Consider the following 40822-nt stretch of genomic DNA (forward strand, 5'->3'; position numbering starts at 1 on the left):
CGGCGAAGAAGACGTTCTTCGCGGGCGGCGACCTCAACGACCTCAAGAAGGTCACGCCGGAGAACGCCGCGGAGTTCAGCGCGGGCGTCGAGTCGATCAAGAGCGACCTCCGTCGCCTCGAGACGCTCGGCATCCCGGTCGTCAGCGCGGTCAACGGGGCGGCCCTCGGCGGCGGCCTCGAGATCTGCCTCGCGACGCACCACCGCGTCGTCGTGAACGACCCGAAGATCCAGCTCGGCTTCCCCGAGGTCCAGCTCGGCCTCCTGCCGGGCGCCGGCGGCGTCGTCCGCACGGTGCGGATGCTCGGCATCGTCGACGCGCTCATGCAGCTCCTCCTCCAGGGCCAGCGGGTCCGTCCGGAGAAGGCGCTCGAGCTCGGCCTCATCAGCGAGCTCGTCGACTCGCCCGATGGCCTCCTCCCGGCGGCGAAGAAGTTCATCGCCGATCGGGCGGGCGGGGATCCCGTCCAGCAGCCCTGGGACGTCAAGGGCTACAAGATCCCCGGCGGCACGCCGTCGGTCCCGAAGTTCGCCCAGAACCTCCCCGCCTTCCCGGCGAACCTGCGCAAGCAGCTGAAGGGCGCGAACTACCCGGCGCCGAAGGCGATCATGGCCGTCGCCGTCGAGGGCGCCCAGGTCGACGTCGACAACGCGATGGCGATCGAGGGCCGGTACTTCACGCACCTCGCCACGGGCCAGGTCGCGAAGAACATGATCCAGGCGTTCTTCTTCGACCTCCAGCGCGTCAACGGCGACCGCGGCCGCCCCGAGGACATCCCGCCGTTCCAGGCGAAGAAGGTCGTCGTCCTCGGCGCCGGCATGATGGGCGCCGCGATCGCCTACGTGTGCGCGAAGAGCGGCATCGAGGTCGTCCTCAAGGACGTCGACCAGGCCGCCGCCGACCGCGGCAAGGGCTACTCGGAGAAGCTCGTCGCCAAGGGCGTCGAGAAGGGCAAGACGACGCAGGAGAAGGGCGACGCCCTCCTCGCGCGGATCACCGCCACCGACGATCCCAGCAAGGCCGCGGGCGCCGACCTCGTCATCGAGGCCGTCTTCGAGGATCCGTCCGTGAAGGAGCAGGTCTTCAAGGAGATCGAGCCGCACCTCGCGCCCGACGCGCTGCTGGGCTCGAACACCTCGACGCTGCCGATCACGAGCCTCGCCGAGTTCGTCTCGCGTCCCGAGGACTTCATCGGGCTGCACTTCTTCAGCCCGGTGGACAAGATGCCGCTCCTCGAGATCATCAAGGGCGAGAAGACGTCGCAAGAGACGCTCTACCGCGCGCTCGACGTCTCGAAGCAGATCAAGAAGACGCCGATCGTCGTCAACGACTCGCGCGGCTTCTTCACGAGCCGCGTCATCGGGACGTTCATCAACGAGGGCATCGCGATGGTCGCCGAGGGCATCCCCGCCCCGACGATCGAGCAGGCCTCCTCGCAGGCCGGCTACCCGGCGCCGGTGCTCCAGCTCACCGACGAGCTCAACATGGAGCTCATGGTGCGCATCCGCAAGGCCGGCCAGGAGGCCGCCAAGGCAGAGGGCACCCCGTTCCCCGACCACCCGGCGTTCGCGGTCATCGACAAGATGATCGAGCTCGGCCGCCCGGCCCGCGTGCGCGGCGCCGGCTTCTACGAGTACGAGGAGGGGAAGCGCCAGGGCCTGTGGTCCGGGCTCAAGGACAGCTTCCCGACGGTCGACGATCCGTCGAAGATCGAGCTCAAGGACCTCGAGGAGCGCATGCTCTTCATCGAGTCCATCGAGACGATCAAGTGCCTCGACGAGGGCGTCATCGAGTCGGTCGCCGACGCGAACATCGGGTCCATCATGGGCATCGGGTTCCCGGGCTGGACCGGCGGCGTCCTGCAGTACATCAACGGCTACGAGGGCGGCGTGAGCGGCTTCGTCGCCCGCTGCCGTGAGCTCGCCGCCAAGTACGGCGAGCGCTTCGAGCCGCCCGCCTCGCTCGTCGCGAAGGCCGAGGCCGGCGAGGAGTACGCCGACGGGAAGGTCGCCGCGGCCGTCTAGTCGCGCGCAGCGCTCCAGTCGCACCGAGGGCCCCGGGAGACCGGGGCCCTCGTCGTCCCGGCCCCGCGGGCGTGAGTGTGGATCCACCCGGCGGAGAGCCAGGTGGATCCACACTCACCCCTCGGGAGGAGCGGGGACGGCGACCAGGGTCGGCTTCGACCGGCCGCGGAGCGTCACCTCGTCCGCCCGCGTCCACCGGGCGCCCTCCGCCTCGCTCGCCCGCTCGAGCGCGGCGTCGCTCGCGCAGAGCGCGCCGGCGTGGTCCTTCGCGAGCTCGCTGAGACGCGCCGCCTCGTTCACCGGATCGCCGATGACCGTGTACTCGAAGCGGTCCTGGGCGCCGACGTTGCCGGCGACGACCGTGCCCGCCGAGACGCCGATCGCCGCGCGGACCTCGGGCACCGCCTCGCGCAGCCGCGCCTGCATCTCCCGGGCGGTGGCGAGCGCCGCGCCGGCCGCGTCGTCGTCGGCGATCGGCGCGCCGAAGACGCAGAGCGCGCCGTCGCCCTCGAACTTGTTGACGAGTCCTCCGTGCGCGCGTGTCACGTCGACGACGACCTCGAAGAACGCGTTGAGGAGTCCGACGACCTCTGTCGGCGACCGCTCGCTCGCGAGCGTCGTCGATCCGATGACGTCGACGAAGAGCGCCGCCGCCTCGCGCTCCTCGCCGCCGAGTCCCGCGCCCTCGTCGAGCGCCCGTCGCGCGACGTCCTCGCCGACGTGCCGACCGAAGATGTCCCGCACCCGCTCCCGCTCGCGCAGGCCCTCGACCATCTCGTTGAAGCCCGCCTGGAGATAGCCGACCTCCGTCGCGTCGTTCACGGTGACGCGGACGTCGAGGTCGCCGTCCTGCACCCGTCGCAGCGCGGCGCGCAGCGCGGTGAGGGGGTCGGAGAGCGAGCGCGAGGAGATCGACGTCGCGAGCAGCCCGACGGCGAGCGCGACCCCGGAGAGGACGACGACCGCGCGGGCGAGCTCGGTCTTGTCGATGTCGTCGAGGCCGAGCGCGAAGCTCGAGAGCAGGAGCATCCCGGCGATCGGCATGCCCGTCCCCACCGCCCACACGAGCACGAGGCGGACGCGGACGCCGAGGACGCGCTCGCGGCGCGGCGGCTCGTCGGCCAGCGCCCGAGCGGTGAGGGCCCGCCCGTACCGCACGGCCAGGAGGAACGCGATCGTCGCGGTCGCGACCCCGCACATCGCGACGGTGAGGCCGATCTCCAGCGCGAACAGCGCCGAGCTCGAGCCCATCGTGGCTGCGAAGAGGACGGCCGCCGCGAGCCACAGCGCGAGCTGGAGCCGGAAGACGCGGGCGGGGATCGCGAGCGACGCGCGCCGCTCGCGCTCGGTCGGCTCGCGCTCCTCGAGGAGCCAGCCCGCCGCGCGCGTTCCCGTCCGCAGTCCGCGCCAGATGCCGAAGGCGAGCGCGAACCCGACGTAGGCGGCGACCGCCACGATCGCGAGCGCGTCGGTCGAGGCCCGGGCCGCGTCGGGCACCGGCAGGACGAGGAAGAGGAGGAGGACCGCGAGCGCAGCCCCGACGAGGTTCGCGAACGCGGTCGAGGCGACGATCGTCGCCTGGGTGATCCGCGCGAGGGCGCGATCGGGCACGTCCTGCGGGGTGCCGCGCAGGACGGCGAGGAGCGCGGAGAGCCCGCGGCGCACGCGGCCCAGCCCTCCTAGGCCCGTCGGCGCGCGGTGAAGTACGTGAGCGGGCCGGAGACCCGCAGCTCGGGAGGCTCGAACCCCGCGGCGGCGAGCCATTCGCGCAGCTCCGCCGTCGTGGCCCCGGGACCCATGAGGCCCGCCGCGCGGCCGGCGACGTGCATCGGCACGTGCCGCAGGCCCGCGTCGCGCAGCACCGCGCTGCCGCTGAGGAGCGCGCTGGGCCGGGTCACCCGGCCCAGCTCGACGACGGCCGCGCGCGGCTCGGGGAAGCAGTGCAGCCCCGTGAGCGAGAGGACGAGGTCGAACGTCGCGTCCGCGAACGGGAGGCGCGCGACGTCGGCCTCGAGGAGCTCGACCTGGTCGGCGACGCCCCGCTCCTCCGCCGCCTCGCGCGTGCGCGCGAGCATCGACGGCGCGATGTCCGCCGCGACGTACCGCAGCCCCTGCCCGGGGCGCAGCCCGCGCAGCGCGACCCCGCCCCCGCACGGCACGTCGAGGACGGCGCTCCCCTCGGGGAGGCCGCCCACGACGTCCGCGGCGTGATGCAGCAGGCGGAGGTCCGTCCCCGACGCGAGGCGGGCGAGCCGGTGGCCGACCGCCTCGCTCTCGACCATCCAGTCGTAGAACGCCGCCCACGGGTGACCGAGGGTCCAGGCGTTCTCGCCCGAGAAGGGGACGGTGAGGCGCATGCTGCGAACCTACTTGAGCTCCGCGCTCGTGAGCTGGAGGAGCTGGCGGGCGATGATGAGCAGCTGGATCTGCTGGGTGCCCTCGAAGATGTCGAGGATCTTCGCGTCGCGCGCCCACTTCTCGAGCAGCTCGCCCTCGCCGTAGCCGACCGAGCCGAGCAGCTCGATGCACGCGAGCGCGATCGTCGTCCCCGACCGCCCGGCCTTCGCCTTCGCCTTCGAGGCCTCGACCGAGTTCGGCTTGCGGTTGTCGGCCATCCAGGCCGCCTGCATCGCGAGGAGCAGGCTCGCCTCGTAGTCGGCCTCGAGCTCGATCCAGCGCGCCGCCGCCGCCGGCTGCGTCGTCGCGGGGCGGTCGTAGTCGATCTCGACGCCGGCCTCGAGGAGCTTGTCGCGCGTGAGCTCGAGCGCCGCGCGGGCGACGCCGATCGCCATCCCCGCGACGAGCGGCCGCGTGTTGTCGAAGGTCTTCATGACGCCGCCGAAGCCGCTCTTCGTGTCGATCTCGGGCGAGCCGAGGAGCGCGTCCTTCGGCACGCGGCAGTTCTCGAGCCGGAACGCCGCCGTGTCGCTCGCGCGGATGCCGAGCTTGTGCTCGACGCGCTCGAGGATGAGCCCGGGGTTCGAGCGCTCGACGACGAACGACTTGATCGCCGCCCGCCCGACCGACTTGTCGAGGGTCGCCCACACGACGACGAGCTCGCAGCGCTCGCCGGCGGTGACGTAGATCTTCTCGCCGTTGAGGACGTACTCGTCGCCGTCGAGCTCGGCGGTGGTGCGGATCGCCGCCGAGTCCGAGCCCGCCTCGGGCTCGGTGATCGCCATCGACGCCCAGCGCCCGCCGTACTTCTCGAGCTGCTCGCCCTCGGCGACCGACGCGATCGCCGAGTTGCCGAGCCCCTGGCCGGGGATCGCGAGCGTGAGCCCGACGTCGCCCCAGCACGTCTCGAGGACGCTCAGCATCGTCGACAGGTTCGAGCCGTTGCGGTTGCGCACCGCCTCCGTGCCGTTCACGGCCGGCTCGTCGGCGCCGCCGCCGACGCCGGCCGCGCCCGCGCCGCCGCTGCCGCCGCTGTCGTTGAGCCCGTCGATGAGCGCCGCGAGCATGTCGAGCTCCTTGGGGCGCTCGTGCTCGGCGGTGTCGTACTTGCGGGCGATCGGGCGCAGCATCTCCTGGCCGACCTGATGGGCCTGGCCGATGATGGCCCTGGCCTTCTTCGGTGTCTCGAGGTTGATCATCGTCTCGTTCCTCTCGTCTCGCGGTGCGCGATCAGACGAGCAGGGCGCCCTCCATGACGCCCGCCGCCCGCAGGTCCCGGAACCAGCGCTCGACCGGGTGCTCCTTCACGTAGCCGTGACCACCGAGGAGCTGGACCCCGGCCGACCCGATCCACTGCCCCTTCTCGGCGCAGAGGCGCCGCGCGAGCGCCGTCTCGCGATGGAAGTCGAGGCCCTGGTCGGCGCGCGACGCCGCGCGGTAGGTGACGAGCCGCATCGCGTCCGACTCGATCGCGATGTCGCTCACCATGAACGCGACCGCCTGGCGGTACGCGATCGGCTCGCCGAACGCGGTGCGCTCCTTGACGTACGGGATGACGTAGTCGAGGACGGCCTGCGCGCAGCCGACGCTCACCGCGCACCATCCGAGTCGCGCGCGGCGCACGACGTCGCGGAACGCCTGCGGGTCGCCGTCGGCGAGGAGCGCCGACGCCGGGACGGTGACCCCGTCGAGGCGCAGCCGCCCGGTCGCGGCGGCGCGCACGCCCATCGCGGGCTCCGGCTCGACGCCCAGCGTGCCGGCGGCCTGCGCCGGCTCGACGAGGAAGAGGCCGGGGCCGTGGCCCTCGATCTCCGCGCTCACGAGGAGCAGCTCCGCGTCGGCGGCCCGCGGCACGAGCGACTTCTCGCCCGTGAGGACGTACCCGCCGTCCGGCGTCTTCCTCGCACGGGTCGCCGGGGCGAGCGGGTCGTAGAGCGGCGTCGGCTCGAGGATCGCGAGGGCGGCGGCCGGCGGCTCCTCGCCCGTGAAGGCGGGGAGGTAGGTCGACTGCTGGTCGGCGTCGCCGTGGAGGGCGAGCGCCGTGCTCACGGCCGACGGCGCGAGCATCGCGACCGCGAGGCCGAGGTCCCCCCGCGCGAGCTCCTCGGCGACGAGGACGCCCGTGACCGCCGACGCCTCGCTCGCGGCGCCGTCGAGCGCCTCGGGGACGCCGAGCGTCGCGAGGCCGAGCTCCGTGCCCTGCTCGAGGATCTCCTGCGGCGCGGCGCAGGCCGCGTCGGCGTCGAGCGCGGCGGGGCGCAGCTTCTTCGCCGCGACGTCGCGCATCGCCTCGACGAACATCTGCTGCTCGTCGGTCGGCGTGAGGTCGAAGAGGCCGCTCTCGTCGCGGACCCGCGGGGTCCGCTCCGGCCGGCCGAGCTTCGTGGCGGCCGCGAACGTCCGCCCGGCGGCGTTCGCCCCGCGGAAGCCGTTCTTCGTGGCCCGGTAGACGGCCTGCTCGGCCGGCCCCCGCAGGCCGACGCGGTCGATGATCTCGAGCCCGGCGAGTCCCCTGAGGGCTCGGATCCCGAGCCCCATGCCCTTGTCGGCGACGCTCACTTCGTCCCTCCGGTCTTCGTGGTGGTCGGCTTCGCCGTGCTCCGCCGCCGCTTCGGAAGCGGGGTCACGGTCCCGTCGAGATGGATGTGGCCCTTCTTCGCGTCCCGCACCTGGAAGCGCGTCCCGCGGCCCTTCGGCGCGCTGCCGAAGACGACGGTCGTCGGCAGGAGGACCGGCTTGCGGAAGCTCACCTCGACGGTGAACCCGTCGGGCAGGCGGCCGTCGAGCGCGGCGAGGCAGCGGGCCTTCGTCCACAGGCCGTGCGCGATCGCGCGCGGGAAGCCGAACGGCTTCGCGGTGAGCCCGTAGAGGTGGATCGGGTTGCGATCGCCGGACACGGCGGCGTACCGGCGGCCGAGGTCCCCGGGCAGACGCCAGGTCGCGCTCTCGGGGAGCGGCTCGTCGGCCTGCTTGCGCGCCGCCTTCTTCTCGTCGCCCTCCGGCGATGCGCCGCCGCGGCGCAGCATCGTGGATCGCGCCTCCCACACGACCTCGCCCTCGGCCGTCACCTCCGTGTGGAGGGTGAGCGTCCGCCCCTTCGGGTGCGGGTCGAGGCCCGTCGTCCACACGCGGAGGTCGAGGGTCTCGGCGATCCCGACGGGTCGGTGGTGGACGATCTCGTTCGTGAGATGGACGAGGCCGACCGGTCCGAACGGGAACGCGGGGTCGGTCATGAGCGCGATGTGGACGGGGAACGCCCGCACGCCCAAGTATGTCGCGGGCAGCGCGTCACGCAGGGTGAAGCCGCAGACCTTCGCGTAGGCGGCGAGGTGCGCGGGGTCGGTGGAGAGACCGGGGACGCGCAGCTCGAGGTCGGGGAGGTCGCCGCCTCCGCCGGGGAGCACCGGCAGCCGCCCGGCGAGCGGGACGGCGCTGCCGAACGCCTTCGCGTACCCGCCGAGGACGCCCGGGGTCGAGTCGAGGGTCTTCGTCGTCGTCATGGTCACGCTCCCAGGAGGCTCTGGCCGCAGACGCGCACGACGTTCCCGGTGACGCCCGCGCTCGCCGGGCTCGCGTACCACGCGATCGCCTCGGCGACGTCGACGGGCAGCCCGCCCTGGCTCATCGAGTTCATCCGCCGCCCGGCCTCGCGGATCGGCAGCGGCACGGCGGCGGTCATCTTCGTCTCGATGAAGCCCGGGGCGACCGCGTTGATCGTGATGCCCTTCTCGGCGACGACGGGCGCGAGCGCCTGCACCATCCCGATGACGCCCGCCTTCGACGTCGCGTAGTTCGTCTGCCCGTTGTTCCCCGCGATGCCGCTGATCGAGCTGACGCACACGATGCGACCGCCGTCGCGCAGGGCGCCCGATCCGAGGAGCACGTCGTTGATGCGCTCCTCGCTGGAGAGGTTGACGTCGATGACGCTCTGCCAGCGCTGGGCGTCCATGCGACCGAGCGTGCGATCGCGGGTGATGCCCGCGTTGTGGACGACGACGTCGACGCCCCCGTGGGCGGCCGTGAGCGCCTCGGCGATCTGCTCGGGCGCCTCGGGCGCGGTGATGTCGATCTCGATCGGCGTGCCTGCGAGCTTCTCCATGCCCTCGCGCAGCTCGTCGCCGAGCGCGGGGACGTCGAGGCCGACGACCGTGGCGCCGTCGCGATGGAGGACCTCGGCGATCGCGGCGCCGATGCCGCGCGCCGCGCCGGTGACGAGCGCGACCTGCCCGTCGAGCGGGCGCAGCTCGCTCACCTCGGCGTGGCGCTCCGACGGCGTGATCCGCACGACCTGGCCGCTCACGTAGGCGCTGCGCGGCGAGAGGAGGAAGCGCAGCGTCGACTCGAGCTGGTCCTCGGCGCCGGGCGCGACGTGGACGAGCTGGACGGTCGTGCCCTTCCCGATCTCCTTGCCCAGTGCGCGGGTGAAGCCCTCGAGCGCCCGCTGCGCGGTCGCCGCGCGGACCGACCCCGCCTCGGCGGGCGGCGTGCCGAGCACGACGACCCGGCCGCTCGCCTGCACCTTGCGGACGACGGGGTGGAAGAAGGCGTGGAGCTCGCTCAGCTGCGCGGAGTCCTCGATGCCCGTGGCGTCGAAGACGAGCGCCTTGAAGCGCTGGTCGCCGGGTGCCTCGGGGTTGAACACCGACGCGTCGAGCCCGGCCTCGGCGGCAGCGCTGCGCAGGTCGTCGCGCAGGGCGGTCGCCGTCTCGGCGCGGGCGCCCGCGAGGATCTTCGCGATCGGGCGGGCGAGCCGGCCGCCGGGAGCGGCGCCGAGGAGGACGCGGCCGTCGACGACGGGGTCCCCCGGCGTGTGCCTATCGAGCTCGACCGGCGTCGGGAGCCCGATCCGCCCGACGACGGCGCGCCCGAGCGGATGGGTGGCGATCTGGGTGTAGGTGTCCATCTTCTTCTCCCTGTCTATGCCTTCTCGAGGATCGCGACGACGCCTTGGCCACCGGCCGCGCAGACGCTGATGACGCCGCGGCCGCCGCCGCGGGCGTCGAGCTCCTTCGCGAGGCCGGCGAGGATGCGCCCGCCGGTCGCGGCGAACGGGTGGCCGGCGGCGAGGGAGCTGCCGTTGACGTTGAGCTTCGACCGGTCGATCGCGCCGAGCGGGGCGTCGCGGCCGAGCCGCTCCTTGCAGAACACCGGGTCCTCCCAGGCCTTCAGGGTCGAGAGGACCTGCGCGGCGAAGGCCTCGTGGATCTCGTAGAGGTCGAAGTCCTGGAGGGCGAGGCCGTGGCGGTCGAGCATCCGCGGCATCGCGTACGCGGGCGCCATGAGGAGCCCCTCGCCGCCGTGGACGTAGTCGACGGCGGCCGTCTCCGCGCCGGCGAACGTGGCGAGGATCGGGAGCCCGCGCTCCTTCGCCCACTCCTCGCTCGCGAGGAGGACGACCGACGCGCCGTCGGTGAGAGGCGTCGAGTTGCCGGCCGTCATCGTCCCCTCGGGCCCGCCGAAGGCGGGCTTCAGCTTCGCGAGCTTCTCGGCGCTCGAGTCGGGGCGGAGGTTCTCGTCGCGCTCGAGGCCGAGGTACGGCGTCATGAGGTCGTCGAGGAAGCCGCGGTCGTAGGCGGCGGCGAGGTTCTGGTGGCTCGCCGCGGCGAGCTCGTCCTGCTCGGCGCGCGTGAGGCCCCACTCGGCCGCCGTGCGCGCCTGGTGCTCGCCCATCGAGAGGCCGGTCCGCGGCTCCTCGTTGCGCGGGATCGCCGGGATGAGGTGCTGCGGGCGGATCTTCGCGATCGCCTTCAGGCGGTCGGTGTTCGACCGGGCGCGGTTGGCCTCGAGGAGGATCTCGCGGAGGTCCTCGCCGATCGCGATGGGGGCGTCGGAGGTCGTGTCCACGCCGCCGGCGATCGCGCAGTCGATCTGACCGAGCGCGATCTTGTTCGCGACGAGGATCGCCGCCTCGAGACCCGTGCCGCACGCCTGCTGCACGTCGTAGGCCGGGGTGTGCGGATCGAGGCGGCTGCCGAGGACGCACTCGCGCGTGAGGTTGAAGTCGCGGCTGTGCTTGAGGACGGCGCCGGCGGCGACCTCGCCGAGGCGGACGCCCTCGAGCCCGTAGCGCGTGACGAGGCCGTCGAGCGCCGCGGTGAGCATGTCCTGGTTCGACGCCTGCGCGTAGGTGCCGTTCGAGCGGGCGAACGGGATGCGGTTGCCGCCGACGACGGCGACCTTGCGAGGTGCGGTGGGGGAGGTCATCGGGTCCTTGGGGGGTCCGTGGTTCTAGGTGCGGGCGCGCCGGGCGAGGCCGGGCGCGACGGTCGAGATGAGGACGTCGGCGGCGTCGGACGGCGAGAGCGACTGCGTGCGCAGCCACCACCGCCCGAGCGCCTCCGCGGCGCCGAGGAGGAGGTGGGCCATCGCGTCGACCTCCTCCGCGGTGATGTCCGGGAGGAGGTCGGCGACGCCGGTCCCGACGATCTCGGTCAGCCGGGCGCGGTACGCCGCGACGGTCTCGGCGACGAGGCCCCCCGCGGGGAGCGTCTCGTCGTAGAGGACCTGCCAGGCGGCCCGGTCGCTCTCGAGGAACGTGAGGTAGGCGCGCAGGCAGTCCTGGAGGGCGAGACCCGGATCGTCCGCGTCGGCGATCGCCGAGGCGACCGCCGACTCGAGCGTCGCGGCGTCCCGCTCGATGCACGCGAGGTAGAGCTGCTCCTTGTTGCCGACGTAGGCGTAGAGGAGCGGCTTCGTCACGCCGACCTCGGCGGCGATCGCGTCCATCGTCACGGCGCCGTAGCCGTGCGCCGCGAAGGCGGCGTGCGCCACGTCGACGATCTGGGCCGCCCGCTCCTCCCGGGGGAGGCGCCTGCGGCCTGCGCGGCGAGCCTCTGACGGGCGTCGGCGTGCCATCGCCAGCGAGGTTACCGCGGTTCAAGTTTCTATGTCGGTAACTTCGTGTGCAGCTGCGCACACGACGCGGCGGGTCGCTCGCGACGAGACGCGCGCGGTCGGCGGCATCCCGACTTCTCGGGCGGAGTCTCGACGAATGTCGCATTCCCCTCGCGGTGGACGGGGGTACATTTCTCGCGCGGCTGGGAGGCAGGCGCATCGACCCCGACAAGGGTCGATCGGGTCACCTACTTGGCGCACACCCCCACACCTCCCACCGCGGCGGCCTCCGGCCCGGGCCTCGACGCGGACCACGAGCAGCGCCGCCTCCGGATCGCGGTCGCCCTCGTGCTCGCGGTGATCCTCGCTGCCGTGGCGGTCATCCTCCTCCGCGGCGGCGGCGACTACGAGGTGACCGCGCGCTTCACCGACGCGGGGCAGCTCATCGTCGGCAACGAGGTGCGTGTCGGCGCCGCGGCCGTCGGCTCGGTGGAGGACGTCGCGCTCGCCGACGACGGCACCGCCGCGATCCGGCTCTCGATCGACGACGACCTCGCGCCGCTCGCCCGCGGGACGCTCGCCCGCATCCGCGTCGACTCCCTCTCGGGCGTCGCGAACCGGTTCGTCTCGCTCGACGTCCCGCTCGACGAGGACGCGGAGGAGATCCCCGACGGCGGCGTCATCGGCGCGGACGAGACGCAGTCGCCGGTGGACATCGACGCCGCGCTCTCCGCCCTCGACGCCGACACCCGCCGCGGTCTGCGGTCCTTCATCTCCGGCAGCGCCGCCCAGCTCGACGGCCGCTCGGCCGAGGCGGCGCTCACGATCGAGCGTCTCCCGCCGGCGCTCGGCGGTCTCTCCGACGTCGCGCGCGCGGTCGCGGCGGACGAGGAGCAGCTCACGAGCCTCCTCCGCGACGGCGCCCGGGCGGCTCGCGCGCTCGCCGCCCGGGAGGCCGACCTCACCTCTCTCGTCGGCGATGCGCGGACCGCGACCGCCGCGCTCGCCGACGAGGAGCTCGCGCTCGGCCGCGCCGTCGCGCGGCTCCCCGGCGTCCTCGCCGACGGCCGGCGCACCCTCGCCGCGACGCGCGTCGCGCTCGACGACCTCGACGGGCTCGTCGCCGCGACCCGGCCCTCGACGGGTGAGCTGCCGGCGTTCCTCGGTCGACTGCGCCGGCTCGCGCGCGACGGCGCCGCCCCCGTCGGCGACCTGGCCGCTGCCGTCTCGCGCCCCGGTGAGGACGACGACGCGACGGACCTGCTGCGCGAGGCCCCGGCGCTCGCGCGCCGCGCCCGGACGGCGTTCCCCCGCGCGATCCGCACCATGGACGCCTCGGAGACCCAGCTCGCCTCGCTGCGGGCGTACACGCCCGAGGTCGTCGGAGCCCTCGCCCGCATCGGCCAGGTGACGGCGAACTACGACGCCAACGGCCACTACGCGCGGCTCCAGCCGAGCCTGCTCGCCTTCGACCTCGACACGGCGACGAACACGCTCCGGGGCCGGACGAGCGGCGACGCCTACTCCCGCCTGCCCTCGAAGAGCGGCACCCGCTGCCCGGGCGCCTCGATCTTCCCGCCCGCCGACGGCTCCGCGCCCCTGCGCCTGCCGACCTGCCTCCTCACCGAGCGCCCGGGGGCCGGATGACGCGCGTCGCTGCGATCGCGCTCCTCGTCGCTGTCGTCGTCGCGGTCGGGGCGTCGCTCGGCGCCGGCGGCACCGGCCCCGAGGGCTACCGCGTCCACGCGGTCTTCGACGAGGCCGCTCTCAACCAGGGCGCCGACGTCCTCGTCGCGGGCGTGCGCGTCGGCCGCGTCGTCGACCTCGACCTCACGCCCGAGAACAAGGCGGCGCTCACCCTGGAGATCGACGACGAGCGCTTCGCGCCCTTCCGCGCGGACGCCCGCTGCGGCACGCGGCTGCAGTCCCTCATCGGCGAGCGCGTCGTCGTCTGCGAGCCCGGAACGGACCGCGCCGGGCGCCTGCCCGTCGTCCCGGACGGCCGCCCGGGCGCCGGTGCGGACCTCCTCGCGGTCGACAGGACCTACGGATCCGTCGACTTCGACCTCGTCACCGCGATCTCGCGCCGCCCGACGAACGAGCAGCTCGCGATCCTCCTCGCCGAGCTCGGCGCGGCGACCGCCGCGCGCGGCCCCGAGCTCGCCGCGATCATCCGGCGAGCGAACCCGGCGCTGCTCGAGACCTCGCGGGTCCTCGAGATCCTCGAGCGCCAGACGGACGACCTCGAGGGGCTCGCGGTCGACGGCGAGCGCGCCCTCGACGAGCTGCGGTCCGAGCGTCGCGCGCTCGTCGAGCTCGTGCGCTCCTCGACGCGCACCGCGTCGGCGACGGTCGACCGCCGGGCCGAGCTCGCGGCGACCCTCGACGAGCTGCCCGCCGCGCTCGACCGCCTCGAGCCGCTCATGGCGCGCGCCTCCCGGTTCGCGCGCCGCACGACGCCCGTGCTGCGCGAGCTGTCGACCGCCGCCCCCGACCTCACGGAGGCGATGGACGCCCTCGCGCCGTTCGCCGATCGCGCGACGCCGGCGCTGACGCGCCTGGCCCGGACCGCCGACCAGCTCCGCGACGACCTGCCCCGCCTCGTCCCGCTCGCCGGCCGGCTCGACGAGGCCGGGGGCGAGCTCCGCGACCCGGCCGCCGAGCTCGCCGCGATCACCGAGAGCCTCGCCGAGGAAGGCGGCATCGAGAACCTCCTGCGGACGATCCACGGGGCCGCCGGGTCCGGAAACGGCTTCGACGCGAGCGGGCACTACCTGCGCAACGAGATCCTCTCGGGCGCCTGCGGGCAGTACACGACGACGCAGTTCTTCGGCTGCGACGCCCAGTTCGGGGAGGCGCAGCTCGACGACGGCGCGACCTCGGCGTCGGTCGCGCGCTCCGTCTCCGGGCCGCTGCTCGACTACCTCCTCGGAGGCGAGCGATGAGCGAGCGCCTCAACCGCCGCCCCGCGAGGCGCCGGAGCCTCGCCGGCGAGCCGGTCCTCGTCGGCGCCGTCACGCTCCTCATCGCCGTCGTCGCGGTCTTCCTCTCGTACTCGGCGAACGACGGGCTCCCGTTCGTCCCCACCTACGAGCTCACCGTCGAGGCGCCGTCCGCCGGCCACCTCGTCCGCAAGAACGCCGAGATCCGCATGGCCGGCACCCGGATCGGCCAGGTGTCCCGCCTCGAGGCGGTCCCGAACCCCGACGGCCCGGCGACCGCGCGCCTGCACCTCTCGCTCGACCGGTCCGTCGAGCCTCTGCCCGTCGACACGCGCTTCCGCATCCGCCCCGCGGGCTCCCTCGGCGTCGACCTCGTCGAGGTCATCCGCGGCCGGTCGGGCCGCGGCTACCCCGAGGACGCGGTCGTCCCGTCGTCGGCGGTCCTCGACGACGCGGTGGCGCTCGGCGACCTCCTCGACACCTTCACGGCCCCGACGCGGGCGGGGATCCGCGAGAGCATCGCCGGGGGCGGCTACGGGTTCGCCGGTCGGGGAGAGGGCCTCAACCGGGCGATCACGACCCTCGATCCGCTCCTCGAGGACCTCGAGCCGGTGATGGCGACGCTGCGAGAGCCCGCGACCCGCCTCGGGCCGTTCGTCGCGTCCCTGCGTCGCCTCGCCGGCGAGGCCGCCCCCGCCGCGGTCGAGCAGGCGGACCTCGTCGTCGCGCTCGCCAGGACGTTCGGCGCGCTCTCCCGCGACGAGGACGCGCTGCGGGACGCGATCGGAGCCTCACCGCCGGCTCTGAGGGCCGTCCGGCGCGACGCGGACGCCGTCGACTCGCTGCTGCGGGCCACCACCGGGCTCGCCGACGACCTGCGGCCGGGAGCCCGCCGCCTGCCCGTCGCCGCCCGCACCCTCTCCGCGAGCCTCCGAGCCGGCGTGCGCGGCCTCCCGGCGACCGAGCGCGCGCTCCCGCGCGTCGAGGATCTCTCCGACCGCCTCGTCGCCTTCGGAGAGCAGCAGCCGGTCCTGCGGTCGCTCGACCGGCTCGGCGAGACCGGTCGCGAGCTCGCCCCGCTGACGAGCTTCCTCGGCCCGGCGCAGACGACGTGCTCGTACGTCTCCCTGCTGCTGCGCAACGCCGCGAGCATGCTCTCGGAGGGGCCGGTGACCGGCACCGCCGCGCGCGTCGTCCTCGTCGCGGTCGACGCCGCGCCCAACAGCGAGGCGATCCTCGCCCGCGCCCCGTCCACGGGGGAGAACCCGGAGAACCGCACGGCGGTCGGGCCGCTCCACGCGAACCCGTACCCGAACACCGCGGCCTCCGGCCAGGTCCGCGAGTGCGAGGCGGGCCAGGAGCCCTACCTCACCGGCCGTCAGGTCGTCGGCAACGTCCCGGGCAACCAGGACGCCGTCACCGAGGAGGTCGGCGGATGAGGCGGCGAGGCGACACCGCGCCGCGCGTGCGCCGTCGCGAGGACCCGCGCTCGCCCCTGCGCTGGGGCCTCGCGACGCTCGCGGTCATCGCGCTCGCCCTCGCGGCGATCTTCAACGCCGTCCCGCGGGTCGGCCCCGCCCCGTACGAGCTGCGGATGCTCGTGCGCAGCGACGCGCACCTCACGGCCGCCTCGCCGGTGCGGATCGCCGGCGTCGAGGTCGGTCGCGTGACCGCGCTGGAGCCCGGGCCCCGCGGGAGCGGGTTCGCGGTCGCGACGATGGAGATCGACGAGGCCGGGCTCCCGATCCACGCCGACGCGACGGCGAAGATCCGGCCGCGCCTCCTCCTCGAGGGCAACTTCTTCGTCGACCTGAGCCCCGGCAGCCCGTCCGCGGCGACGCTCACGAGCGGGAACACGCTCCCGGCGAATGCGGCCGCAGGGCCGGTCCAGACCGACCGGATCCTCTCCGACCTCCCTGCGCCGATCCGCACGTCGCTGCGCGGAGCCGTCCGCGGTCTCGGCGGCGCCCTCGGCGAGGCCGGCCCCGACGGCGGCGCCCCCGCGGGCGAGGCGCTCGGGGAGGCGCTCGACGACGCTCCGGGAGCGCTCCTGGGCACGGCCGTCGTCACCCGCGCGATGCTCGGCGAGCAGCCGCGCGACCTCGCGCGCGGGATCGACGGCACGGCCCGCACGTTCGCCGGCCTCGCCCGTGACGACCGCCAGCTCGGCGAGCTCGTCACGAACCTCGCGCGGACCGCGGGCGCGTTCGCCGACCGGTCGACCGACCTGCGCCGCACGGTCGCCGGCCTCGACGAGGTGCTCGCGGTCGCACGCCCCTCCCTCGACGCTCTCGACGCCGCGCTCCCGCCGACGCGGGCTCTCGCCCGCGAGCTGCGCCCCGGCCTGCGGGTCCTCCCGGGGACGATGGAGGAGGCGCGGCCGTGGCTCACGCAGCTCACGCGCCTTGTCGCCGACGACGAGCTCGGAGGGCTCGCGCCGGACCTGCGCGGCGCGATCGCCGCAGCGGCGACCGGCGCCGGCGCGCTGCGCACGCTCACGGCGCGCCTCGACGCCGCGAACGTCTGCCTCCTCGACAAGATGCTGCCGGTGAGCAGGTCGGCGGTCGTCGACCCGCCGCTCACCACCGGCGTGCCCGTGTGGGACGAGACGCTGCAGGGTCTGGCGGGCCTCGCCGGCGCCGCCCAGGGCTTCGACGGCAACGGGGCGTTCCTGCGCGGCCAGACCGGCGGCGGCACCGTGCCCGTCGAGACGAGCCCGCTCCCGAGCCAGGGCGAGCTCTTCGGGAACGCCGTCGCCGCGCCGCTCGGCACCCGGCCCGCGTGGACCGGCTCGACCCCGCCCATCCGCGTCGACGCCTCGTGCGGGTCGACGCCCGCGATCGACCTCGCCGCGGCGACGGGGGTGGGACCGTGAAGCGCCGCGTCCGGGAGCTGTTCACGCTCATCGGCCTCGCGGCCGTGGGCATCGTCGTCGGGGGGTACATCCTCTCCCAGCAGACCTCGTTCCGCGCGCCGGCGTGGCTGCCGTTCGTCGGCGAGGACGTCTACACCGTCGAGGCGGAGTTCGCCTCCGCGCAGGCCGTCGTGCCCGGTCAGGGCCAGCCCGTCACCGTCGCCGGCATCCGCATCGGTCTCGTCGGCGAGGTGACGCTGCGCGACGGGCGCGCCGTCGTCCGCATGGACATCGACGAGGAGCACGCGCCGATCCACCGCGACGCGCGGATCGTCCTGCGGCCGCGCACGCCGCTCAAGGACATGACGCTCGCGCTCGATCCGGGGATGCCGGCCGCGGGCGACATCCCGGAGGGCGGAGTCCTGCCGGTCGCGCGCACGACGCCCGACGTCAACGTCGACGAGGTCCTCGCGACGCTCGACGGCGACACCCGCGCCTTCCTCCAGCTGCTCCTCGAGGCGGCGGCGACCGGCCTCGGCACGGATGCCGAGGGCGATCCCGACCCCGAGCAGGTCGACGGGCTCAGGGCCGGGCTGCGCCGCTTCGAGCCCCTCGCCCGCGACACGCGCCGCATCACCGAGCAGCTCGCGCGCCGCCGCGACGCCGTCCGCGGGCTCGTGAGCGGCTGGGCGGACGTCGCCGGCGAGCTGGGCCGCATCGATCGCGAGCTCACGACCTGGGTGACCGCCTCGAACCAGGCGCTCACCGTCCTCGCCGAGAACGACGACGACGTCCGGGCGGCGCTCGAGCGGTTCCCGGGTGCGCTCGCGCAGACGCGGGCGGCGCTCGACGCCGCCGAGCCGCTCGGCGACGCGCTCGCGACGACGTCCCGCCGGCTGCGGCCGTTCGCCCGCGAGCTGCCGGCGGGACTCGCCGCGACGAGGACCCTCAGCCGCGAGACGACGCCGATCGTCCGGGACGACCTCCGTCCGTTCGTCCGCGACGTCCGCGCGCCCGTCGCCGAGCTGCGCGGCGGAGCCGAGGCGGTCGCCGACGTCGCCCCGGACGCGTCGCGGTCGTTCCGGGTCGTCCGGGACCTCTTCCAGGCGCTCTCGTTCAACCCGCCGGGCGACGAGGAGGGGTACCTGTTCTGGGCTGCGTGGCTCGGGCACATCGGCGCGAGCGTCGTCGGGGGCGAGGACGCGCACGGCCCGATCCTCCGCGGGCTGCCGCTCCTCACCTGCGCGCAGCTCGAGGCCGTCGCCCAGATCGAGGCCGGGAACGAGACGCTCGAGGCGCTCATCAAGCTGAGCAACCTCCCCGACCGCTTCGCGCTCTGTCCCAACCAGATCGACTTCGGCGCGCTCGCCGGGGGAGGGGCGACGCGATGAAGCGCCACATCTCCGCCGCGGGCGTCCTCACGATCGCCGCCTTCGCGCTCTCGTGCTTCGGGCTCCTGCTGTACCTGTGGATGGCGTTCGGCGGGCCGGCGCCCCTGTCGCCGAAGGGCTACCGGATGGACGTCGTGGTCCCGGACGCGCTGCGGCTGAGCGAGAACGCCGACGTCCGCATCGCGGGGGTGTCCGTCGGCAAGGTCGTCGTCGTCGACCTCCCGGAGGGCGCGGGCCGCACGCGCGCGACGCTGGAGATCGACTCGGAGTTCGCGCCGCGGCCGGCCGACACCCGGGCGACGCTGCGGCAGAAGTCGCTCCTCGGCGAGACGTTCATCGAGCTCACGCCCGGCTCGCCGGGCGCGCCCGCGCTGCGCGAGGGCGGCACGCTGGCGACGGCGCAGGTCGCGCCGTCGGTCCGGATCGACGACGTGTGGCGGACCTTCGACGCGCCGACGCGGCGCGCGTTCCAGACCTGGATGATCGAGCAGGGCGCGGCGCTCTCGACGACCGCGCGATCCCTCAACGAGGCGCTCGGCACGTTCGAGCCGTTCACCGAGGACGCCGGTGACGTCGTCGCGACGCTCGACGCGCAGGACGACGCGCTGCGCACGGTCGTGCGTGAGGGGAGCACGGCGCTCGGCGCGCTGACGGCGCGCCCGGGGGAGCTCACTGCGCTCATCCGCGAGGCGGAGACCGCGTTCTCGGCGATCGCGGCCCGCGACGACGACCTCGCGGCGACGATGCAGGAGCTGCCCGGGTTCCTCGGGGAGACGCGCGGGGCCCTCGACAGGCTCGCGTCCTTCTCGCGCACGGCGGTGCCGGTCGTCGAGGACCTGCGGCCGGCGGCGCGCGAGCTCGCGGGACTCGCTCGCGAGGCGCCTCGCGTCGCCCGCCCGCTCGAGCGGCTCCTCGGCGCGGCCCCGGCGCTCGAGCGGGCGTCCCGGGACGGCGTGCCGGCCGTGCAGCGCACGCTCGACGACGCCGAGCCGCTGCTCGAGCGCCTGCGCCCCTTCCTCGGCGGCGTGCTCCCGATCGTCGACTACGCCGCCGACTACCGCCGCGAGATCGCCGCCTCCGTCGCGAACGCCGCCGCCGCGACGCAGTCGACCCTCCCCGGCGCCGCGACGGGCGAGCCGCTCCATCTCCTGCGCGCGGTCGCGACGCTCTCCCCGGAGTCGCTCGCCGCCTACCCGTCGCGCCTGCGGACGAGCCGCGGCAACCCGCTGCCGGCCCCCGGCTCCTACGCGCGGCTGCGGTCGGGCCTGCAGAGCTTCGCGGGCGCCTGCGGCGGCGCGGCCGTCCCCGCGATCGGCGACGACGTCCCGGCGACGCTGCGCGAGATCGTCGAGCGGTTCTACGCGCCGGCCGGCGCCGACAACGTCCCCTGCACGACGCAGGGCCCGCTCGGCGCGTCGGTGAGCGGCGTCTCGACGGTCTTCCCCGTTCTCACCCCCCGGCCATGACCTCCCCTCTCTCGACCCCATACCCCATGTCCCATTCAAGGAGGAGCAGCATGTTGTTCAAGGTCGCATTCACCGGCGCGGCGGCCGTCGCGCTGGTGACCGCGTCGATCGCCTCGGCGCAGCAGACGACGCCGACCGAGATGGATCTCAAGGTCTCGGCGACGTCGACGACCGGCAAGGGCTCGACGAAGAAGCCCCTTCCCGTGAGCGCAGGCTTCAAGCTCACGACCTCGACGCCCGACGGCACCCGCCAGGAGTCGTGGAAGCGGATCGACAACGCGTGGTACGGCGTGCGCTCGAACGGGCGCTACTTCCCGAAGTGCACGGTGACGCAGATCTCCTCGAAGCAGTCCGACGCGGACTGCCCGAGCAGGTCGCGCGTCGCGAGCGGCAAGCTCGTCGCGCTCAACGGCCCGGAGTCGATCTTCAACTTCCCAGGTGCGAGGTGCGAGAAGGACGTGACGATCTACAACGCCGGCCAGGGCAAGGTCACGGCGCTGCTCGAGGGTCCGGGCTCGGCCTGCGCGGGCGTCGGCTACCTGCCGCCGTTCCCGGGCACGTGGTCGAGGACCGGCGGCATCGGCGGCGGTGAGCGCCTGCGGATCCCGATCCCGCAGAACATCAGCCACCCGCTGCCCGGCATCCTCGGATCGCCGGTCACGCTCAACATCACGATGCGGAAGATGACGCGGACGGTGAAGGGCGTGAAGCGCGGCTACATCGAGTCGATCCGCTGCAAGGGCTCGCGCCGCGAGTGGCGGCAGACGGTCGTCGGCGACCCGAGCGGCCGCAGCTACACGACGAAGTCCCGCGCCGGCAAGTGCAGGCGGTGACGTGACCCGCGCTCGTCGCGTCGCCTGAGGGTCAGGCGGCGCGACGCAGCACCGGCTCGCGCTCGGCCCGCTCGGGGTCGAGCGCGGTCGCCGGGGCCCTGGTCGCCGACAGGAGCCGGTGCACGAGGGCGATCTCGAGGGCGGTGAGCCGCTCGTCGGAGCCGAGGAGCCCGGTGCCGCGGACCGCGCTGCGCACCCGCGTGAGCGGGCGCACGAGCGGCACGAGCGGCGCGACGAGGCGCCCGCCGACGCCGAGGCGGTCGGCCATCTCGGGCTCCATCCACCGGCGCGTGAAGCCGCCGAGCACCTCTGCGGTCAGCGCGCGGATCGGCGCGCCGGGGGGGCCCGGGACGAGGCGGGCGGTCGCGACGCCGTGGTGCAGGAGCGCCCGCATGAGGCGCGGGGAGTCCTCGCTCGGGCCGACGTCCATCGCGAGCGCGGCATCGATCATCGCCTCGGCCTCCGCGAAGGCGTCCGGGAGGAGATCGGCGGGGACGCCCATGACGGCGCCGACCCAGCTCCACAGATGGGTCATGTCCTCGAGATCCGCGGCCGTGTGGCGGACGCCGAGGTCCTCGCGGGCGCGGAGCGGGACGACGTGGAACCCGCCGATCGCGGTGGCGAGGCCGTCGGTCGCGCTGATCGGGACGCCCCACTCGGCCTCGTCCCACTCCGCGCTGCGCCGGAGGTGGCGGCGGACGAGCGCGTGGACGAGACGCACGCGAACCGTCTGCCGCCAGCCCTCGCCGCCGGGGAGCATGGCGCCGGGCGCGGTCGCGGCGGCGACCCACCGCGCGGTCTCGCCGAGCCGGCGGGGAGCCATCCGCTCGAGGCGGCCCGTCATCGCGAGCGGACGCACGAGGTTCGCGCTCTGGTAACCGAAGGCGAGCGAGCCGCACGTGAGGGTGAGCGCGAGGACCTGCGACCCGGGACGCCAGTAGGCGAGCGCGCCGGCCCTGAGGCGGTCCGGGTCGACGCGGTCCGGGAGGGCGGCGACCGGCTCGAGCAGCGCCGCCAGCTCCGGCAGGGCGCCGTCGCGGTCGGGGGCCTCGCCCGCGGCGACGCGGTCCATCGCCGCGTCGAGGCGCCGCCAGCCCTCGCCGCCGGGGAGCCGGGCGAAGGCCTCGACGAGCGCGTCGGCGGCGTCGTCGCCCCGCAGCTTGCCGGCGACGAGCCGGTCGACGAGCGCGGGGTCGTGGGCGCGTCTCGCCTCGACGGCCATTCTGGTCACGTCCATGACCAGAAAACTACCCGGGCGCGCGGCCGCTCGCAACGTCCTCTGGACGGACGGGGACCTGACGGCGGGACCCGTAGCATCGCCGGGACATGAGCACGCCGACCTCCACCACGACGGAACGCCGCCGCGACCCCCGCATCGAGGGCGTCCGACTGATCGTGATCCTGCTCGCGATCATGTGGGTCTCCGAGATCGTGGACCAGGCGTTCGGCGGCGCCCAGCTCGATCAGTACGGCATCGAGCCCCGCGAGCCCGACGGCCTCGTCGGCGTCGTCGCCTCGCCGTTCCTCCACGCCGACTTCGCCCACCTGCTCGCGAACACCGTCCCGTTCGCGGCGATGGGGGTCCTCATCGCCTTCAGCGGGGTCGTCCGCGTGGCGGCCGTCACGCTGATCGTCGCTGTCGTCGGCGGTCTCGGGACGTGGCTCGTCGCGCCGGAGAACACCCTCCACATCGGCGCGAGCGGTCTCGTCTTCGGGTTCGGCGGCTATCTCGTCGCCCGCGCGTTCTTCGAGCGCAAGGCGGTGCACATCCTCACCGCGGCCCTCATCGCGGTCGTCTACGGCGGTGCGCTCGTCGGCGGCCTCGTCCCAGAGGAGGGCGTCTCGTGGCAGGGCCATCTCTTCGGGCTGCTCGGCGGCATCCTCGCGGCGCGCGTCCTCGCCCCGGACGCCCCGGAGCCGCGCCCCGCCCCGGCCTGACGCGCCCCTCCCGAGAGCGTGAGTGTGGATCGACCTGGCTGTGAGCCAGGTCGATCCACACTCACTGCTCGGTGGTCGCGCGGGCGGCGGCGATCCGCATCGCGGACTGGCCCGTCGCGACCCACAGGGCCGCGACGTCGCGGACGAGGTCGTCGCGCGTGATGTCGCCGAGACGGCCGTCGAGCCAGGCGATGAGCAGCTCCGCGATGCCGCCGACGAGCATCGACGCGGTGATCTCGGCGATCGGATCGCGGTCGTCGGGGACGCCGGCGAACGCGCGCGCCGTCGCCGTGACGAGCGCGGCGACCTCGTGCATGCGGTCGAGCCGCCGGCGGGCGAGCGCCTCGCTGCCGAGCGCCTCGACGAACGCGACGCGGGCGCGCCGCGGATCGTCCGTGAAGTGGCCGACGAGCGCCTCGACGGTCGCGTGCGACTTCGCCTCGATCCCCTCCGGCGCCTCCGCGTAGGCGGCGAGGACGCGCTCGGTGAGCTCGTCGGCGACCCGGTCGAAGACCGCGACGAGCAGCGCGTCGAGGTCGTCGAAGCTCTCGTAGAAGTAGCGCGAGTTGAGCCCCGCGCGATCGCAGACCGCTCGCACCGTCGTCGCCCGGCCGCCGTCCTCGCCGAGCAGCGCGAAGCCCGCGTCGAGGAGCCGCACGCGCCGCGCCGCGCGCCGCTCTTCGGCGGACGCGCCCGCGTAGCGTCCGGTCGGGGGCGTCGACATGCCCCCATCATGCCGTCTCGAGCCGCGCCCGGCCCGCCTCTCACGCGACGACGGGCTGCGGCACCTCGGCGGCGTGGTGGAGCGCGTAGTCCGCGGCGTCGAACTCGCGCAGCTCACGGCGGAAGGTCGATGCGAGGCCCGGCCACAGCGTCGAGTTGCGCCCGGTGCGGTCGAGGTACCAGGACGCGCAGCCGCCGGCCGTCCACACCGAGCCCTCCATCGCGCGGTCGACGCGCCGGTTCCACTCGGCCTGCGCGTCGTCGCGCACCTCGATCGCCACCGCCCCGGTCCCCTGGAGCTGGCGCAGGCAGTCGACGACGTGGTCGAGCTGCGCCTCGATCATGTACACGAGCGAGGTGTGGCCGATCCCGGTGTTCGGGCCGGCGAGGAGGAAGTGGTTCGGGAAGCCGGCGATCGTCGTCCCGCGGTACGCCCGCGGCGATCCGTCCCACAGCTCGCTCGCACGCACGCCCCCGCGACCGGCGATGCGCTCGGCCGAGGGGTTGTCGGTGACCTGGAAGCCCGTCCCGAGGACGAGCACGTCGACCTCGCGCTCGGCGCCGTCGCGCGTGACGACCCGCCGGCCGCGGATCTCGGCGATGCGGTCGGTGACGACGTCGACGTTCGGCCGGTCGAGTGCCGGGAGGTAGTCGTTGGAGATGAGGATCCGCTTGCAGCCGATCCTGTAGTCCGGGGTCACCTTGCGCCGCAGCTCGGGGTCGCGCACCTGCGCGCGCAGCTGCGCATTCGCGACGATCTCGAGCCCGCGCAGCGCCCACGGCGCCTGCACCATCGCGGCGGCGACGAGCTCGCGCGACCAGAAGATCCCCTCGCGGGCGAGCCGCCCGAGCGCGGGGACCGCGCGGAAGAGCGCGCGCTCGACGCCGGGCCGGGGCCGGTCGAGTCGCGGCGCGATCCACGGCGGCGTCCGCTGGAAGACCGTCAGCTCCGCGACCCGCGGCTGGATCTGGGGGACGAACTGGATCGCCGAGGCGCCGGTGCCGACGACGGCGACGCGCGCGCCGTCGAGCGCCGAGTCGTCGGCGGGCCAGTCGGCCGAGTGGATGATCGGGCCGTCGAACTCCTCGACGCCGGGGATGTCGGGGAGCGCCGGCTCGCTGAGCGCTCCCGTCGCGTTGATGAGGACATCGGCGGTGAGGGCCTCGCCGTCGGGCAGCGCGAGGCGCCAGACGAGGGCCTCCTCGTCCCAGCGCGCCTCCTCGACCGGGGTCCCGAACCGGACGTCCGCGGTGACGCCGTGCTCGTCGGCGACCCGGCGCAGGTAGCGCTGGATCTCCGGCTGCGGCGAGAACGACCGCGACCACGTCGGGTTCGGCGCGAACGAGAACGAGTAGAGGTGCGACGGCACGTCGCAGGCGCAGCCGGGGTACCGGTTGGCGTCCCACGTCCCGCCGACGTCGTCGCGGCGCTCGAGGACGACGAGGTCCTCGACGCCCTCCCGGCGCAGCCGGATCGCCGCGCCGAGGCCCCCGAAGCCCGCGCCGACGATCGCCACGCGGCGGTGGGGGACGGCCCGCGCGCTCATCGCAGCGCACCGGTCGTCGCGAGCCGGCGGGCGATCGGCCGGGGGAGGAGCCGGCGGCCGGGCCCGTTGCTGCGCTCGCCGTCCGGCGGGTCCTCGGTCGCCGTGACCCGCGCGATGCCCATCGCGATGCCCGCGATGAACAGCGCGCAGAAGAGGAGCATGATCATCGCCGACGGGGCCCAGAGCCAGCCGGGGACGTAGTCCTTGCGCTCGGACTGGATGACGCTCGTGTCGGCGAGGAACGCCGCCGAGAACGCGGCGGGGCGCACGATCGCCGGCGCGGGGACCTCCGGGTCCGCGGGCCGGTGCAGCGGGACCGCGACCATCGCGTACCCGTTCGAGACGCGGAGCATGGTCTTCCACTCGCCGTGGAGCGGGATCGGCTGCGCGGAGCGCCAGACGCCCGGCGCGACCTCCTCGAGGTCGATCGTCCTCAGGCCCTCCTGCCAGGCGAGGACGTACCGCATCGACGCGTCGCGGACGAACTCGGGGTCGGAGACCCGCGCGGTGAGGATCGCCGAGCGGCCCTCCTCGCTCGCGACCGGCGTGAGCGTGATGTCCGCGCGCAGGTCCGACGGGTTCTTCACCACGAGCGCGTTGGCGCCGAGAGCGACGAGGACGGCGGTCGCGCCGAGCGCGACGGGCCGGCGGACCGCGCGCAGCGGCAGCTCGCCGCGCAGGCCCGCGCCCATGAGGCCCCCGAGCAGACCGCCGGCGATGCCGGCGAGGATCGCGGTCGGGATCGCCTCCGGCAGCATCGAGACCGTCCAGGGCGCGGGTGAGGCGACCTGCGTCCAGGCGTAGTGACCGGCGAACCCGGCCGTGCCGCACACGAGGCCGGCGAGGGCGCCGAACCGCAGCGGGCGCTCCTCGGGGCGGCCGCGGAGCCAGAGCAGCTCGATGAGGAGCGCCTCGACGAGGAAGAGCGGCAGGACGGGCGCCGTCTGGCCCATGCCGTCGACGAAGAGGTTCATGAGCACGCGCAGGACGACGTAGGTCGCGGCGACCTGCAGCGCGCCGCCGCGGCCGAGCCAGAGGCGGCCGACGACGAGGGCGAGGCCGCCGCCGAGCGCGAGCAGCAGCGGATGCCAGACCATGCGGTACTGCTGCACGCCCCAGTCGAACTCCGTCGCCCAGAAGGCGATGGCGAAGAGGAAGGCCCCGGGGAGGAAGAGGCGCGCGATCCTCTCGGCGAGCGACGTCGGCGGCGCCGCCATGTCGTGCCCGGCCGCGCGCTTGGCCTCGAGCGTGAGGACGATGAGGATCGGGACGGTGAGGATCGCCCCGTTGATCATGATGAGGTGCGTCGGGCCCCAGAGCGTGACGTCCTGCCCGTACATGCGGTGCCAGAGGTCGTCGAGGGGGAACCCGGAGAGCGCGAAGACCCCGGCGCCGAGGAGGAGCGCACCGCCGACGGGCGCGGTCATCGGGACGAACGGCAGCCTCAGCGCGCGCTGCGAGGGCGTGGCGGACCGCTCGTGGAGAGCGATCGAGAGGAGCCCCGCCGCGAAGATCGAGTAGAGCGCGAAGAGGATCGGATAGTGCGAGGGGTTCGCGAGCGGACCGACGTCGCGGCCCTCCTCGATGTGGAGCGAGATGTCCCAGAAGACGCCGAGGGCGCCCGCGGTGAGGCCGACCGAGGCAACGAGGGTCGGCAGGGCCGCCCAGGGCGGCATGCCGAGCAGCCGCGCCGAAGCCTTCCCGGCGCGGGCGAGGAGCTGGGAGCGCCCCGCGCGGTGGGCCTGGACGAGCCAGAGCAGCGCGAGCGTCGAGCCGACCGCGAAGATCGTCGCGATCGCGATCTGGGCGAGCGGCGCACCCGCGGCGGGCGCCTCGACCGAGGCGAGGGATGAGGTGATCAACGTGCTCTCCTGAAGCGTCGTCGTGTCAGGCGCAGAACTGTACCTACAGCTCTGTACCTTCGTGTCCGTAGGTACACGACTGCACATCACAGGTCACACGGGTGTGCGAAAGTCGCCTCCGTGGCCAGCACGACCCGCCGCATGTCCGCGGAGGAGCGCCGCGCGCAGCTCCTCGACGTCCTCGCCGACATCATCATCACCGAGGGCTACGCCGCGATCTCGATCGACCGCGTCGCGCGGGACGCCGGCATCGCGCGGACCGTCGTCTACTCGCACTTCGGCAACCTCGACGGCTTCGTCTCCGCCCTCGTCGAGCGCACCGAGCACGACGCGCTCGTGCAGATCCGCGGCGTCCTCCCCGACATCGCGATCGACGAGGACCCGGACGTCATCCTCACAGAGGCCATCCGCGCCTTCCTCACGGTCGTCCGCGACGATCCGCGCACCTGGAGGCTCGCCATCCTCCCCGTGGAGGGCGCGCCGGTCGAGCTGCGTGAGCGCATCCGCCGCGCGAAGCAGTCGGTCCTGGCGCTCCTGCAGCCCCTCATCTCGTGGGGCATCGAGCGCCGCGGCGGCCCGGACATCGATCCCGAGCTCTTCGCCCGCCTCATCGTCACCGCCGCGGAGGACGCGGCGCGCCTCCTCCTCGCCGAGCCGGAGGCCTACACGCCGGATCGCTTCGCGGACTTCGTGGCCACCCTCATGGCCGCGATGCGCCCCACCTGACCCACCCCACCCGACGAAGCTCACGCTCAGCGTGACCAACGTCAGGGGGGATGGCGCTACCGTCCCGGCATGAGCTCACTCGCCGGGAAGGTCGTCCTCATCACGGGTGCCGCGCGCGGCATCGGCGCCGGCACCGCGCGCGCGGTCGCCGCGAAGGGGGCGCGGGTCGTCCTCACCGATCTCGACGTCGCGCCGCTCGAGGCGCTCGCCGCGGAGATCGGCGAGGACAAGGCGGTCCACGTCGTCGCCGACGTCTGCGACCTCGCCTCGATGGAGAGCGCCGTCGCCCTGGGCGTCGAGCGCTTCGGCGGCATCGACGTCGTCATGGCGAACGCGGGGATCGCGAGCTACGGGTCCGTCATGGCCGTCGATCCCGAGGCCTTCAAGCGCGTCGTCGACGTCAACGTCCTCGGCGTCTTCCACACGATCCGCGCGGCGCTGCCGAGCGTCATCGAGCGCCGCGGCTACGTCCTCGTCGTCTCCTCGCTCGCCGCCTACGTCGCCGCGCCCGGCATGGTCGCCTACCACGCGAGCAAGGCCGGCGCCGAGCATCTCGCCAACTCGCTGCGGCCGGAGATCGCCCACCTCGGCGTCGACGTCGGCTCGGCGCACATGTCGTGGATCGACACGCCGCTCGTCCAGGACGCGAAGAAGGATCTCGGCGCCTTCGGCGAGATGATCTCGAAGCTGCCCTGGCCGCTCTCGAAGACGACCTCCGAGGAGGCGTGCGTCAACGCGTTCGTGAAGGGCATCGAGAAGCGCTCGACGCGCATCAACGTGCCCGGATGGGTCGGGCTCGTGCGCTGGCTCAAGCCGCTCCTCACGACGCCGCTCGGCGAGCGCGAGGTCCGCCGCCACGCCCCGACGCTCGTCCCGAAGATGGACGCGGAGGTCCAGGCCCTCGGTCGGTCCATGAGCGCCCGCACGAAGGCGCTCGAGGAGCGCGAGGAGGCCGTCAAGCCGTAGGCGGACGCGCGATGAGGCGCGACGGGCCCGCCTCGCGCGGGTGCGTCGTGCCGTCGAGCGAGGTCGCGACGTAGCCCTCGGCGTCGAGGAGGTCGCATACCTCGGCGTTCGTCTCGTGCAGCTCGCAGAGGACGAGCGGCCGGTGGGCGCACAGCGTCTCGCGCGCGCCCTCGAGCACCGCGACCTCTGAGCCCTCGACGTCGATCTTGAGGACGTCGGGCGGGGGAGAGCCGGCGGCGACGAGCGCGTCGACCGTCGTGACCTCGACCTCGATGGTCTCCGCCGTGCGCTCGTGCGCGCCGCGGTCGGCGAGGTGCGACCAGCTGCCGTCGGCGACGACGTGGAACGCCGCCCGGCCCGGCTCCGCCGCGAGCGCGGCGGCGCGCACCTCGACCGCGTCGGCGCACCCGTTGCGCGTCGCCGCGGCGGCGACGTGCCGCGCGACCGCGGGAACCGGCTCGAAGGCGAGGACGCGCCCGGGGGCCCCGCCGGCGGTCGCGAGCCGTGCGGCGAGCAGCGTGAAGAAGCCGACGTTCGCGCCGACGTCCCACACGACCGCGCCCGGGGCGACGTGGCGGCGCAGCGCCTCCTGCAGGGGCACCTCGAGGTCGCCGAGGAGGACGAGGCGCGTGTGCGCGTGCACGGGCGGGAGCGCGGCGGCGGGGAAGCGCAGGCCGGCCGCGAGGCCGTGGACGACCGCGACCTCGCCGCGCCGCAGGAGCGGCGCGAGCCGGTGCCCGAGCGACGGTCGCAGCCGCGTCGCCAGGAGCGCGAGCTGCGTGCGGTCGCTGCGGCCGAAGTCGTCGGGCGCCGTGATCGGATCCACCACGGCGGCCACCCTACGCCGTCCGTCACCATGGGGGCATGCGCGGACACCGCAGGCTCCTGTCCCTCGCCGCCGTCGCGTTCGCGGCCCTCGCGCTCGCCGCCTGCGGGGACGACGAGGACGACGCCGGCGGCGCCCCCGCCGCGGGCGGGGCCGCGATCGACCTCCGGCTCACCTTCACAGGCGGGGCGGGGGAGGTCACGCGCACCCTGGAGTGCGACCCCGTCGGCGGGACCTGGCCGGCGGCGGAAGAGGCGTGCGAGGCCCTCCGCGACCGGCCGGAGCTCCTCGAGCCGTTCGAGATCGAGACCCGCGACTACGTCCTCATCACGCAGGTGCCGCTCACGATCACCGGCACCGCCGACGGTGCGACCGTCGACCTCACGTTCCCCGAGCGGGGCTCCGGCACGAGGCGGGCGCGGCTGCAGGCGCTCCGCGAGGCGCTGGTCCCGTCGGCCTACGACGCCGTCGCTGCGGAGGCGGCGGGCGACGAGCCCTGAGCGGGCACACCGCCCGGAGCAGGTAGTTGCGTGTGCAATCATATGCGCATGCACCTCGAGGGGATCCACCACATCAGCGCGATCACCGGCGACGCGGCCGCGAACGTCGACTTCTACGCGCGCGTCCTCGGGCTCCGGCTCGTCGCCAAGACGGTCAACCAGGACGATCCGTCCGTCTACCACCTCTTCTACGGCTCCGAGCACGGCCGGCCCGGCAGCGAGATCACCTTCTTCGAGTATCCGGGCGCGGTCCCCGGCCGAGCAGGCGACGGCATGGTCCACACGATCGTGTGGCGCGTCGCCTCGCGGGAGTCGATCGACTTCTGGGCCGGCCGGCTCGCCGCCGAGGGCGTGACGACCGAGCGCCTCGCCGACGACCGGCTGCGCTTCGCCGATCCCGAGGGCCTCGCCCACGAGCTCGCCGTCGCGCCCGCGGACCTCCCCGACGAGCCGCTGCGCGCGATCCATCCGGACGTCCCCGCCGAGCACGCGCTCCAGGGCTTCGCCGGCGTGCGCGCGTACACGACGGACGTCGAGCGCACCCGGCCGCTCCTCGAGCGGCTGCTCGGCGCAACCGAGGTCCCCGACGACGCCGGCCGGGGGGCGACGGCGTTCGCGCTGCGCGGCGACCGCCGCGGAGGCACGATCGCCTACGAGCCGCCCGCCGCCACCGCGCCTCGCGGACGGCCGGGCGCCGGGACGGTCCACCACGTCGCGTGGGGGACGACCGTCGACGAGCACCCGGTGTGGTTCTCGCGCCTGCGCGACGCCGGCGTGCGCCCCAGCCCGGTCATCGACCGCCACTACTTCAAGGCGATCTACTTCCGGGAGCCGAGCGGGGTGCTCTTCGAGATCTCCGACGACGCCCCCGGGTTCACCGTCGACGTCCCGCTCGAGGATCTCGGCTCGGTGATCATCCTCCCGCCCCACCTCGAGCCGCAGCGCGCCGAGATCGAGGCGAAGCTCACGCCGCTCCCCGATCCGCGGGCGGCCTGGGCGTCGACGTGATGGGATACGCCGCATGCCGGACGACGATCCGCATGCGGCGCTCCGCGACGCCCTCGGCGGCGCGACGCCTCCCGAGGGCATCAGCGCCCTCCCCGACGACGTCGTCGCCGACCTCGCGGCCGCCGTCGTTGACGCGCGGGCCCAGCAGCGCGCCGAGCTGCGTGAGGCCTCCGAGCAGAGCCTGCGCCACGTCCCGCGCCTCCTGCGCGGCCCGGTGAAGAAGGTGCTCGGGTTGTGAGCGACGCGCTCGAGACCCGGGCCGAGATCGCGAAGCTCGCCCACGTCCTCGGCGTCGAGCCCGAGAGGCTCCGCGGCCTCGCGCCCGCGGGCGCCGACGACGTCCGCGCGCTGCGCGAGCAGGTCGTCGACGTCCTCCACGAGGGTGACGCCGACTCGCTCCACGCGATCGCCGCGGGGGCGAAGGTCGTCCCGCCGCAGGTGAGCGCGACGGTCGCCCAGCGCGCGATGGGACCGACGCTCATCGCCCGGCTCACCGCCGTCATCGAGACCGGGCGCGCCGTCGCCGTCGCCGAGCGCCTGCCGCCGGAGTTCCTCGCGGAGATCGCCGTCGCGATGGATCCCCGGCGCGCGAGCGACATCATCGTCCGCATCCCCGAGGAGAAGGTCGTCGCCGTCGCCGAGATCCTCACCGGCCGCGGAGAGCACGTCGCGATGGGGCGCTTCGTCGGCCATCTCGCGGACGGGACGATCGAGCGCTGCCTCGAGGTGATGGACGACGCGTCGCTCCTGCGCTGCGGCTTCGTCCTCGAGGAGAAGCAGCGGCTCGACGCGGTCCTCGGCCTGCTGCCGGAGGAGCGACTCCACGGGATCGTCGGCGTCGCCGACGCCGAGGGGCTCTGGCCGGAGGCGCTCCACGTCTTCGGCCACCTCGGCGAGTCGCGACGCGCTCTCCTCGCCGATGCCGCCGCGGCGCAGGACCTCGCGCGGATCGACGGGCTCGTCCGCGCCGCGACGAGCGAGGGCCTGTGGCCGGACCTCCTCCCCCTCGGTCCCGTCATGTCCGAGGACCGCCGGGCGCGCTTCGCGTCGGCGCCCGCGCTGGGGGAGGAGCCGACGATCGTCGCCGTCGTCGAGGCCGCGCACGCCGGCGGGCTCTGGGCCGACCTCGTGGCGATCGCGGCGCATCTTCCCGAGGCCGTGCGCGCCGACCTCGTGCGCCGCGCTGCCGCGGTCGCCGGCGATCGCCTGCCGGCCGAGCTCCGCGACGTCGGCTGAGCGTCCGGCATCCTGGCGACGCTCCGCGTCGCCGGCTCTCCACATGTCGCCGGGCGGCGCGACGTGTGGAGAACGAGCGACGCTCGGCGTCGTCGGAACGCCGGACGGCGGCGGCGGTGACGGCCGCCCTACGTCTCGACGAGCCGCTTGCGCGCCGCCTGCGTGAGCGCGCGGTAGCGGCCGTCCTTGCGCGGGTCCGGCGTGAAGGCGCGCTTCGGCTCGCCCTGACGCGCCGGCTGCGGGATCCCCTGCTCGCGCAGCGGCGCCGCCGTCGGCCGGTACCAGGTCGTCAGCGGCATCTCGTCGATGACGTGGACGAGCGACGGCCGCTGGTGCGGCTCGAGCACCGAGAGCGCGGCGTCGAGGTCGGCCGGGTCGAGGTCGTGCCCCGGGCGGAGCGTGAGGGCGGCGATGGCGATCTCGTCGTCGCCGGGCTCCGGGCACCAGCCGTAGCTCACGACGAGGTCGACGCTCGGGAGGTCTCCGAGGGCGTCCTCGATCGGCCGGTTGGACACGGGCCCGTTCGCCGTCCGCACGAGGGCGGGGACGTGGTCCACGAGCCAGTGGTCGCCGTCCTCGTCGACGCGGAAGAGGTCCCCGGTCTTGAGCCAGGCGTCGTCGCGCCGGAAGACGCCGCGCATCGGCGGGTCGCTCACGCGGATGCCCGGCGCCAGGCGGGTGAGGAGCATGCCGGTCTCCCCGGGCTCGCACGGGATCGCGAACCCGTCCTCGCCGGTGACGAGCCGGTCGGTCTCGACGTCGTAGGCGGCGACCCGCACCTGCGCGCCGCCGGGGAGGCGCCGGCCCATCGACCCGGGCTTCTTGCCGCCGAGGTTGACGAGGATCGCGTCGCCCTCCGTGGGCGCGTAGTACTCGATCACCCGCGCGGGCTCGAAGCGGTCGAGGACCCGGCGCCACAGGCCGCGGGGCATGCCGGAGCCGATGAACAGGCGGACGCCGTGATGGCGCTCCGCGGGGTGCGCCGGAGCCTCGACGAGGTCGTGGAGCAGCGTCCAGGTGTAGCCGGAGACCGTGACCCCGTAGCGGCGCGCCTCCTCCCAGAACGTCGAGGCGTCGAACCGCTGCGACATCGCGAGCCGCGCGCCCCCTGCGATCGCGCCGCCGATCGACATGAGGAGCCCGCTCGGGTGGTGGATCGGCGTGACGCTGTAGACGGTGTCCGCGGCCCCGAGCGCCGCCGAGGAGGCGGTGCCGAACGCGGAGATCGCCCAGCGGCGGTTCGTGATGCGGATCGCCCGCGTGCGGCGGCCCTCGCCGGTGAAGAGCACGAACGCGAGATCCGTCGCCTTCCCGGGGTTCGGCGAGTACCACGCGGGCAGCTCGACCGCCTCCGGGTCGATCTGCTCCATGTCCACGACCCCGGGGAGCCCGAGGTCGCGCTCGCCGCCGCCGCCGCCGAGCACGAACACGTCGGCGCCCGTCCCCCGCGCGAGCTCGGCGTGCTCCGGGTCGGCGACGACCTTCGTCGCGCCGCCGAGCTCGAGCTCGCGACCGAGGTCGCCGTCGGGCCGAAGGAGGACGGCGACCGCGCCGAGCCGGCTGAGCGCCGCGACGGCGACGAGCGCCGACGGCCGCGTCGACATGAGGACGGCGACGTGCTCGCCCTGGCGCACGCCGATCTCGACGAGACCGCGGACGACGTAGTCGATCCGCCGCTTGGCGTCCGCCTGCGAGTGCGCGCGGTCCTCGAAGAGGAAGCACACGCGCTCGCTGCTGCGCCGCGCCTGCTCGTCGAGGAGGAGGCCGAGCGAGATCCGGGTGTTCGGCTGGATCTGCTCGAGCCGCGCGAGACGCGGGAGCTGGGAGGCGGCCTCGCGGGTGAGCTCGCGGACGCTGCGGACCGTGCGGGAGGCTCCGCCGAGCACCGACTTCGTCAGGGTCACGCCGACGTCCGCGGCGAGCTCGAGCTGGTACCCGAGCCCGGCGGCGGCGCGGCCGTTCTCGCCCTTCGCGATCTCGGTCGTCGCCATCGGCGCGACCTCGTCGGGCGGATCGCCCTCCGCGCCCGCGTCGCGCCAGTGGAGCCACTCGGCGACGGCCGGCCAGGACGACTTCGTCGCGGTGCTGCCGACCACGAGCCCGAAGTGACCCGCGCGCAGCGTGCGCTCGAAGATCTCCGCGCGTGGCGCGGCGCGCGTGATCGCGCGCACGGCCGGCGGCGGAGCGATGTCGTCGACCTCCCCGACGAAGCAGAGCACCGGGCAGTCGATGTCGGCGAGCGTGACGAGGTTCCCGTCGATGATGAAGCCGCCCTGCAGCATGCGGTTGTGCGCGACGAACTGGCGCATGAGCTCCGCGATCGCCGGCCCCGACCACGCGACGAAGCCCTCCCCGGCGAGGAACCTCCGCTGGCTCTCGCGGGGGAGGAGCGCCTCGCGGTCGTGGAGCGCCATGACGAACTCGACGCGCTGACGGAGCGCCTTCGCCGGGTCGAGGAGGCGGAAGCCGGTGCGGCTCGCCCACGCGGGGAGGTTCGCGCGGCCGAGGGTCTCGGCGGCGACGGTCGCGACCCCTCCGATGATCTCCTCGGGGAGGCCGAACGGGAGGACCCCGCGCGTGTCGACCGGGCTGCCGAAGGTGATGAGGCTCGCGATGCCCTCGCAGCGCCGGTACGCGGCGGACTGGTAGCAGAACATCCCGCCCTGGCTGTAGCCCGAGAGGTGGACGTCCCGCCCCGTCTCGGCGTGGACCCGCTCGATCGCGTCGCTCACCGCGAGGACGTGGTCGGTGAGCGTGCGCTGCAGGCCCCCTTCCTCGCGGTCGGGCGCGCCGAAGTCGACGACCCACGGATCGATGCCGGCGGCGTGGAGGTCGCGGACCGCCGAGGAGTGGGGGGAGACGTCCCACACCTCGGCCGAGAGCATCATGGGCGGGACGAGGACGATGGCCGGCCGGTCGCTGCCCGCGGCGCCGAGGCGCCGGGCCGGGGAGTCGTCGGGGAAGTAGCGTCGCAGCCGGTAGACGCGCTGCTCGGCGACGACCTCGAACGGGGCGTGCTCGTCGCCCGTCTCGAGGCCGCCGAAACGCGCCACCTCGAGGGCGTTCTGAGCTGCAGCGCCGAGCCGCGACACCGGTCGCGTGATCGCCTTGGGTACGAGTTCCACTCCGTGCTCCTCCGATGTCCGGAGCGGCATCCTCGCACGGATCGCGATGGCTGGGGAACAGACGCGGCGCCGTTCGCGGATCAGCGCGAGAGGAGCGCACCCGCCGCGGTCCCCGCGAAGCGCGCGAGCGGGGCGGCGGAGACGACGCGCGCCTCGTCGGCGAGCGTCGAGGCGTCCGACATGAACCGGGCGAACGTCTCCGGGGAGGTCCGCTCGACGAGGTCGCGGAAGAAGGCCGGCGCCGCGGCGGGGTCCTCGGCGAGGGCGCGGAGCAGGACGCCGTCGAGCGTGTCGACGCGCCGTCGTCCGACCCCGGGGGGCCGTCGATGGCCCCGCACGATGGCGTCGGCCATCGCCGCGGCGTGGCGCTGGATGCGGGCGAGCGCGTAGCCGCTCGACGGCCGCAGGGCACCCGCGGCCCAGCCCGCCGTCCAGCAGCGGGCGCCGCGGCGATCCGGCCAGGGCGCGCCGTCTCGGCCGTGCAGCGACATCGGCAGCGTCCCGCGCTCCTCGTGGATCGTCGTCCACGCCCCGGCGCCGAGGCGGGCGAGGTGGTCGGCGAGCGCCGCGCGGCGGCGCGCCGGCGCGAGCGCCCCGGCGCCGAAGGTCGTGTCCTCGACGAGCGCGCGGCTCTCCGTGAAGGGGAGGACGTAGAGGAAGCGCACGAGCCCGGCGGCGCCCGGGAGCGCGTCGAAGTCCATGAGGTCGACGACGCCCGGGCTGAAGACCGGTCGCTCGGTGACGATCTCCACCCCGAGGAACGACTGCACGAGCGCGGGCGTCGACGTCGGCGTCGACCGGCGCCCGCGCGCGGCGAGCGGGGAGCTCGCCGCGAGGGCGTCGATGACGAGGTCCGCCTCGACCCCGCCGCGGTCGGTCGTCGCCGTCCCCGCGTGCGGGTCGATCGAGCGCACCCGCTCGCCGAGCCGCAGCTGCACGCCGCCCGCCCGCTCGAGCCGGTGGAAGGCCGCGTCGTGCACCGCGTCCGACGACCAGCACGTGTACGGGATCGCCGACCCCCGGTGGACGGCCTCGCGGCCCTCCGCGCGCACGCGCCACGTCGCCCAGCGCCGGCGGGCCGCGCCGGAGATCGGCCACGCCGCGGTCTCCCACGCGCACCACGTGCGGTCGCGGCGGAAGTCGTCGCGCCGATCGACGAGCACGATCTCCGGGCGGCCCTCGTGGGGGAGCAGCCGGAGGGCGAGGCTGAGTCCGGAGAGCCCGGCGCCGAGGATCGCGACGCGGCGGACGGGGCGGCGGAGGGGCACCCGGACATCCTTGCGCGTCACGGCCCCGTAGAGTTCCGAGACATGGAGTTCATGGCCATCGCCGTCCTCGGTCCCTGCCTCTTCTTCATCGGCGCCGCGATCTTCTCTGCGCTGAACGAGAAGAAGGACCACTGACCCCCGCACCGCCCTGCCGCCGCTGATCCCCCGTCCCCCGGTCGGGCCCGATCCGCTGCGGCGGATCCGGGTGCCGGCGGACCTCGACGCGATCACCGCGGTCGGGGAGGAGGTCGATCCCGCCGAGGTGGGGATGACGCGCGACCAGATCGAGCGGATCTGGGGGTCCGTCCGCCGTCTGTACCGCAGCGGCGTCCATCCCGCGATCCAGCTCTGCGTCCGCGGCGAGGGCCACGTCGTCCTCGACCGCGCGATCGGGCACGCCCGCGGCAACGGGCCGCGCGACGATCGGGACGCCGAGCGCGTGCCGGTGACGACGCGGACGCCGTTCGTCATCTTCTCGGCGTCGAAGGCGATCACCGCGATGGCCGCCCACCTCCTCGACGAGCGCGGGGAGATCCATCTCGGGGACCGCGTCTGCGAGTACATCCCCGAGTTCGCACGCCACGGCAAGCACCGCATCACGGTCGCCCACGTCCTCTCCCACCGCGCGGGCGTTCCCAGCCTCCCGTCGACGGTCCTCGATCTCGAGAACGCCGCGGACCACGACCTCGTGGTGCAGACGATGTGCGACGCGAAGCCGCTCTCGCGCCCGGGCAAGGCGCTCGCCTACCACGCGATCTCCGGCGGCTTCATCATCGACGAGATCGTCCGCCGCGTCCGCGGCAGGGACATCCGGCACGTGCTCGCCGAGGAGATCCTCGACCCCCTCGGCTTCCGCTGGTGCAACATCGGGGTCGCCCCCGAGGACGTGCCCGAGGTCGGTCTCAGCTACGCGACCGGGGCTCCGACGCTGCCTCCGGTCTCGACGATCCTCAAGCGCGCGCTCGGCAAGAGCCCCGACGAGATCCCCGCGCTCTCCAACGACCCGCGGTTCCTCGAGGCCATCGTCCCCGCCGGCAACGGCGTCGCGAGCGCGTTCGAGCTCTCGCGCTTCTTCGAGCTCCTGCGGCGGGGCGGCGAGCTCGACGGCCTGCGGATCTTCGAGCCCCGGACGATCCGCCGCGCGATCACCGAGCAGTCCTACCGCGAGATCGACCTGACGCTCGGCTTCCCGACGCGGTACAGCCTCGGGTTCATGCTCGGCGCGCAGGTCCTCTCCCTCTTCGGGCCTGACACCGAGCGGACCTTCGGCCATCTCGGCTACACGAACACGATCGGCTGGGCCGATCCCGCCCGCGCGACCTCGTGCGCGATCGTCACGAGCGGCAAGCCGATCGTCTACCCGGAGCTGCCGGACCTCTGGATGGTCATGCGGCGCATCGGCGCCGAGTGCCCTCGCGCCGAGCTCGCGGCCGACCCGCTCGCGTTCCCGGTCGCCTGACGCGCGCGTCCCCTCGATCCGCGCCGCCCGCGCCGCGGATCCTTCCCGCCACGCGGGAAGGATGCGCGGCGGCACGCGGCGCAGCGGCCCCTCACTCGCGCGGGCCGTGCGTCCGCAGCAGCACGACGGGCCCGCTGCCGAGCGCGCCCTGTCCCGCCGCCGCACGGAGCCCCGCGAGGGCCTTCGCCGTGTAGACCGGGTCGAGGGCGACGCCGTGCTCGGCGGCGTCGAGGAGCGCCGCCCCGGCCGCCGGCGTCGCCTGCCCGTAGCCCGCGCCGAGCGCGCTGCGGTCGACGACGAGGTCGCCGCTGCGGGCGGATGGCGCGGGAACGTCGGCGCCGCGCCGTCGCAGCAGGCGCGCCGCGCGGCCGGCGAGCCGGCGCACGACGCGCTCGTCGAGCCGCATGAGGTCGTTGACGATGACCGCGTGCACGGTCGTGGAGAGACCGGCGATCCGCAGCCCGAGGAGGAGGCCTGCGGCCGTCCCGCCCGTCCCGACGGCGCAGACCACCGACCGCGGCTCGGGCAGCTCACCCGCCCGGACCTGCCCGGCGAGCTCGAGCGCGCACTCGACGGCGCCGAGGACGCCGAGCGGCGACGATCCGCCCGTGGGGAGGACGTAGGGCGGCCGCCGGCCCTCGGCGTGCCGGAGGAGGAGCGTCGGCAGGAGGAGCATCGTCCGCCGCGGCGTGCGTGTCCGGTGGACGGTCGCCCCCGAGGCGAGCAGGCGCTCGAACTGCGCCCGCACGTGGTCGTCGAGCGGCTGGTCCACGACGGCGACGACGGCGCGCAGCCCGCACCGGGGCGCGTAGAGGGCGGTCGCGAGGCCGTGGTTGGTGCCGAGGGCGCCGAAGGTGAGCACGACGCGGTGGCCGCGCCGCCGCGCGTCGGGGAGGATCCACTCGAGCTTGCGGACCTTGTTGCCGCCCCAGCCGCCGTCGCCGTAGGCGCCCTCGTCCTTCACCCACACCTCGCTCTCGCTGGCGTCGAGCCCGGGGATGCGCGTCACCGGGGTCGGCGGCGTCCCGAGCCGGACATGCGGCAGCGACCCCCGGAGGACGGGGAAGCGCGCGTGGAGCGCGGGCGGGGGGCCGCTCATGCGTCCTCCGCGAGCACGCCCCGCTCGATGCCGCGCAGCGCCCCGGTGAGCAGGATCTCGGCGGCGCGACGCAGCTCGTCGCGTCCCACGGGGCGCTCGGCGACCGCGACGCCGTCGGCGCGCCGCTGGGCGAGGAGGCGGGCGCGGGTGGTCCCCGGGAGGATGCGCCCGTCGGTCGGCGGCGTGGCCATCGACCCGTCGGCGAGGACGAGGACGACGTTCGCGCGCGAGGTCTCGAGCACGGACCCGTCGAGGTCGACGAGGAGAGGAAGGGTCCCGGGCGCCTGCGCCTCGAGCGCCTCCCAGAGGCGGCGGTCGGCCCACTTGTGGGTGCCCAGCCCTCCGGGGACCACGACCGGTCGCAGGCGCACGACCTCCCCCGAGCCCGTGCCGGCCGGGAGGGCGCCGTGCAGCGCCTCGACGTCGAGCCCGCCGCCGGGTCGCGGGCGGACGTCGACCCGGACCCGGTGGCGACCGGGGCCGGCGGCGCGCGCCTCCTCCTCGGCGCGCAATGCCACCTCGCCGGGCAGCTCCGCGTCCCAGAGCGCCCGGGCGCTCGCCGCCATCCGCGCGAGGTGCGCCTCGAGCTCGGGAAGCGTGCCGTCGACAGCGAGGAGCGTCTCGAAGACGCCGCGCTCCGGCTCCGGGCGCGGGAGGGGGACCGGCCGGTGGCGGGCCGGGCCCTCGGCAGCGGGGCTCGACGCCCGGACGGGCCGCGGGGGCGGCGAGCCCATGACGGCGAGGAGCGGAGCCGCCTTGTCGGAGGCCTCGCGTGCCTCCTCGACGCCGGTGGAGTCCGCCACGACCCCTCCGCCCGCGCCGAGCCACAGGGCCCCGTCGCGCTCCTCGAAGGTGCGGATCGCGACGTTGAGGTCGAGGCCCGCGAGGGGCGAGGCGATGCCGACCGCTCCCGTGTAGGCCTCGCGTCCCGTGCTCTCGAGCTCGTGGATCGTGCGCATCGCCGCGACCTTGGGGGCGCCGGTCACCGAGCCCGGCGGGAACGTCGCGCGCAGGAGGTCCGCGTCGCCGAGCCCCGCCTCGAGCTCGCCGTCGACGTCGGAGACGAGGTGCCACACGCCCGGCGCCTCGCGCGCCTCCGCGAGCGACGTCACCCGGACGCTACCCGGGCGGCACACGCGCCCGAGGTCGTTGCGCACGAGGTCGACGATCATCACGTGCTCGGCCCGGTCCTTCTCGGCGCACAGGAGCTCGGCCTCGGCCTCGGCGTCGGCGTGGGCGTCGGCGCCGCGCGGCCGCGTCCCCTTGATCGGGCTGCTGCGGACGGCGCGCCCCGCTCTGCGCAGGTAGAGCTCGGGGGAGAGCGAGGCGACGCCGCCCCGGCCGTCGGGGTCCGCGAGGAACGCGGCCTTCGCCGGTCGCAGCCGCCGCCAGGCGCCGGCGAAGACGTCGAGGAGCGTGCCGCGCTCGAGCCGGCTCTCGAGCCGCATGCAGATGTTCGCCTGGAAGAGGTCGCCGGCGTGGATGCGGGCGACGGCCGCGTCGACCGCGAGGGCGTGCCCGGCCGCCTCTGGCACAGAGCGCCACTCGGCGCAGGCGACCTCGGCCGGCTCCGTCGTCGCGGCCGCCCGGAGCGCGGCGGCGAGCGCGTCGAGGCGGGGCCGCGGGTCGTCCCCCGGGGCGACGAGCGCCTCGAGCCACCAGCGTCCCTCGGCGTCGCAGCGGGCGACGTGGTCGTGGTAGACGAGCGTCGCGGCAGGTCGCGGCACCGGACGCGGCGGCGGGCCGCCGACGGGCTCCAGCGCCCGCCCGAGCGGGTAGCCGAGCACGCCGGCCCAGC

At 74.8% G+C, this 40822-nt stretch carries 33 protein-coding genes (1 of these 33 cut by a window edge); 16 read left to right on the forward strand and 17 right to left on the reverse strand.

The window, feature by feature from the left end:
- On the forward strand, positions 1 to 2024 hold the 3' portion of the coding sequence (locus ACME2J_RS05205; RefSeq protein WP_495543816.1) for a 3-hydroxyacyl-CoA dehydrogenase NAD-binding domain-containing protein. Its footprint begins 184 nt before the window's first position; the window shows 2024 of its 2208 coding nt (coding positions 185-2208); the start codon falls outside the window, past its left edge; its stop codon occupies positions 2022 to 2024.
- Positions 2025 to 2138: 114 nt separating this feature from the next.
- On the opposite strand, the gene ACME2J_RS05210 is transcribed toward ACME2J_RS05205, so the two are convergent.
- The 8 genes from ACME2J_RS05210 to ACME2J_RS05245 are packed head-to-tail and all read right to left on the reverse strand — an operon-like array spanning position 2139 to position 11276.
- Positions 2139 to 3689, reverse strand: a complete 1551-nt coding sequence (locus ACME2J_RS05210) for an adenylate/guanylate cyclase domain-containing protein (protein ID WP_495543817.1) — start codon at positions 3687 to 3689, stop codon at positions 2139 to 2141.
- Between the two features lie 14 nt (positions 3690 to 3703).
- On the reverse strand, positions 3704 to 4381 hold the full coding sequence (locus ACME2J_RS05215; RefSeq protein ID WP_495543818.1) for a class I SAM-dependent methyltransferase: 678 nt from the start codon (positions 4379 to 4381) through the stop codon (positions 3704 to 3706).
- A 9-nt stretch (positions 4382 to 4390) separates the two neighbouring features.
- Positions 4391 to 5620, reverse strand: coding sequence for an acyl-CoA dehydrogenase family protein (locus ACME2J_RS05220; RefSeq protein WP_495543819.1), 1230 nt, complete (start codon positions 5618 to 5620; stop codon positions 4391 to 4393).
- A gap of 31 nt (positions 5621 to 5651) precedes the next feature.
- Positions 5652 to 6959: an acyl-CoA dehydrogenase family protein gene (locus ACME2J_RS05225; RefSeq protein ID WP_495543850.1), complete on the reverse strand. Its 1308-nt coding sequence runs from the start codon at positions 6957 to 6959 to the stop codon at positions 5652 to 5654.
- A 17-nt stretch (positions 6960 to 6976) separates the two neighbouring features.
- Positions 6977 to 7921 carry a MaoC family dehydratase gene (locus tag ACME2J_RS05230; protein ID WP_495543820.1) on the reverse strand — a complete coding sequence of 315 codons (945 nt, stop codon included), beginning with the start codon at positions 7919 to 7921 and terminating at the stop codon, positions 6977 to 6979.
- A 2-nt stretch (positions 7922 to 7923) separates the two neighbouring features.
- Complete coding sequence (locus tag ACME2J_RS05235) at positions 7924 to 9324, reverse strand: 3-oxoacyl-ACP reductase (protein WP_495543821.1); 1401 nt, start codon at positions 9322 to 9324, stop codon at positions 7924 to 7926.
- 14 nt (positions 9325 to 9338) lie between these two features.
- Complete coding sequence (locus ACME2J_RS05240; protein WP_495543822.1) at positions 9339 to 10625, reverse strand: acetyl-CoA C-acetyltransferase; 1287 nt, start codon at positions 10623 to 10625, stop codon at positions 9339 to 9341.
- Between the two features lie 24 nt (positions 10626 to 10649).
- Entirely contained in the window at positions 10650 to 11276 is a 627-nt protein-coding gene (locus tag ACME2J_RS05245) for a TetR/AcrR family transcriptional regulator (protein WP_495543823.1), read from the reverse strand.
- Between the two features lie 231 nt (positions 11277 to 11507).
- Here ACME2J_RS05245 and ACME2J_RS05250 point away from each other — a divergent pair, with 231 nt between their 5' ends.
- The 7 genes from ACME2J_RS05250 to ACME2J_RS05280 are packed head-to-tail and all read left to right on the forward strand — an operon-like array spanning position 11508 to position 20741.
- Positions 11508 to 12902, forward strand: a complete 1395-nt coding sequence (locus ACME2J_RS05250; RefSeq protein WP_495543824.1) for an MlaD family protein — start codon at positions 11508 to 11510, stop codon at positions 12900 to 12902.
- On the forward strand, positions 12899 to 14200 hold the full coding sequence (locus ACME2J_RS05255) for an MlaD family protein (protein WP_495543825.1): 1302 nt from the start codon (positions 12899 to 12901) through the stop codon (positions 14198 to 14200). The genes ACME2J_RS05250 and ACME2J_RS05255 overlap by 4 nt, the downstream gene beginning before the upstream one ends.
- Entirely contained in the window at positions 14197 to 15636 is a 1440-nt protein-coding gene (locus ACME2J_RS05260; RefSeq protein WP_495543826.1) for an MlaD family protein, read from the forward strand. Before ACME2J_RS05255 ends, ACME2J_RS05260 begins: the two co-directional genes overlap by 4 nt.
- Positions 15633 to 17072 carry an MlaD family protein gene (locus ACME2J_RS05265; protein WP_495543827.1) on the forward strand — a complete coding sequence of 480 codons (1440 nt, stop codon included), beginning with the start codon at positions 15633 to 15635 and terminating at the stop codon, positions 17070 to 17072. Before ACME2J_RS05260 ends, ACME2J_RS05265 begins: the two co-directional genes overlap by 4 nt.
- Positions 17069 to 18442, forward strand: a complete 1374-nt coding sequence (locus ACME2J_RS05270; RefSeq protein ID WP_495543828.1) for an MlaD family protein — start codon at positions 17069 to 17071, stop codon at positions 18440 to 18442. Before ACME2J_RS05265 ends, ACME2J_RS05270 begins: the two co-directional genes overlap by 4 nt.
- Positions 18439 to 19908, forward strand: a complete 1470-nt coding sequence (locus ACME2J_RS05275; RefSeq protein WP_495543829.1) for an MlaD family protein — start codon at positions 18439 to 18441, stop codon at positions 19906 to 19908. The genes ACME2J_RS05270 and ACME2J_RS05275 overlap by 4 nt, the downstream gene beginning before the upstream one ends.
- A 50-nt stretch (positions 19909 to 19958) precedes the next feature.
- A complete protein-coding gene (locus ACME2J_RS05280) occupies positions 19959 to 20741 on the forward strand; it encodes a hypothetical protein (protein ID WP_495543830.1) in 783 nt (260 codons plus the stop codon).
- Positions 20742 to 20772: 31 nt separating this feature from the next.
- On the opposite strand, the gene ACME2J_RS05285 is transcribed toward ACME2J_RS05280, so the two are convergent.
- Positions 20773 to 21978 carry an oxygenase MpaB family protein gene (locus ACME2J_RS05285; RefSeq protein ID WP_495543831.1) on the reverse strand — a complete coding sequence of 402 codons (1206 nt, stop codon included), beginning with the start codon at positions 21976 to 21978 and terminating at the stop codon, positions 20773 to 20775.
- 89 nt (positions 21979 to 22067) lie between these two features.
- Between ACME2J_RS05285 and ACME2J_RS05290 the strand changes: the two genes are divergently transcribed.
- The gene (locus tag ACME2J_RS05290) at positions 22068 to 22679 is read left to right on the forward strand and encodes a rhomboid family intramembrane serine protease (protein ID WP_495543832.1); all 612 of its coding nucleotides are present in this window, start codon (positions 22068 to 22070) and stop codon (positions 22677 to 22679) included.
- A gap of 61 nt (positions 22680 to 22740) precedes the next feature.
- On the opposite strand, the gene ACME2J_RS05295 is transcribed toward ACME2J_RS05290, so the two are convergent.
- The 3 genes from ACME2J_RS05295 to ACME2J_RS05305 are packed head-to-tail and all read right to left on the reverse strand — an operon-like array spanning position 22741 to position 26811.
- Positions 22741 to 23403, reverse strand: coding sequence for a TetR/AcrR family transcriptional regulator (locus ACME2J_RS05295; RefSeq protein WP_495543833.1), 663 nt, complete (start codon positions 23401 to 23403; stop codon positions 22741 to 22743).
- 40 nt (positions 23404 to 23443) lie between these two features.
- The gene (locus ACME2J_RS05300) at positions 23444 to 24949 is read right to left on the reverse strand and encodes a flavin-containing monooxygenase (RefSeq protein WP_495543834.1); all 1506 of its coding nucleotides are present in this window, start codon (positions 24947 to 24949) and stop codon (positions 23444 to 23446) included.
- A complete protein-coding gene (locus ACME2J_RS05305) occupies positions 24946 to 26811 on the reverse strand; it encodes a hypothetical protein (protein ID WP_495543835.1) in 1866 nt (621 codons plus the stop codon). The genes ACME2J_RS05300 and ACME2J_RS05305 overlap by 4 nt, the downstream gene beginning before the upstream one ends.
- Positions 26812 to 26931: 120 nt before the next feature.
- Here ACME2J_RS05305 and ACME2J_RS05310 point away from each other — a divergent pair, with 120 nt between their 5' ends.
- The gene (locus tag ACME2J_RS05310; RefSeq protein WP_495543836.1) at positions 26932 to 27537 is read left to right on the forward strand and encodes a TetR/AcrR family transcriptional regulator; all 606 of its coding nucleotides are present in this window, start codon (positions 26932 to 26934) and stop codon (positions 27535 to 27537) included.
- Positions 27538 to 27606: 69 nt separating this feature from the next.
- The gene (locus ACME2J_RS05315) at positions 27607 to 28503 is read left to right on the forward strand and encodes an SDR family oxidoreductase (protein WP_495543837.1); all 897 of its coding nucleotides are present in this window, start codon (positions 27607 to 27609) and stop codon (positions 28501 to 28503) included.
- Here the strand turns inward: ACME2J_RS05315 and ACME2J_RS05320 are convergent.
- On the reverse strand, positions 28493 to 29329 hold the full coding sequence (locus tag ACME2J_RS05320; RefSeq protein WP_495543838.1) for an FkbM family methyltransferase: 837 nt from the start codon (positions 29327 to 29329) through the stop codon (positions 28493 to 28495). The two genes, ACME2J_RS05315 and ACME2J_RS05320, sit on opposite strands and share 11 nt — an antisense overlap.
- Positions 29330 to 29367: 38 nt before the next feature.
- Between ACME2J_RS05320 and ACME2J_RS05325 the strand changes: the two genes are divergently transcribed.
- Genes ACME2J_RS05325 through ACME2J_RS05340 form a run of 4 tightly spaced genes read left to right on the forward strand, consistent with a single transcriptional unit; the run spans position 29368 to position 32073 of the window.
- Positions 29368 to 29829, forward strand: coding sequence for an SSI family serine proteinase inhibitor (locus ACME2J_RS05325; protein WP_495543839.1), 462 nt, complete (start codon positions 29368 to 29370; stop codon positions 29827 to 29829).
- Positions 29830 to 29877: 48 nt separating this feature from the next.
- A complete protein-coding gene (locus ACME2J_RS05330) occupies positions 29878 to 30837 on the forward strand; it encodes a VOC family protein (protein ID WP_495543840.1) in 960 nt (319 codons plus the stop codon).
- 13 nt (positions 30838 to 30850) lie between these two features.
- Positions 30851 to 31075, forward strand: a complete 225-nt coding sequence (locus tag ACME2J_RS05335) for a hypothetical protein (protein WP_495543841.1) — start codon at positions 30851 to 30853, stop codon at positions 31073 to 31075.
- Positions 31072 to 32073 carry a hypothetical protein gene (locus ACME2J_RS05340; protein ID WP_495543842.1) on the forward strand — a complete coding sequence of 334 codons (1002 nt, stop codon included), beginning with the start codon at positions 31072 to 31074 and terminating at the stop codon, positions 32071 to 32073. The genes ACME2J_RS05335 and ACME2J_RS05340 overlap by 4 nt, the downstream gene beginning before the upstream one ends.
- Before the next feature lie 128 nt (positions 32074 to 32201).
- Here ACME2J_RS05340 and ACME2J_RS05345 read toward each other — a convergent pair whose 3' ends face one another.
- Together ACME2J_RS05345 and ACME2J_RS05350 are read right to left on the reverse strand one after the other, a co-directional pair.
- On the reverse strand, positions 32202 to 35228 hold the full coding sequence (locus ACME2J_RS05345; protein ID WP_495543843.1) for an AMP-binding protein: 3027 nt from the start codon (positions 35226 to 35228) through the stop codon (positions 32202 to 32204).
- A gap of 50 nt (positions 35229 to 35278) precedes the next feature.
- Entirely contained in the window at positions 35279 to 36466 is a 1188-nt protein-coding gene (locus ACME2J_RS05350) for a lycopene cyclase family protein (protein WP_495543844.1), read from the reverse strand.
- Between the two features lie 205 nt (positions 36467 to 36671).
- Here ACME2J_RS05350 and ACME2J_RS05355 point away from each other — a divergent pair, with 205 nt between their 5' ends.
- The gene (locus ACME2J_RS05355) at positions 36672 to 37925 is read left to right on the forward strand and encodes a serine hydrolase domain-containing protein (RefSeq protein ID WP_495543845.1); all 1254 of its coding nucleotides are present in this window, start codon (positions 36672 to 36674) and stop codon (positions 37923 to 37925) included.
- A 91-nt stretch (positions 37926 to 38016) separates the two neighbouring features.
- Here ACME2J_RS05355 and ACME2J_RS05360 read toward each other — a convergent pair whose 3' ends face one another.
- Positions 38017 to 39024: a 1-aminocyclopropane-1-carboxylate deaminase/D-cysteine desulfhydrase gene (locus tag ACME2J_RS05360; RefSeq protein WP_495543846.1), complete on the reverse strand. Its 1008-nt coding sequence runs from the start codon at positions 39022 to 39024 to the stop codon at positions 38017 to 38019.
- The coding region (locus ACME2J_RS05365) for a bifunctional chorismate-binding protein/class IV aminotransferase (RefSeq protein ID WP_495543847.1) at positions 39021 to 40822 on the reverse strand (1802 nt) is incomplete at its 5' end. The genes ACME2J_RS05365 and ACME2J_RS05360, both read right to left, overlap by 4 nt.

This window comes from Paraconexibacter sp. (assembly GCF_059438195.1).

Bases quoted from the DNA above. Each gene is read 5' to 3' on its own strand.
- ACME2J_RS05215 (WP_495543818.1), bottom strand. From the start codon at position 4,381: ATGCGCCTCACCGTCCCCTTCTCGGGCGAGAACGCCTGGACCCTCGGT.
- ACME2J_RS05220 (WP_495543819.1), bottom strand. From the start codon at position 5,620: ATGATCAACCTCGAGACACCGAAGAAGGCCAGGGCCATCATCGGCCAG.
- ACME2J_RS05225 (WP_495543850.1), bottom strand. From the start codon at position 6,959: ATGGGGCTCGGGATCCGAGCCCTCAGGGGACTCGCCGGGCTCGAGATC.
- ACME2J_RS05230 (WP_495543820.1), bottom strand. From the start codon at position 7,921: ATGACGACGACGAAGACCCTCGACTCGACCCCGGGCGTCCTCGGCGGG.
- ACME2J_RS05235 (WP_495543821.1), bottom strand. From the start codon at position 9,324: ATGGACACCTACACCCAGATCGCCACCCATCCGCTCGGGCGCGCCGTC.
- ACME2J_RS05240 (WP_495543822.1), bottom strand. From the start codon at position 10,625: ATGACCTCCCCCACCGCACCTCGCAAGGTCGCCGTCGTCGGCGGCAAC.
- ACME2J_RS05245 (WP_495543823.1), bottom strand. From the start codon at position 11,276: ATGGCACGCCGACGCCCGTCAGAGGCTCGCCGCGCAGGCCGCAGGCGC.
- ACME2J_RS05255 (WP_495543825.1), top strand. From the start codon at position 12,899: ATGACGCGCGTCGCTGCGATCGCGCTCCTCGTCGCTGTCGTCGTCGCG.
- ACME2J_RS05260 (WP_495543826.1), top strand. From the start codon at position 14,197: ATGAGCGAGCGCCTCAACCGCCGCCCCGCGAGGCGCCGGAGCCTCGCC.
- ACME2J_RS05265 (WP_495543827.1), top strand. From the start codon at position 15,633: ATGAGGCGGCGAGGCGACACCGCGCCGCGCGTGCGCCGTCGCGAGGAC.
- ACME2J_RS05275 (WP_495543829.1), top strand. From the start codon at position 18,439: ATGAAGCGCCACATCTCCGCCGCGGGCGTCCTCACGATCGCCGCCTTC.
- ACME2J_RS05280 (WP_495543830.1), top strand. From the start codon at position 19,959: ATGTTGTTCAAGGTCGCATTCACCGGCGCGGCGGCCGTCGCGCTGGTG.
- ACME2J_RS05285 (WP_495543831.1), bottom strand. From the start codon at position 21,978: ATGGACGTGACCAGAATGGCCGTCGAGGCGAGACGCGCCCACGACCCC.
- ACME2J_RS05290 (WP_495543832.1), top strand. From the start codon at position 22,068: ATGAGCACGCCGACCTCCACCACGACGGAACGCCGCCGCGACCCCCGC.
- ACME2J_RS05295 (WP_495543833.1), bottom strand. From the start codon at position 23,403: ATGTCGACGCCCCCGACCGGACGCTACGCGGGCGCGTCCGCCGAAGAG.
- ACME2J_RS05300 (WP_495543834.1), bottom strand. From the start codon at position 24,949: ATGAGCGCGCGGGCCGTCCCCCACCGCCGCGTGGCGATCGTCGGCGCG.
- ACME2J_RS05315 (WP_495543837.1), top strand. From the start codon at position 27,607: ATGAGCTCACTCGCCGGGAAGGTCGTCCTCATCACGGGTGCCGCGCGC.
- ACME2J_RS05325 (WP_495543839.1), top strand. From the start codon at position 29,368: ATGCGCGGACACCGCAGGCTCCTGTCCCTCGCCGCCGTCGCGTTCGCG.
- ACME2J_RS05330 (WP_495543840.1), top strand. From the start codon at position 29,878: ATGCACCTCGAGGGGATCCACCACATCAGCGCGATCACCGGCGACGCG.
- ACME2J_RS05335 (WP_495543841.1), top strand. From the start codon at position 30,851: ATGCCGGACGACGATCCGCATGCGGCGCTCCGCGACGCCCTCGGCGGC.
- ACME2J_RS05345 (WP_495543843.1), bottom strand. From the start codon at position 35,228: ATGCCGCTCCGGACATCGGAGGAGCACGGAGTGGAACTCGTACCCAAG.
- ACME2J_RS05360 (WP_495543846.1), bottom strand. From the start codon at position 39,024: ATGAGCGGCCCCCCGCCCGCGCTCCACGCGCGCTTCCCCGTCCTCCGG.